Raw genomic sequence first — 56492 nt, 5'->3', positions numbered from 1 at the left:
TGATCACCGGCAGACCTACGATCAACCCGATCGCCGTCAGAAACACCGGGAATTGCTGCCCGGTCGCATCCTGGCGCTTTTTGGCCCACTTAGCGATCACGACGGAAAGAACGATCGCCAGAATAAACGCGTAGACGATGAACGCCGATCCCGTTTCCCAGATTGGCTTGGGACCGTAGAGGCCGGTGATGTTCAGGTGGAATGTGTCGAAGCCAAAAGACCACTTGTCGCGCTTGCCGGGAACAGCGCGCAAGACCGCAAAGTACCAGAAGAAGATCTGAAGCAGCAGCGGAACGTTGCGGATAAGCTCGACATACCAGTAGGCGAGTTTGCTGATAACCCAATTGTTCGAAAGCCGCGCAATGCCAACAACAAACCCGATGATCGTTGCGAAGAAGATACCGACAACCGCCACCATCAAGGTGTTGAAGAACCCGACCATGATCGCGGTTCCGTATGTCGATGTCTCAGCGTAGGGGATCAAAGACTGGATGATCCCAAAACCGGCCGTATTTTCCAAAAATCCCCAACCGGAAGCAATATTCTGCCGCTCCAGGTTGGCGATTGTGTTCGTGACTATGAAGTATCCAAGCGCCACAAGTCCGGCTACCAGGATCACCTGGTAGAATAGGCTGCGAACTTTCGGATCATTCACCAGCGAAGCACGCGCCGGCGCCCCCGCCGAGTCCTGCTCCTGTACTGCCATTTAACCTCGCCCGAGTGTCCTTGCGGCGGATCGTCCGGCGAAACCACAGTCTCCCGGCAACCCACGGCAATTCTAGATCGTCATCCGCTTTTATTAGGGGCCCTGCGTGGGCCCAACCCCGTCGGTGGAGACGACCACCCTCTGTAAAAAGCCAAGTGCGCCCGGCATTTTTTTCAGCTGCCTTCAGACGCCTTTGTCTTGCTTATTCTTGCAGACCCCGGCGCGAGACGCGCCGGGGTCCGTTTGTTTGACCGTCGACCTTAGCGGACCGGCGGAGCGTAAAGGAAGCCACCGTTGGACCACAGGGCATTTACGCCGCGGGAGATGCCAAGCGGCGTGTCCGGGCCAACGTTTGCATCGAAGACTTCGCCATAGTTCCCGACGTTCTTGATGATGCTGTAAGCCCAGTCGTTGGACAGGCCGATCGCCTCGCCAAAGGCACCTTCAGCGCCCAGAAGACGCTTAACCGACGGGTTGTCGGAGGTCTTCATGTTGTCAACGTTCTCGGATGTCACGCCCATTTCTTCGGCGTTGATCATTGCGTTGAGGGTCCATTTCGCAATGTTGAACCACTGGTCGTCGCCCTGGCGGACAACAGGGCCAAGCGGCTCTTTGGAAATGATCTCCGGCAGAACCATATGGTCGCCTGGGTTGGTCAGTTTCAGACGCTGAGCGTACAGACCGGATGCGTCGGTCGTGTAAACGTCACAGCGGCCGGCGTCATACGCGGCAACAACTTCGTCAGCCTTTTCAAACGCGACAATCTCGTACGGCATGTTGTTCGCACGGAAATAATCGGCAACGTTCAGCTCGGTGGTCGTACCGGTGTTGGTGCAAACCGACGCACCGGACAGCTCAAGAGCGGATGTCACGCCAAGGTCCTTGCGAACCATGAAGCCCTGACCGTCATAGTAGTTGACGCCAGCGAAGTTCAGGCCCAGCTGGGTGTCGCGAGACATGGTCCAGGTGGTGTTCCGGGACAGAACATCGATTTCGCCGGATTGCAGCGCGGTGAAACGCTCTTTAGCAGACAGCGGAGTGTACTTTACGGCAGACGCGTCGCCAAACACGGCAGAAGCCATGGCGCGGCAGTAGTCAACGTCGAGACCGGTCCAGTTCCCCTGTGCATCCGGATTCGAAAAGCCCGGGAGACCCTGGCTCACACCACACTGGATGAAGCCCTTGGCCTTAACGTCGTCAAGCGTAGCGGCGTTTGCAGCCGACGCGACAACGCCCATGGCTGTGCCGAGCACGAGCGGAAGGAGTGTTTTAGTCATGGATATGCAGCCTTTATTGTTACCCATACTTTGTCGTTAGCATCGGTCCGGACGACACAATCCCCTCGACCGCCTCCCGTGGCAGGCTGCGTCCACCCGTTTGACCGGATGGTTCCTCCAGGCACTGTATCGCCGTCCCAATGTGCGCATTCGATGGCATTTCGGCGGTGGGGTCAAGACTTTGATGTCTTTGACCCGTCACATTTGGGGAGCCGCTTTATCATTTTGGTTACCAATAGGATGCACAGAACGTGAACACGAACATTTTGCGGGCATCTGCAGACGCAATTTGAGGCATGTCCTGATCTCGGCCGGTTTCCGGGAAACAGGAATCCGCCCGCCGCAACAATGCAGCGGGCGACACGACACAGTCGTGCAGGGCGTCAGCGGATTGGCGGCGCGTACAGGATGCCGCCATCTTTCCACAAGGCATTTTGGCCACGTGGGATGTCAAGCGGCGTCTGCGGACCAACATGGCGGCGATAAATCTCTCCATAGTTGCCGACCGACTTTATTGCACGCAAGACCCACTCCGGATCCAGCCCGAGTGCATCGCCATAACTCCCCTCTACACCGAGAAGGCGGCGAACAGCCGGATCTTCGGAGGACGTCAGGTTGTCGGCGTTGTCACGCGTAATCCCGAGCTCTTCTGCATTGATCAGCGCGTTCAATGTCCACTTGGCAATGTTGAACCATTGATCATCGCCTTGGCGCACCGCAGGTCCAAGCGGTTCTTTGGAAATCACTTCCGGCAAGATGATGTGATCGCCGGGATTGGTCAGCTTGAGCCGGTCGGAAGCAAGACCCGATGCGTCGGACGTGTGGACATCGCAACGGCCGGCATCATAAGCGGCAATCACCTCATCGGGTTTCTCAAAGGCAACAATTTCATAAGGCATGTCATGCTGACGGAAGAAATCGGCAAGGTTGAGTTCCGTGGTCGTTCCAGACGCCGTGCAGACGGACGCACCGGCCAATTCCAACGCGGAGGTAACTCCCAGGTCCCGGCGTACCATCAGCGCCTGGCCATCATAAAAGATCACACCGGCGAAATTGATTCCAAGCGCCGTGTCGCGGGACATGGTCCAAGTCGTGGTCCGCGACAACACATCGACTTCACCGGACTGAAGCGCAACAAACCGCTCGGCCGGGGATGTTGGCCGGAATTTGACCGCGTTTGCATCTCCCAGAACGGCCGCCGACAAGGCGCGGCAGTAATCGGCCTCAAGGCCGGTCCAGTTCCCCTCTTTGTCGGGGTTTGAAAATCCCGGATTGCCCTGAGTCACGCCGCAGGTGAAAAACCCTTTATCTTTGACCACGTCAAGGGTTGCAGCAGACGCCGGTATTGCCCCGAAAGCCAGAACGCCGCTCAGAGCCGCTCCGAGGAGCTGATGTTTCATGTCTTTGCCTTTTTGGTTTTTTTGAAACGTGCGCGAGTAAGCCGCGTTTCAGGGGCGAGCCGGATATCGCAGGCTTATCGAGGCGTAGAATAATTGTTATTTTTGCCAATCCAAGAACACCCATCACGGACACTCAACCGACAGAGGAAAATGCTGCTCAAAAATCGTTGCCAGACAAAAAAACGCCGCACCCCATTCAGGATGCGGCGGTAGCACTTTTCGGGTCAAATCCGTTTTGTCAACGCACCGGAGGGGCGTATTGAATACCGCCATTTGACCAAAGCGCGTTCAAACCGCGTTCAATCCCAAGCGGTGTCTGCGGGCCAAGATTGCGGTCAAACACTTCGCCATAATTTCCCACCGCCGCAATCAGGCGCGCAGCCCAGCCCGTGTCCAGACCGAGCGCTTCACCATAGGCGCCCTCCACGCCGAGGAACCGCTTGACCTCCGGATTGTCGGAGCCCTTCATGTCCTCGACATTGGCTTGCGTGATGCCAAGCTCTTCCGCGTTGACAAGCGCGAACAGCGTCCACTTTGCAATGTTGAGCCACTGATCATCCCCTTGCCGGACCACAGGGCCCAACGGTTCCTTTGAAATGATCTCTGGCAGGATCATATGGTCACCGGGGTTGGTAAGCTTCAGCCGGTTTGCGTGGAGCCCAGACGCATCGATCGTGTAAACATCGCAACGGCCCGCATCATAGGCTTGGGTCACTTCATCATTTTTTTCAAAAGCAACAACTTCATAGGGCATGTTGTTGACCCGAAAGAAATCGGCGATGTTGAGCTCGGTGGTCGTTCCGGTTGCCGTACAGACCGAAGCCCCTGCCAATTCCAGCGCGGAAGTGATGCCGAGCTCCTTGCGCACCATCATCGCCTGACCGTCGTAATACATCACACCGGCGAAATTTGCGCCGAGCGACGTATCGCGGGACATGGTCCAGGTTGTTGTGCGCGACAAGATATCAATTTCACCGGATTGCAGTGCGGTGAAGCGCTCCGGTGATGCCAGCGGACGAAATTTGACAGCACTCGCCTCCCCCAGCACGGCAGCCGCGACAGCCCGGCAGTAATCGACGTCGAACCCGGACCAATTGCCCTCATTGTCAGGGTTGGAAAAGCCGGGATTTCCCTGGCTTACCCCGCAGGTGAAGAAACCGCTATGCTTCACCTTCTCAAGTGTGGTTGCTTGAGCTGTGCATGCAAATGTCAATGCTCCGATGACAAGTGCGGTTTCACCGATTACGCGTTTCAAACGAGTGGTCATGTTCCCCCTTCTGGCCCTGATCCAGTTGCCAGCCTGCCGCTCCTCCAGCTACACGGGTGCAACGAAAACGCTTTGGCACCAGATCGCATGATGTTACGAGCGAAGCAAAACCACAGGGATCGAGATGCCTATTGTTGCGAGCAATAGCTTGAATCGAACAATAATTTCAGATCTTTGAAGGAACATGAAATTATCGATAATGCGCTCTTAGCTTCAACTCACTCCCACGCTTTCGACAAGTGAACAAAAATGACAAACGTCTATTCCAAAAACGAAAAGAAAATCGATACCACGCTGGCGCATGCGGGCCGGTCCCCGCGCGACTTCCATGGCTTTGTAAACCCGCCTGTTGTTCATGCCTCCACCATCCTGTTTCCGGACGTGGAAACGATGGCCACCGGCAAACAGACCTACACCTACGGCCGGCGTGGCACACCAACCACAGACGCCTTGGAAGCGGCCGTCGCGGAACTTGAGGGCGCAGCCGGGGTCAAACTGGCGAACTCCGGCCTGAATGCAATTGCCCTTGCCTGTCTGTCCTGTCTGAAAGCGGGGGATCATCTGCTGGTTCCGGACTCAGCCTATGGCCCCACGCGCCATTTCGCAGACACAGTGCTGCCGATCTACGGCGTTCAGGTGGAGTACTATGATCCGTCGCTCGACGGCGCTGTCCGCCAGCACTTCAAGCCGAACACCAGTGCCGTTTTTGTTGAGGCTCCCGGCTCGTTGACATTTGAAATGCAAGACACTCCGGCGATTGTCGAGGCGGCGCAAACAGTCGGTGCAACCGTTTTGATGGACAATACCTGGGCCAGCCCGCTGTATTGCCAGCCAATTCCGATGGGTGTCGATTTGTCGATTCAGGCCGGCACCAAATATATCGTTGGCCATTCGGACGTGATGCTGGGGACCATTGCCGCAAGCGAGCGGGCATGGCCATCGCTCGACAGGATCTATGGTGCCATGGGTGTGAGCGTCGGTCCGGATGATGTTTATCTTGCCTTGCGCGGACTGAGAACGCTGTCTGTGCGGCTGGAACGGCACATGAAAAACACGCTGGAGGTCATAGGCTGGCTGAAAGACCGGGACGAGGTGGCAAATATTCGATATCCGGCCCTTGAGAGCGATCCTGGACACGACATTTGGAAACGGGACTTTTCCGGCGCCAGCGGCCTTTTTGGATTTGACTTTAAGAACGGCACAACGAAAGATCAAAGCAATGCGTTTTTCAACGCGCTTAGCCTATTCGGGCTCGGCTACTCCTGGGGCGGATTTGAAAGTCTGGCAATCCCGGTAAGGCTAAAAGGCGCGCGTACGGTGAACCTGCCGGACCCGAACCAGCTCTCCACGCGCCTGCATATCGGATTGGAAGATCCGGAAGACCTGATCCGTGATTTGGGTCAGGCGCTGGACAAGGCGTTATCCTAGAGTTCCAAAAAAACGAGAGGGTCCGGACGGACTAGATCGCCGGATCCTTGCGCTTTTCCTTAAAAATCAACCACAGGTTCCGGAAATAGATCAGCAGTCCCAGGCCCTGCCCTGCGATGAACACCGGATCCTGGCGCTGGATCGCGTAGATCAGCAAAAGCGATCCTCCGGCGATCGAAAAAAACCAAAATGCCACCGGAACAATTGAACGGCCAACCCGCTCGGATGCAATCCACTGGATCACAAATCGCATCATGAACATGGCCTGCGCAAAAAAGCCGAGAATGATCCAAAAATCGAATTGCTCGACGAAGACGATGTAGAGCCAGTCTAAGAGCGCAGTCATATATAAGGTCCGTTCTTGGTCTTGGGTCCTGCAGGCGGCTAAGCGGCCTGGTCAGCGTTTTCGAGCAGCGCCGAAACTGCGGGTATCTTCTTGCGGCGCCGGCGCAACCACCAAACGCCGAAAAGATCCAGGACACCGATCAGCGCGCGGTCGAAAATGCCGTATTTGGATTGGCCATGGCGGCGCTGGCGATCCTGTACGTCGATGTGAACCACACCAAAACCTTCCCGAATGACCAGGGCCGGCAGAAAGCGGTGCCAGCTGTCAAAATAAGGAAGCTGCAGGAACACGTCGCGCCGAAGGGCTTTCAACCCGCAACCGCTGTCGCGCGTGTTGTCTTTCAAGATCGCCCCGCGCACTTTATTTGCGAGTTTGGACGCGTAGCGTTTCGCAAGACTTGCCTTGCGGCCAAGCCGTTGACCGGCGGCCAAAGCTACCGACGGCCCTCCCGCTTCCAGCGCTTCCAGCAGCTTCGGAATATAGGCCGGATTATTTTCGCCATCGCCGTCAATTGTGGCAACAACCTCGCCGCGGGCGTTTTGAACACCGGTTCGCACGGCACAGCTTTGACCACAGGCCAGTTCATGCCGGTAGGGCCGCAACCAGGGATGCTCGGCGGCATAGGTTTTCAAAACCTCGCCCGTTCCATCGCTTGATCCGTCATCGACAACGATGACTTCGAACTGACGGCCCTCCAAGGCATCGCGAATCTCGTCCAGCAGGATCGGCAAATTGTCCTTTTCGTCCTTCGCGGGAACGACGACGGTAACCTCGATGGTGCCGTCTGATGCCGCCATGGCATCGTGATAGCTAAGGCTCATGATGGATCCTGTGTGGTGTGCGCGGCGCCGGCCCCGGCGCGGGTCGTCATCTGAACTGCACGGCGGCGTCCGCGCATGGCGTACCAAACCGCTGCCAGGCAGAATTTTGCAGACCGCTGGCTGATGATCGGCATGACGGTGCCGTTCTTGGTGTAGTAAAATCCGATCCGGCGCCGGGCGAGCGCGCGCGCAGTGAAGAAGGTGAACGTGAAACCGAGCAGCGTCCCTGCAATCACATCGCTCGGATAATGCGCCCCCACCATGATCCGGCTGAAGGCGACCCAAAAAGCGAAAACGACAATGAGCCAGCGGTACGTCGGGAAAATCAGTGCAAGCGCCGTTGCCACCGCGCCGATCGTGGTCGAATGCCCCGATGGAAAGCTGGTATAGGACGAATTGAAGGCCAGTAGGTCAAATTTTACGGGCCCGAGCTCTTCAAACAGTTTTGGCCTCGCCCGGCCAAGTGACCATTTGAACAGGATCGCCAGAATCCCCGTTGCGGCGACGCAATAAAAAACAAACCCGGCGTAAGTGAAAACGGCGCCGACGGTCATGCGCAGACGGAACGTCAACTGTGCCGCGTTTTGCGCAAGCAAAGCCAAACAGACAAGACCTGTGGACCAAAGCACCCAGTGGGCCTTGCCCAAGTCGGTGAAGAAATTGAATGTGGCCCAATACTCGGACGGCAGGGAGCGGATCCACGGGTAGCTTGGAATGTCGAACAGAATAATCGAGATGCCGACCGTCAGGATCAAAATGGCCAGGATGTCCTGCGGCCGCTGACCGGGACGCAGCGGATAGGTCAGCTTGCTGGCGCGCTCCCGCCGACTTGCAAAAATCTGGCGAACGCGGCGCATATTGGCGCGCAGGCGCGCTGCAATCTGCCGGACCCGGCTGCCAAAAGTTGCTTGTTCCATATCCATCACTTAACGCTCGCTCGACGCCCCGCCCGCGCGGTAAAGACCGATGTCCGTTTCGTCACCGCCGTTGATGTTGAGGCCGTCTACCCTGCTTACGGCGACCGGCACAAGCCCAATCGCCTTTGCGGCTTCAAGAAAGGCGCCCTCTTCGCGGCTTTCTATGGCCGCAATACGGCAGCCCGGGCCGGTTTGCGCCAGAAATTCGGCGGCCTGCGCAGGGGGGAGGATCTTGGTATGGGTTCCTTCGAGAAAAATGAAGCTCGGCTCATGAAAACCGGCTGTTACAACCGATCGGTCTTGGCATCCGGGTATGGCATCCATCGCGGCCACAAGACGCGGGCTGATCCATATGCCGGTGAGTGCCGGGCCGACAAACCCCCAGACCCCGACAGCCGTGAGTATGGCTGCGCCAACGGAGGGAGATAGCGCCTTGAGCGGTTCCGCACGGACGATCCGGGTGGCGGCAGCAAGTGCCAGTACGACTGCAAACGCGCACAGAACCGTGCCCGGCGGCGACGGCCAGTTTCCAAGGAAAAACGGCCCGCCAAAGGCCGCTGCAGCGACCCCGATCACCGGAACCGCGAGCAAAATGGCAGCGACCCAACGCAGCCAGGGCCTGACCTGCCCGCCGGCGCCGTCCACCAATGCAGCAGCCACCGGCAAAACCAGGGCAGGCAGCAGGGGCATGGTGTAATGCGGCAGTTTGGTCGCGACCATTTCGAAAATGATCCAGGACGGCACAAACCAGGCAAAGCAAAACACCACCAGCGGACTTTTACGCTCAGACCAGATCAAAGGCAGGCTGATCAGGAAAAACGCCGGAAGAGGCCAGAACACACCGAACATGGCGCCCAGATGCGTCAACGGTGGAGCGCCATGGCTTTCCTGGCCTTCCCGAACCTTGCCGAGCAGATCCTGGCCGATGGCTTCGGTAAAAAAGGTACCGTCCGTTGCGATCCAGATTGCGGCAAACCAGGGCAGAACCAGAAGCACAAACCAGATAAAACCGACAAGCGGCGCTGCGCTCTTGAACCAAGTGACCTTGCGTTCCAGGGCAAACAAAAGCACCACCGTCAACCCGATAACCATCGGGCCGACCGGCCCTTTGATCAGTACGCTGCCTGCCAGCGCCGTCCAAAACACGAACGCCATGCCCCACATGCGCGTGCCGGTCCGCCTCAGCCAGATCCGCGCCAACGCCCCTTGTGCAAGCACGATTGTGAAGAAGAGCATGGCGTCGGTCTTTGCCAAGCGCGCTTCGACACCAAGAATGATCGCGCTGGCAACAAACATGCCCGCAACCAGCGCTCCGGCCGGCCCCATGAACGCCCTCGCCAGCCAAAACGTCGCCAGCACGGCCAGCGTTGCCCCAATGATGGACGGCAGGCGGTATACCCAAAGAGGCGCCTCCGCGCCTTTGCCAGTGAGTTTTGCAGCCGCGGCCTGCAGCCAGTAAATGCCGACCGGCTTCTTGTGCCGCGCCTCGTCCTGAAACCGGATGTCGACATAATCACCGGTCTCAAGCATCTGCTTGGTGGCCTGGGTAAAGCGCGGTTCGTCCCGGTCCAGTGGCGGCACGGTCCATTGACCGGGCACAAACAACAAAAGCGCCAGCACCAGCAAAAACAGCGGTGCGGACACATCATGCCCGAATATCTTGAGCCACAAGGGCTTGCGTGCGGGTGCAGGCGGGGTTTGCTGTTGTGCGTCCGGTTCGGATGTTAAAGTCATGGGCGTCCACATATTCGTTCGCGCAAAGACACACCGGCTGGCGGAAAAAACACGTCCCTGCGCTGCTTCTCCTACATGAGGATTTCGAAAAGGGAAACCGGAGCTTGCCCCCGATGCCCGCTTCTTTATCGTGTGCGCGGCAAAATCCTTATCCGCCCCGACACTCCGGATCCATCATGACCCTGATTGCCCATATCACTGATTTGCATTTGCGCCCGCGCGGCTTGCCCTGTTACCGGGTCAGCGACACCAACATGCTGGCAGAACGTGCCATTAAAGCGCTGTGCGCACTCACTCCGCGCCCAAACGCTGTTGTGGTGACCGGCGACCTGACGGATCGGGACGACCCGCGGGAATATGCCGTTGCACGGCGGCTCTTAAAGATGCTGCCAATGCCGGTCTACGTTCTACCGGGCAATCATGACAGCACCGAGGGTATGCGCACCAACCTTACAGACTTTCCGGGGGTCCAGAGTGCGGACGGCGAAAAACTCTGGTACGCAGCAGACATTGGCGGGTTGCGTATGATTGTTCTGGACAGCCATGATCCGGGCCGGCCGACCGGTCACATCGGCCAAGCACAGCTTGAGCAGACCCGCAAGCTGGTATTGATTGCCCTTCACCATCCACCGGCCCAGACCGGCATCAAACACATGGATGCCATGGGTCTGCGCGATTCCGCCGAATTGTCCGCTGTGCTGAAGGGCAAGACACAGGTCAAACGCATTCTGTGCGGTCATGTCCATCGTCCGATCATTACCGAGTTTGCAGGAACGATCATGACCCTGGCACCAAGCACATGTCATCAGGTTGCGCTTGATCTGACCGCCGACGGGCCTGCAATGTTCAATTTTGAACCCCCGGCCTATTTTTTGCACGACATGCCCGAAGATGGCCACGTTGTAACCCATACCGCCTATGTCGAAGCGTTTGATGGGCCCTGTGACTTCTTTGCCGATGAAGGGATTGTATGGCCTGGCGACGAAAGACCGTAAAACCACACTCCTGCGGAGTTCATTTCCCTTGAAAACATGCCTTTCCCACTTGCCGCTTGTGATTTTCCTGATGCTGACCGGCTGCAGCGCGTTGCCTGGCGGCGGCAAGGACATCACCTCCGAAACCGTCATCGAACGTGTGTCGGTTGATGAACAGGCCATGCTGGCAATGCTGAATGCCTATCGCCGGAACAACGGCCAAACCGGCCTCATTCTCGATACGCGCTTGAACGAGGTGTCCGCGGACATGGCGCGGCACATTGCCGAACGTGACAGTATGGACACTTGGCAACACAGCGCCTTTGGTCTTTCGCAACGGCTGGATAAGGCCGGATACGCAAATTATGCCGGAGCTGAAAATCTCGGCTCGGGCTATTCAAGCCTGTCCGCCGCGTTTGAAGGCTGGCAAGGCTCACCCGGTCATAACAAAAACCTGCTGAACCCCTATGTGACGCGGGTCGGCATTGCGCGCGTCAATCGGTCTGACGGCAAATGGCGGAATTTTTGGGTGATGACCCTATCGCGCCCTTTTGAGGACGGCCGCCCCGTTCTTTAACTCAATTCTCCAACTCCGTGCGCCCGGTCTCTGCCAGACAGCATGCAGCCAAACGAAAAGGAGGCGGGAAATTCCCGCCTCAAGTCGTTTCCAGAGACCCCTTGAGGGGGGTGGCAATCGCCAGTGAGAAGGCCGCTCAATAACTTGAGTTTTATTCTCAAGTATTTTGTAACCTCGCCTTCGCGCCGTTGTCAAACTGAATTCTGAACGAAACGCCATAGAAGGACAGGCGGATATTGGCTTTGGATCCCCTCAGAATGGAAAGGATACCCGCTCTTCAAAAGTGTCTTCCTCAGCCGGTTTTCCCCGCCAGCCAAGCGCGACGGGTGTCTCAAAAAGCCGCCGCTTGCCAAACCGAGCTTGCCAGGTGCACAGCTGCGGCGACAGTACTTTGATCGCTGGAATCTTGAACGCCGGGTGGGTGATATCGCAGGCCCAGAGCGCGATCGATTTGGCGCGGCAGGCCTCCAAAAGATCTTCAAATGAATAGGATTGATCGAAAAGCGCTTCTGGCGCCCTGGGCACCCCACTTAATCTGAGATCGTCAAAAATACGCGTATAGCGCGCATATTTGAGCGCAATTGGTTCTTTTGCATCCAAGTGTCCCTTGTCATGAGACCGCGCGGCCATCTTTAAGGATTGCTCGCACTGGAGCATCTCGCGCGCTGCGGCGGCAACAGCATCACCAAGCCTGCCGGATGCCGCAGCACCAAATGCTCCCCAATACCCATCGGAGTTTGCCGATATTGCACACACCACGTGCACCGGAAGATCACTTTCGACCCTGAAAAACCGGGTCTGACGGCTTCGGTTTTCGAGCCAACTTAATTTTTTTTCATGTTCAGCCTGTGGATAACCCCCCATTTCAAGAGAGGTTATCCCCAGGCGGTTGTACCAAGCCATGGCGACGGCATCGCGCTCGATAGCCTCGTAAATTGCACGCTCGACAGCCCCCTCAAAACTCCCCCAAACGGCAGCTCCGACCGTCGAGGCCAGCCCCCGAACAGGCACACCGGCTGCCGGAGCCTCGCCAAAAAAAACGCCCATTGACGGCACAGCCGCACGGCCACCCAGGGTCACGTTCTTCGCAATGACCCTCCGTCGGCTCAGCTTGTTCCAATCGATCAGGTTGCCGTCGAAAGCCTGCCTGAGCACCGCGTGGCGCCGGGCCAGCTCCATTTCCTGACGCGCACTGAAACCAAGCACCGGGCCAAGCGCCAGATCGGGCAATCCGCTGCAGTCTTTCGACACTCTGTTGTCTTCACCCATGAGAAAAAAGCTAAGTCTTTCTGAAAGTTCACCAAGGCAGGCAAGCACTGCATGGCCGGCACTTTCCCCTTGACCGCCCGCAGCAATCGTCCTGTGGCTCCCCCCCTCACCGCACACCTTTCCGGCATAGGGAGTGGCCATCGCTGTGCAAAATGCCCAGGGACTTTGTTCCTGCGCCAGATGTCTGAGCTTCGGCCTGACGAGATCGACCATGGGCGCGAACAGTGCCAGGTCTGCGGGGGAGACATCATGCGCGGGTATCAGCCCCCCATTCCGCAGCGACAATATTCCCGCTCGCACGAGATCTTGCACAGGCTCTGACAGGTCTGCATCTGGCTTGACTACGAACGGTCTACCGGGTCCCTCCAACCCGAAATGCTGCGCAATTTCGCCCAAAGTTACTTTACTCATTTTTATAAACGCCCACCGATATCAACTATTAGTTGCCCACACCAAGAATCGAAAACCAAACATTGCCCAATCCGTGAATAGATGAAAGATAAAAATCAATCAGTTTAAACGCTCACTCGGAGCGAATTGATTAAATTCTTCACTTTTACTTCTTCTTTCGCTTCTTGGGTGGCGGAAGATTAGAAAGAAAAGTACCACTACTTAACGCAGGAGACGGCAAAATGACACGTTCGATTTCTTCAGATCACGCCTTGGACCTTGGAGCGAAACTCGGCGCCCTGCTACAAGATTCCGAAAAACGCGCAGACCTTGTAAAGGATCCCGGCACCACTCTGGCCGCTCTGGGCGCAAAGTCTGACCTGACAATTCTGGCTGACACCGCGGACACAGTGCACCTGGTCATTCCGGCAAACATCGACGCTGCACGTGTTGCCGCAGAAGACGAAGCCTACTTTGAGGAACTTGGCCGCCAGGCTTTGGGTGCATGTCTTTACGAAGACGTCCCGCAATAAGCCGTTGGAGTTGCTTGATGGTCATCCGCACCGCGGATGACCAGAGCCCGTGAGGAAAACATGGCAAGATTTCCCTACCGCAAAGACAAAGTGGCTGACCTCGGCCGTTTGCTGGCGCAGGCCGCAGTAGACGAACAAACACGTTCGCGCCTGCAAGATGACCCGAAAGCGGCCTTGAACGGCATTCTTCCAGGCGTCACAAAGGATTTGTTTTCGTTCGAAGTTGTAAGCGAGGCAGACCAGAAAATAGCCGTCCTGCCGTATCGCCTCAACAAGACGAAACTCGCCAACCAGGACCCTGAATATCTGGCAAGTGTCGCAGCGACCATTCAGTAGTTCAGTTGCCCAGATAAGCGCGCACCATTTCAGCGCCTCGCCGGTAATTGTCTCGCGTTTTTTTATTCTGGAAGAAATTGATCATCTGATACCAGCCCATCTGGTCAGGTGTTTTTATGCTTTGAAAGCCGGACAGTTCATCGAACCGTGTTTGATATGCCTCAAGGACATCACGCGCTTCCGCCTCGCGACCCATACACACGAGGGCTGCAATTCGCGTTGTTAACCCGTATATACTGCCAGATGGCGCGCGCTCCATATTCAGCACCGCGTCTTCAAAGTGACCCGCCGCGAAGCTGATGTTGGCAAGATATTCATAAAAAACACGCGGGATTGTCGGGAACAGGTTGTAGGCTTTCTCGGCATAGTTGCGGGCCGCTGAATTGTCGCCAACAAATGCAAGCCCTTCGGCAACGGACATCAGGTTTGCAGGATCACGCGGATTAAGACGCGCGGCCTGCTCAAAGGCTCTCCTTGAATCATCGGCGATACCGTTGTGAATCAGGGACCATCCGTGCAGGCGCTGGTTGACCGGTTGCCAAGGATCCAGATTGACAGCCTTTTCGGCTGCAGAATAGATCTCGTCGAGCCGTTTTTCAGTCCCGCGGGTTTCGCTCGGATAGTAAAGCATTTGCTTCATACCGATTGACGCGTAACCTGCATATGTCATTGAAAACTGTGGGTTTTTCCGCTCGATCTCATTCAGCAACTCAAGCGCCTTTGCGTCTGCCGTCGGCGCGAATTGCCAAAGATAAGACTCCGCCTGGCACCACTTAGCAAAAGGCGTTTCACCGCCTTTCCGCCGCAGCCGTTCAATCACATTCGAATGCACCCGGCTGACGACCTGAACAGCTGTATCAACCGCGATTTGTTCGTCAAAGCCCGCACCAAAATTTATGATCTCATTGAAAACGATTCTGCCGTTCGATCGATCCTCAAACTGAACATACAGCTTGTTTTGCTGGTCGTCTTCGCGGCAACGGAGCAGGAAACTTCCAAGTTCACTCCCGTCAACCCGCATGACGTCATGCCCCGACCGGTCGTCCTGATACTCGGCCTGATAGAGCTCGAAAGACCGGTAGGCGGAAAGGCCTGCTGCGATCTCGTCCCGTAAAACGCGCCCACTGTTGTCGGAAGGTGTGCGAGACATCAAAGAAAACAGATGGATCTCAGGTAGTCTGATCTCGTCCTCGACCTGCGCAGGCCGATAATCGGTCTGGCGCGTGAGTTGAGTTTGCGGAAAACCCAGTTTCTGGGTTGACGGCAGATAGCTGGTCTCCTCAAGGATCGCACGGGTTTCGTCGTCCGGCTCCACCTCCAGAAGCGTCATCAGGTCCTTTTCACAGGTTTGAAACTGCTGAACCGCCCGCTCTCTGTGCCCCTGCGCCAAATACAGTTTGATCAAGATCCGATGCGCGGTTTCATTTGCCCGGTCAATCTTCAGGAGGAACCTGCATGCCGCTTCGACTTTGGCCGAATTATCCGGCAGCGCCGCGTACTCGATTTGCTTCAAGACTTTCGAGACGGTGGCGGCTTGGATGCCTTCCCGTTCGACCAACAGCCAGGCGTCAAATTGCGAATCAATGCCCTCGAACCCGTACAGGAACTCGCCAAGCCACAGCTCGGCGGCCATGTCATAGTCTTCGGCAGCGCCACGTCCCACACAACGTTCGATCTCTTCCAGGTCGAAAGAAAGCGCAATGTCTTGAATGGAGGTCGTGCCCGACCTGGTCACAAGCACGTCCGCTCCCGCCGGCTCCAGCGCCACCCGGATCTGACGAAGGGCCTGGCGCAGGGACTGAACCGCCTTTTCACGCTCTGCACCGCTCCAAAATGTGTCAGCAAGCAAATCGCGCGTCACGGTCCGGGCGGGCGCGCGTAAAATAAACACGAGAATCGCGAAGGCTTTCCGTGTTTTTACCGGAATTGGTTTGCCGTCTGCCGTCAAAAGCTGCGGCACCCCCATACTCCGCAGTTTTAACAATTCATCATCCAACACCGTTGAACGATCTGGCTTTCTTTGCGCGTCTGTGACCATATGTAATCCCTAGCGCGGTCCCGGCAGAGTGCCGTTAACGGAACAATATCACGGTTGTATCACGGGTTAAACTCAAGCTCCGCTAAAGTCGACCCTCTGAAATGTGGGTTTGAGCAACTAGGATGGTGGGTATTCAAATGTCTAAAGCAACTGATCGCGATTTGCATGAGGCTGTCAGTGAAGAGCTGGAGCGCGACTCCCTTAAGCGCATGATTTATTTCACAAAACGCGAGGCAGAGAAAGATGGCCGCGCATTTTGCGCTTACTTTCTCGATATGGCCCTGAGCGCTCTAGAAGAAGACTCTGAAGAGATGAACCAGCTCTTGAAGGCCAAGGTTACGCGCCTGCCGATTCCGGGCGAAAAGGAATACGTGGCCAACCAGCCCTAAGCGCTGAACTAAAAAGATAATAAATTCAACAATTTAAACCACTACCATGGAGCGCACCCTACGCTCCATCGGATCCTCGTTTTCCAGTCAGCTGCAACTTGCCCGGGACTCCCCTTCCCGGGCATTTTTTGCTTATGCGCTAATACTGCAGTCAACGCCTGCAATAAACGCCCATCCCCTGCATCCGCACAGCGCCGGCCGAACCGGCATTTCGCATCATCCAGCTGGCCTCAAATGCGCTGTCGGCCAGCTTGGTCATAGTCCTATTGCGGAAGCATGTCCTGAAGTTGGATCTGCTGCAGAAGTGGCGACCCCGGCAGGATTCGAACCTGCGACCATTCGCTTAGAAGGCGAGTGCTCTATCCAACTGAGCTACGGGGCCTAAAGGTGATTTAACGTTTGTGTCACGAAACCGGACTGCGCATCGTATAATCCGCAGCGCTTAGTGCGTCCATGGCGTCATGCGGTCAAACTTGAAATTGTCAGAATAGGCTGCTCCGCGCACCTTCCGCTCATGCGCATGCTCGACCCTGTGCGGGATCTTGTTGCGGCGCGCATATTCGACCGCCTCTTCTTTTGTATCGAAAAACAGTCGAACTTGCTGTTTCATATCCGATGAGGAAGTGTATCCCATCAACGGCTCGACCGACCGCGGCTTCTCCGGCTCATAGTCGAGCACCCAGCGTTCGGTTTTTGCTTTGCCTGACTGCATTGCGGTTTTCGCAGGGCGATAGATGCGCGCAACCATTCAGCACGTCCTTGTTCATTTCGGTTGGTCGGTGTTTATCAAAACCTGCGGCAACGGTCTATGGCTTTTGCTGTTTTCACCAGGAAGCAACCTCAGCCCCTTCCAATCGCATTGCATCCTGATGCGCTCAATTATTGATATAAATACGAGTGATAATTCCTACATCTATACAACCTTAGATGTGACATGCGACTTGTCTAAATCGTGTTAAGAAACGTACCCGGCTTGTCTGCGAGCCGCAAAGGTCAGACAAGGACGATAAGAGAGCGGTCCATGAACCACCTTTCCACTTCTACCCGCGCGGAATATGTGCACGAGCACATCAAACCGGTATGCAGCCGCGCCACACATCTCAAAAAACAGGTCGACCGCCACAATCTTACCGAGATGTGGGATATGATTCTCGCAATGGATTATGAAGTTGATAACGTTCACAAGTTGTCCAGCGAGACCTGTGAGGAATTCTGCGATATCATCGAACTCCTGATACAGGCGTTTAAAAAGTAACCAATCCGCGAAGGATCCGACATCAAAGTGCTCAATGTAACGCGCCCCGTCTTCACAGAACTCGGAACGCAAGCGATCGACAAGGGCCTTGCGGACCCTCAACTGTCCGCGTTCTATGAGAGCATGATGTCTGAATCCGGCATCGTAACTGAAAAGTTGCGTGAGCATATGCCCTATCTGAGCCTGTGCTCGGACCAGTTGGAGGGCTTTGGACCTCCACCGATTTTCTACGTTGGACGGCGGTCTAGCCAGCGCCTGTTGTTTGGTGACGATTGGGCCTTGCAGCAGGGTCAAGCGCTGCGTACGCCCGACCCGGATTTGGAATACGCCTCGGCGGACGGCTACAGATGCGCGCTGGCCGGACGGCCATATTATGGCTACGCTAGAACCACCATCCAATTTCAAGGCACATCTGTTGATATCGCATTTGAACGCCTGATCCTGACATTGCGCCCGTCCCAGCAGTCAGGCCGGCGTTTTTGCGCCTATTTCGGTGTCATCCAGGACTTGCATCAGCTTCAGCAACTATAGTTTTGGCAAGTCCTGCCAAATCTGAGCGGGTGGAATACACCAGCCAATCATCAGGCCGGATATGTTTGGGTGCGCTCACCCAGTGCGTCCCGCGCGGCGCAAACCGGCGATAGCCGACCCGAAGCCCAAACCCCTTCAACGCACTCTTGGCAGCCATGAGCCCATACAGATAATCCGGCGACCACTTCAGCAGTGACACCAAAAATCCCATTTGCGTCAGCGCTTCCGCCAGACCTTTGCCGCGCATGTCGCTGCGCAGCCACAGGTTGCCATGGTAGACAATCCGCCCGCGAAGAAAGAACGCATCATCTGCATGCTCTTCACCAAGTTCGGCCATATCCGCAGGATCGACAAACATGCGTCTTTGCTGCTGCTGCCAGTGCTCTGCCAGGCTGCGGTCTCGCAGATCCTCCAGTTTCGCCGCCTGAACCGAAACCGGCGTATGCGCCTTGTCCCAGGCACCGATCCAGAACGCCATGGAGCCGTGCAAATCGAAAAACCGGCTTGAAAAGTCTTCCATCAGATACCGGTCACTCGTGGCCCGGATCGTATCCTCAAACCGTGTGAAATCTGTGCTCTCACGGACCAAAAGACCTTCCGCCTCGACCCGTTTTTTGAGAAGGGCAAGGGCTGAGGTAATGGTCAAGGTCGCCTCACCGGTGTTGTCCGCGCGTATGGAAAGCAACTCTCACTCCGACGCATGATTAACAATACATTAACCAGTGTGCTTGAATTTGCGCGCCTTTAAAAGCGCTGGGAGACGGCGACCCGTTTTCTGCACGAGATTTTATGACGTTACGTAAGCTTTTTACGCTGTATAACGGTACGCATTACTTAATAAATACAAAAATCAGGAAAAACAAAACTATTCCCGCAAAAGATGTACTTGAGGTTGTATTTCCAAGAAAAAGGAAAATGTAAGAATTCACAATGGATTTTGTTGATGCCGCATCACTGTCGGCAAATCACAGCAATCAAAAAACCGAGCGTTGCGGATGGCAGGTATTGCTTCAAGAGTGGAAACAGGCACGGCCAAAATAGAGGCGTCATTGCCCTCAGCTCCACGTGCTGCATCGGAAACAAACAACACGTTTCACCGACTCAGCTCTTCCGCAAACCGGAAAACTGAAATTATGGAGGACGTAAACGAAGTGAGAAATGGTCGGGGCAGCAAGATTCGAACTTGCGACCCTCTGGTCCCAAACCAGATGCGCTACCAGGCTGCGCTATACCCCGACGTCCTGATTGGCTGCGGTTTACAGACACCGCTGGTCCACGTCAAGTGAGTATCTATTGAAAATGCCGTCCTCCTGTGGACATGGGCAGGAGCAGGTTTTGCTCGTGCGCAATTCAAAACATCGCCCCGACGTCAGCACAAAGTTAAATCGCAGCAACAGCAATCAAGACGGGAAAACCCTGCAACTTTTATAAATAAGGCAGAACATGGCGACCGCGTCTTGATATAAGCGCCCGACAAAAAGAGGCGTTATTCTCATGAGCATCACACCAGAAGATGTCCAAAACTGCTTTCAGTTCCTGCTGGGACGCAGCGCAGAAGATCAGGCTGTCGAACATTTCAGACAGAATTGCAACTCGACCGAAGAGCTGCGTACTCTTGTGATGCGCTCTGAAGAGTTTCACAAACGGGTGCTTGGCAGCCAGTTCCATCATCCCATTTCGTTTGTTGAACATCGGACAAATCAGTCTGTCGACGTCGATTCTTCGGCACAGGACCTCGAAAAGCTCTGGGACCACGTCGGACGGTCATGGTCTCAGCTTGGCAAGGAACAGCCCTATTTTTCTGTCGTTACGAGCGATGAGTATCTTTCCGAGAACATTCCCGCCAACGAGGAAAAGTTCTGGTCGACCGGCGTGCACGATTTTGATCGCATTTCGATGATTTTCAAAGAGTGCGGCCTATCCGCAGACCAATTCCCCACAGCGCTTGAATATGGCTGCGGTGTTGGTCGGGCGTCGCTTTTTCTTTCCAGGTTGTTCAAAACGCTATATGCGCTCGACATCTCGCCGAATCATCTTGAGATCGCTGATCGCAAGGCCAAACAAGACGGCATTGGCAATATCTGTTTTCAGAAGGTTGATCGGGCAGGTCTCGATGCTTTGCCAGCCTATGACCTCTTTTACTCGCGGATTGTTCTGCAGCATAATCCGCCGCCAATCATGCACTACATCCTGGATCGTCTGCTTAAAAATCTGAATTCAGGTGGTTTGGCGATCTTTCAGATCCCGGTCTACATGGATGGCTACAGCTTTGAGACCCGGTCCTACTTGAAGACCGCCAAACCCGGCATGGAGATGCATGTCCTGCCGCAGTCTTCGATTTTCAAGTTGCTCGAAGTGCACGGCTGCCAGCCGTTGAGCATCAAGGAAGACGGTGACATCGGACACTTCGGGGCTTGGGTATCGAACACGATTGTCGCACGCAAAAACTAGAAACACGGCTGCAAACGTGGCAAGTCCCCGACCGGTCATCAACGCACGTAGGAGCTGCCGCTACTCCGTGCCGATTGACGGGCCGGTGACTTTGTCACCGGCCTTGATGCCAAGCTCATCGGATAGGCCGGCGTTAATTTCCAGGACATAGCGCGCCGGCTCCCGCGAAGGAATGATATCCTCCGAAAAGGGCGTGGTCTGTTTTGCGATATGCACGATCTCGCCGTCATTGGTGATAAAAATGATATCGAGCGGCAGCGGCGTGTTTTTCATCCAGAAATACCGTTGACCCTGCCTTTCGAACACAAACAGCATGCCCGTATCGGATGGCATTTCTGTGCGAAACATCAAACCGCGTGACCGTTCAATGTCTTTCTCGGCCACTTCCACCGTAAACAGCAACTCGCCGCTTTCGGTCGAGATGGCCAATTGTTCGGTGCGCAGCGGCACGTCCAGGGCTTGAGCATGCAGCAGCAGAGCAGACAAAAAGCCCGAACATGCGAAGAAGATCGAGAAAACTTTAAAACGTCTGGGCACGAGGAAACCTTTGAGCGCGGGACGACTATTTCTTAACATGCCCCAGGAAGCGCCCGCAAAAAAGGCCGGTGTTGACCGGCCGTGTCTTTGAAAGCTGTTTTGCGCGCTTCTAATGTGATGCTGGAATATGGGTACCCGCCCCGATCGGCCGGATTTCCGCAGCCATGCGGCCCTTTGGACCGGTGCCAAAACGCACCAGCACTTCCTGGCCGGGACGAAGTTCGGCAATACCGAAACGGCGTAACGTTTCCATGTGAATGAAAATGTCTTCCGTCCCCTCGCCCTGTGTCAGAAAGCCGAAGCCCTTGACCCGGTTAAACCACTTCACGGTTGCCGTTTCAAACCCGGTTTCGGCCACCACTTGGACATGGGTGCGCGAGGGCGGCAACTGGGAAGGATGCAGTGCCGTCGTTTCGTCCATGGACAGGATCCGAAACGCTTGTAGGCCCCGCGGCCGGTCGAGCACTTCGCAGACGACCCGTGCACCCTCGTAGGCGGTCTGATAACCGTCTCGCCTGAGGCAGGTGACATGCAAAAGGATATCGGATGTCCCGTCATCGGGCACGATGAAGCCATACCCTTTGGCGACATCAAACCACTTGATCGTGCCCGCAACCTCAAAAACATCAACGGCAACTTCGTCCGTGAGTGTTTCTAGTGCGCGGGGATCCGTCGCGGATTTACTCCCCATAGCCAACTGCCCCATCTCTGGTCCGCATCTCCAGTTGATCGGCCGTCACGCGACTCACCACCCAACTGATTCCTAACAAAAGGATAACATCGCGACGGATGCCGCAAAGAGGCATTTGTCCAACTAACCACAGGCCAGTGGGCCCAATTACCCCTGCATTGCGCCGAAACCCGCGAATGTCTCGGCAATCGGGCAGCGAATTATCGTGTGGGCAACTTGATCAAGAGGAGTCGATTCGCGGTTGATGATGACCAGTTCAGCCCCAGCCTGCACCGCCAGCACCGGCAGTTGCGCTGCCGGATGCACGACAAGAGACGAACCGATCACAACAAACAAAGCAGCATTTTGCGCCGCAAGCGCGGCACGCTGAAGCTCGTTTTCCGGCATCATCTGGCCAAAGCTGACAACTGCAGCCTTCAGGAAGCCGCCGCAGCTGTCACACACCGGCGCATGCCCAGCCTCCCAAGAGGGACGCTGATCGTCCAATTCCGCGCGCATTCCGCATGACAGGCACGTGGCGTATGTGGAATTGCCGTGCAACTCGATCAGCGCATTGTCATCAATACCCGACGCCTGGTGCAGACCATCAACGTTTTGAGTGATCAACATATCCAGCAACCCAAGATCGGCGAGATGCGCCAACGCAAGATGGGCCGCGTTCGGTTCGGCTTTTCGGAAATAAGACTGCATCTCAAACCGTCTGCGCCAGTCTTCCAGGCGGCAGGCTTCGCTTGCAACAAAGTCCTGATATTGAATCGGCTCCATTTGGGACCATATGCCGCCCGGAGACCTGAAATCTGGAATGCCGGAACTTGTCGATATCCCTGCGCCAGTCAATGCAACGATATCTCCGCGCCCGGCGTTCAGGAAAGATCTCACAAAAACATGTGCATCATGCAGATCAGTTATCTCATTCATGGGAAACCTTGATTAGCCTTGCGCACCGGATTTGAACGCATTTTGAAAAGGGCATTCCATGCGTTATTTGCACACCATGGTCCGCGTAAAGGATCTTGACGAGTCCTTGGACTTTTATTGCAACAAGTTGGGCATGACGGAAGTCCGCCGTTACGAAAACGAAAACGGCCGCTTTACGCTCATTTTTCTTGCCAGCTCTGATGATGTTGAAAAAGGCAAGGCCGACAGCAGCCCGGTATTGGAACTCACGTACAATTGGGATCCCGAAGACTATGACGGTGGGCGTAACTTCGGCCACCTCGCCTATGAGGTCGATAACATCTACGAACTATGCGCCAGCCTTCAGGAAAATGGCGTGACCATCAACAGGCCCCCGCGGGACGGCCGGATGGCATTTATTCGTTCGCCGGATAACATCTCCATCGAGCTGCTGCAAAAAGGCGAAGCCCTTGAAATCAAAGAGCCTTGGGCGTCCATGTCGAACACCGGATCCTGGTAGAGACTTGAAACCAAACTGAATACGGGCCCGGGCAACCGGGCCTGTAATATTTTTTTCATGGAGGACTTGCGGCCCAATAAAATCCCGCCTATAAGCCTCCCCACGACGCAGACGCGTCGACCGCGCGCCCATCGTCTAGCGGTCTAGGACGCCGCCCTTTCACGGCGGAAACACGGGTTCGAGTCCCGTTGGGCGTGCCATTTCTCTCCAGTAAACGGCATGACAGACCGCCTTGCGGCGCACCCTCCGCAGTGCCAACTTGTCATCCTGATGCATCTGGACAGGAAATCATGCCGCTTAATCCAACTATCCGTTCCATGACCCGCGACGACCTCAAATGCGCCATCGACTGGGCCGCGAACGAAGGCTGGAACCCGGGCGAACATGATCTCGACGTGTTCTTCGATACAGATCCCGGCGGCTATTTCATCCGCGAAGACGCTGAGGGCACACCGCTTTCAGTCATTTCCGCTGTCCGATATGGCAGCCGTTTCGGTTTCATCGGATTTTACATCTGCCACCCGGAGCATCGCGGGTCCGGACATGGCTGGGCCATTTGGCAGCATGCAATGAGCCATCTTCAGGGCCGCACAGTGGGTCTGGATGGCGTTATCGACCAGCAGGACAACTACCGTAAATCGGGCTTTGAGAACAAGCACCGCAACATTCGCTACGAAGGCGTGCCCTTGGTGGATACGCCGATGGATCCCCGGCTCAGCATTCTTGGCCAGGGCCTGTTTCCCTCCATCCGCGACTATGACGCCGCGTTTTTCCAGGAAGATCGGGAACCGTTCTTGAAAGCATGGACAATGCCCGGGCACCCAACGCGGCGCGGTTTTGCCCTTATCGAAGACGGTCGCATCTTGGGATACGGCGTCATTCGCAAATGCCTGGATGGTTTCAAGATAGGTCCGCTTTTCGCGGAAACGCCCAAGCACGCTGACATTCTGTTCCGGGCATTGGCTGGTCAAGTAAAAGGTCAAACCGTCGTTTTGGATGTACCCGAACCGAATGCCGCAGGATTGGAGCTTGCGGAACGGTATGGTCTATCGGCCAGCTTCGAAACCGCCCGTATGTATAAAGGCCCAGCACCGGATCTGCCTCTGCAGCGGATTTACGGAATCACGACCTTCGAACTGGGGTAGCAGACCAATAATCGGCTAACCGGCCAGATCAAAAATCATCATCACATAGGCACCGAACAACGCCAGATGCACGGCGCCTTGCAGGTAGTTTGTTTGCGGACTGACAAACGTGACGACAGACACAAACAAAGTCAGGGCCAAAAGAATGATCTCCGGCACCTCAAGCGCTAGCTCGATATTCTGTCCGGTGTACCATCCGATTGCCAGAACCGCCGGCACGGTCAGGCCGATGGTTGCAACAGCTGAGCCGAGGCAAATGTTGACCGCGCGCTGAAGCATGTTGTCGCGCGCGGCTTGAATGGCGCTCAAACCTTCCGGCATCAGGATAAGCGCTGCGACCAAAAAACCGCTCAGCGCGATCGGCGCTCCCAGGCCGGCAATTCCAAAATCGACATATAGCGCCAGCTTCTTCGACAAGAGAATGATCGGCAAAAGCGCACCGAACAGCCCGATGACATGAAACGGAATGCTGCGGACAACCACATCATGGTGCGATTCTACCGATCTGTGCTCCGGCTGTTGAAATATGTCGCTGTGCGTGCGCGTCTGGATGGCGAGAAACACTCCATATAGCACCACCGACATCACGATATCGAACCCTGCCTGAAGGTGAGATAACTGACCGCCTGGGGCCGATTGCGTCGCCCGCGGCAATACGAGCGCGAAAATCGCAAGAGGGATCAACACCGACAAGAACGCATTTGCCCCCTGTAGGTTGTAGGTCTGACTGGTGTGCCGTAGGCCACCAAACAACAGGCACAGGCCGACAAGGCCGTTCAACACGATCATGACCACGGAAAACATGGTATCGCGTGCCATGGCCGGGCTGGCGTCTCCAGCAAGCATGACGGCGGAAATCAGAGCCACTTCTATGCCGATCACTGCCAGCGTCAGGATCAGCGTGCCGTAGGGTTCGCCCAAAAGCGTTGCAAGGCACTCTGCATGGCGGACAACCGAAAACGCACACCAAGCCATAACCGCGAACAAGCCTGCCAAGACCAGACCAGAAGCGCCAAGCCCGATATCGGACGGGTAAAGCGCCCCGCCAAAAAGCAGGAAAAGCCCGAAAAGCAGAAAACCGATCAGCGATGCGAGTTCCGATTTGACCGCAGTCATGCGCTTTCTCCCCGGTTCCGTCCGTATCAGCCCTTGGATGCTGTTTGGTATGCGAGTATCGCTCCGGCAAGATCTTCCAGCGCCGCCCCCACCGACTTGAACAGGGTGATTTCGTCCGGCGCCTTCCGGCCGGGATGCGTCCCGCGGGTCAATTCATACAAGTCGGCAGCAATATCGCCGGGCTTCAACACACCAGATTGAAGCGGCTGAACAATATCCCCGCCTTCCTTGGTGCAGCCGTCCCGCGTATCGACAAACACGGTCGCCCGCTGCACGGCTTCGTCATCACTCTCACGCATGGAAGGTTTGAACGCGCCCACCAGGTCGACATGTGTGCCGGGCTGCAGCCAGGCGCCCTTGATTAATGGATCCTGTGACAGGGTGGCGGCAGAAATGATGTCCGCCTCTGCACAGGCGCCCTCGAGGTCTGAGACTGCGCTCGCTTTGATGCCAAACGCCGCCGTGACTGCATCTGCGACGGCTTGCGCCTTCTCAAGAGATCTGCCCCAGACCTGCACGGTTTCGATAGGTCTGGCGGCAGCATGCGCGCCTGCAAGATTGATCGACAGCCGTCCGGTTCCAACGATCAGCAATCTGCGTGCATCCGGACGGGCCAGATACCTGGAGGCCAGCGCAGACGCAGCCGCGGTGCGCCGGGCTGTCAGTTCGCCGCCATCGACCAGCGCCAGCGGTGCGCCGGTGGCTGCATCCGAAAGCATGTAGGAGGCCGAGACCGCCGGCAAGGACCGTGCGGAATTGCCAGGGACCACATAGGCGATCTTGACCCCGGCATAGGTGCCTGGCACCCAGGCCGGCATGAGAAGCATGGTTGCATCCGGCTCGCCGGGCACTTTCATGTCGTGATGGTGGCGCACGGGCATATCACAGCCCGTCTTGAACATATCGGCAAGCGCATCGATCAAACCGGGAAATGGCAGGGCATTTTGTGTCTCGCTTTCCGACAGAAGCAGCATCGGGCATCCTCATCATGTGCGTTGCGCCGACAAAAAAGCCGACGCTTTTGACAGCGCCGGCCCGGTATTCGGTCAAGCTCAGAAGACTGGGATCAGATCGCCAGATATTCCTGTCTCAACTCGGCATTGTCGAGCACTTCCTGGGCCGTACCGTCAAACACCACTTCTCCCATGTCAAGGATGACCGCGCGGTCAGCCAGATGCAGCGCCGCGATCGCATTCTGTTCCACGATAATGGTCGTGATGCCCAGTTCCTTGACGCCCTCCAGGATTCTCTCGATTTCCTGAACGATCACCGGAGCAAGCCCTTCATAGGGTTCATCAAGCAAAAGCAGCTTGATGTCGCGGGCCAGAACGCGGGCCAATGCCAGCATCTGCTGTTCCCCGCCAGACATCGTCACGGCATCCTGCGCGCGCCGTTCTGCAAGGCGCGGGAAATGTTCATAAATCCGCTCGATCGACCAGCCCTTCGGCTCGGCGATTTGGGACAGTTCAAGGTTCTCCTGCACGGTAAGGCCCTGGATGATCCGCCGGTCCTCAGGAACAAGACCGACGCCATTGCGGGCCGCCTCATAGCTTTTCATCTCATGAAGCGGCTTGTGGTCGAGCCAGATTTCACCGTGCGTGAGTTGCGGATCGTCCATCCGGGCAATACAGCGCAAGGTCGACGTCTTGCCCGCGCCGTTCCGGCCAAGCAGCGCCAGGATTTCGCCCTCGCGGATATCGAAGTGGACGCCCTGAACGATATAGCTTTCCCCATAGTATCCGTGCAGATCCCAGGCCGAGAAGAATGCCGGAGCGCCGCCGCGTGCCTTGCGCGGGGCAACACCCGGCGCCGAATGGCCTGCAAACTGATCTTCAAGAATGGTCATAGGTGCGCGCCTCCCAGATAGGCTTCCTGAACACGCGGGTCGCCCTTGATGTCTTCCGGTTTGCCTTCGGCAATGATTGTGCCCTGCGCGAGCACCGTTACTTTTTCTGCAAGTGAAAAGACCACATGCATGTCGTGCTCGATCACGACCTTTGTGATGCCGCGATCGCCAATGCGTTGCAGAAGATCGATCGTGTTGTTGGTGTCCGCGCGCGACATACCGGCTGTCGGCTCGTCCAGCAGGAGAAGTTTCGGGTCTTGGGACAAGCACATGGCCAGTTCCAGACGCCGCTTGTCGCCACGCGACAGGCTGCTGGCCACCATGTCTTTCTTTTCCGCCAGATTGACGTCCTCCAGCATGTGGAGTGCCTTGTCGTGGATTTCCGCATCATGGTCCACGCGGCGGAACGGATGCAGCGCAAAATCCCCGTCCCGCTTGGCGAACGCAGGGATCATGATGTTTTCAAGCAACGTGAGATCGCCGAAGATTTCCGGCGTCTGAAAAACGCGAGACACACCAACCTGGTTGATCTCATGCGGTTTCATGCCCGTCAGCGAGATATCGCCGAACATCACCGTTCCGGTATCGGGCGCAAGGCGCCCGATCATGCAGTTGAGGAAGGTTGATTTCCCGGCACCGTTGGGTCCGATAATCGCGTGAACAGTGCCCTCTTGGACAGAGAAGTTCACGTTGTTGAGTGCTTTCAGGCCGCCGAACGACTTGTTCACACCTTCTACGCGGAGGATTTCCATATCGCAGGTTCCTTACTCGGCCGGTGCCGGTGCTGCGCCCGAGGGGCCGGTTGCGGTTTTTTTCTTGCGCGAGAACATTTTGCCGATGCGTTGGAAGCCTTCCATGATGCCGCCAGGCAGGAAGATGACGATCAGCATGAACATGATCCCGAGTGTCAGGTGCCAGCCTTTGCCGATGAACGGATGGATCACGAAGACCAGCACATCGGCAACAGCAGTCGGCAGAGCGGAGAACCATTCGTAGAGAATGTTGTCATTGATCTTGGAGAAGATGTTCTCAAGATACTTGATGAAGCCCGCTCCAAGGACCGGACCGATCAACGTACCGGCGCCGCCCAGGATGGTCATCAATACCACCTCGCCGGACGCTGTCCATTGCATGCGCTCCGCGCCAGCAAGAGGATCCATGGCCACCATCAAGCCGCCAGCCAGTCCGGCATACATGCCGGAGATCACGAAGGCCGCAAGAGTATAGGGCCGGGAATTCAGACCGGTGAAGTTCATGCGCTGCTGGTTGGATTTGACCGCACGCAGCATCATGCCGAACGGGGACCGGAAAATCCGGATCGCCACATAAAAGGCAATCATCATGATGACGGCGCATAGATAATAGCCGGCGTTGAAAGTGAACAGCCAACCGCCCATCGCCAGCTCATAACTCTCCCGCATGTTCAATCCGAAGAAGTGAGCGAGCGGGATCGTGCCATCGACCTGGCTCACACCGAGGATCCGCGGATCGTCAAGTGCGAGCTGCAGCCCGGTTTCCCCGGCCGTGATCGGCGTGAGCACCGAATAGGCGAGAGAGAATGACATTTGTGCGAAGGCCAATGTCAGGATCGAGAAGTAGATCCCCGACCGGCGCAGTGAGATGTAGCCGACGAGCAGCGAGAACAAGCCAGCAAAAATCACGGAGATAATGATGGCCGGAAGCACGTTCATGGTCAAAAGCTTCATCATCCATACACCGGCATAGGAGCCTACACCGAGGAAGGCAGCGTGACCGAAGCTCAAGTAGCCGGTCAGGCCGAACAGGATGTTGAAGCCGATGGCGAAAATCCCAAAAATCAGGAAGCGCTGCATCAAGTCCGGATATCCAGCGTTGAACTGTGCCAGTTCTGAGTTTTCCGGGAACGGGTTCAACAGGAATGGTGCGAAGATCACCAAGAGAAGAACCAGCAGGAACAGGGAAGAGTCTTTTTTGTTCAAGCCCAACATCGCTTAGCTCTCCATAACGCCCTTGCGCCCCATCAATCCGCGCGGACGTGTCAGCAGGATTACGATGGCAACGAGGTAAATGATGATCTGGTTGATGCCCGGCAGCAGCGAGACGACTTGCGCCATGGAGGCAAAGCTCTCCAGAATACCAAGCACGAACCCGGCAAGAACAGCGCCCGGAAGCGAGCCCATTCCGCCGACGACCACCACGACGAAGCTCAAGACCAGAAAGTCCATGCCCATATGGTAGTTGGGCGAGTTGATTGGTGCGTACATGACGCCGGCAAGCCCGGCAACAACGGCAGCGAGCGCAAACATTACGGTAAAGCGCTTGTCGATGTTGATGCCCAAGAGCCCGACCGTCTGCCTGTCCGCCATACCGGCGCGGACCACCATGCCAAATGTGGTGTATTGCAGGAAGGCAAACACGCCGCCAATGATCACTGCCGCGAACAGGAAGTACACGATCCGCCAATAGGGATAGATGATGACATTCGGATCCATACCGATCATTGCGCCGAAGTCGAAACTCCCGGCGAATACATCGGGCGCTGGCGTGGGGATGGGGTTGGCGCCGAAGAAATACTTGATGATTTCCTGAAGAACGATGGCCAGACCGAATGTCACGAGGATCTGGTCTGCATGCGGACGCTTGTAGAAATACTTGATGAGGCCCCGCTCCATCACCAGGCCGATGACGGCCATGATCGGGATCGAGAAGAGAATCGCCAGCGGCACAGACCAGTCGATGATCGCCGCACCGGTCTCGGGCCCGAACCACGCCTCCACATAGGGCGTTTCGACCTTAAGCGGGTTCCCGAGGAAGTCGGTCCGGTCCGGGTCGATGGTGGTGTAGGAAAGAGACAGCAGTCTGGATAGCATAACGGCGCAGAACGCGCCGATCATGAACAACGCACCATGCGCGAAGTTCACCACACCAAGAGTGCCGAAGATGAGGGTGAGACCGAGGGCAATCAGCGCGTAGGCCGAGCCTTTGTCCAGTCCGTTCAAGATTTGAAGAAGTATCGCGTCCATAGCTCTCAGCTCGGATCATGAGCGCGAAAGCCTCTGCCCCCCGCGCATCCATTAAAGACTGGCTGGGCGGCGGAAGCCGCCCAGCCAAGGAAAGTTGTTACGCGCCTGAATTACAGGTGCCGAGGGCGCCGCCCGCAAACTGCGGGTGATCCGGTGCGTAGGTGACCTGCTCGACAGGTGTTACTTCGACGATCTCAAGAAGGTCGAACTCCGAAGACGGGTTCTCTTTACCCTTCACGACGAGAACGTCCTTGAAGCACTGGTGATCTTCGGCGCGGTACAAGGTCTTGCCGTTGCCCAGACCGTCGAACTCGAAGCCTTCAAGCGCTTCGACAACACCGCATGGGTTGAACGTCCCGGCACGTTCACAGGCATCCGCATACAGAAGCGCCTGGACGTAGCAGGTGTGCGCAGCCTGGCTTGGCGGGAAGCCGTATTTCTGGCCAAAGGACCGGACGAATGCCTTGGACCCTTCGTCCTGAAGCGACCAGTGCCAGTTGGTCGACCCGAAGATGCCCTTGACGTTCTCGCCCGCACCCTTCGCCATCAGACGCGAGTAGAGCGGAACCACGATTGCGAAGTCGCGGCCATTCACAACACGGTCACGCAGGCCGAACTGAACAGCATTTGTCAGGGAGTTCACCATGTTGCCGCCGTAGTGGTTCAGAACCAGCACGTCTGCGTCGGACTGAAGAACCGGCGTGATGTAAGCAGAGAAGTCAGTCGCTGCGAGCGGTGTCTTGACGGTTTCAACCGTTTCCCAACCCATTGCTTCCGTTGACTCACGGACCGCCTGTTCGGTTGTGTAGCCCCAGTTGTAGTCCGCCGTCAGGTGATATGCCTTGCGGTCATCGCCATAGGCGTTCTTCAACACCGGAGCCAGCGCAGCGCCGGACATGTAGGAGTTGAAGAAGTGGCGGAAGCCGTTTGCGCGGCGGTCCTTACCGGTGGTGTCGTTGGAGTGTGTCAGCCCGGCCATGAAAATGACGCCAGCTTCCTGGCAAAGGGCCTGAACCGCCACGGCCACACCAGAGGACGAACCACCGGTGATCATGATCGCACCGTCTTTTTCGATCATCGACTTGGCCGATGCCCGCGCGGCGTCAGATTTGGTCTGGGTGTCACCGGTCACGTACTCGACCTTCTTGCCGAGAATGCCGTTGCCCTTGAGCGCTTTGGAAGAAAATGTCGACATCATGCCGCCATCGCCTTCGCCATTCAGATGTTCGACTGCCAGTTCATAAGCACGCAGCTCGTCGGCACCTTCGTCCGCGTAGGGACCGGTTTGCGGAACGTTGAAGCCAAGGGTCACTGTCGAGCCTGTCGGCTCGTTCAGATAACCTTGAGACCATGCGCGGCTGGTAAAGATTGTCGGTGTCGCCAGCAAAGCTCCGCCCGCTGCGCCTGCGCGCAGAATGGAACGGCGGCTAAGTGGTTTACGAATAAGGGTCATGCTTTCCTCCCAGAAAAGCCCGTAAGCCTGATGATTGGCTGCTGAGTTGCAGTCCGCCAGCAGACCCAGAAACTAGTTCCCCGACCGAAGCGGTCCCTCAAGCACCGGGCATGCAGGCTGGAAAGACTTTAGGGAAAGGCGAATATTTGCCGCAATACGACTATCGGCGCGGTTTGCATCACCATACGGAACATTATTAGGGAAATGACTTATATATTACGTAAACGTAAGTATCTGAATACTGCACTGCAGCAAGAGCAATTTTCGATATTTATCAGCCGCCTAGCCGTTTCTTTTTTGCATCCCAACATCTTGCTTAACAATGTGGGCTGCCTCCACCGCAGGCAACGCCCTTATCCGAAAGTTATAGACCAAATATCCCCCTTAGATTGAAGTACCTATTACTAAACGCTTTGCGCGCAAATATTGTACGCATTGCCCCTTAGTCCGATGAAGTTTCACTGTTTTTGTGTTTGAAAGACCAAAGGCGAATAGTGACTCCCAATCCGGGACTGTCTGAGAGGAATTCCCGATTCATGGCTGTGAAGTGAGATCGTGCGAGCAACTTCAGACATTCTACGGAACGGCCGGGCAAGCGTCCCGTATCAAGGAGATCCGTGATCAGGATCAGCATCCGGGCCGTCTACTTCCAGTGCGCCCGAGCCTTGATGCCGGTCCGGCGAAGGGATACGCCTTCGCGTCCCGACGCAGGGACGTTGCCAACACCTGGACAAAACATGCAGGAAACCCAAACACACTTCGATGGATCGGCTTATGATCGCGATTGGCCAGCACGCGCAGCCAAAACCATGTAGTAGGAAGTGGAAAATGTTAACACGGCGAACCCTGTTGACCGGTGCCCTCACCGGTGTTGCCTGCGGAGGCTTGCGCATGCCTATTGCCGCCCAAAGCTTTGGTCTGCCGGACGGTTATTTTGTGCCAGCCGAAGAAGTCAGGCACGAGCGCACCTTCATGCAATGGCCTGCCAGCACAAGGGTCCATCCAGATCCCGATTTTCTGATGGATCTCCAGGAGTCGATCGCAGACATCGCCAATACGATCTCGGCATTCGAACCGGTTGTGATGCTGATGAACAGGAAACACGCTCTGCTGGCGCGCCGGATGCTGTCGAACAATGTGGAGATCTGGGACATTCCGACAGATGACCTGTGGGCGCGCGATTCAGGCCCTTTGTTTGCCGTTGACGGAAACGGTGGATTGGCCGTTTCCAATCTGAATTTCAACGGCTGGGGCAACAAGCAGTTTCACCGCAACGATGGCCTGGTTGCCCAGCGCGTGGCCGAAAGGCTGGGACTGCCCGTATATGACAGCGGTATAACCGGAGAACCCGGCGGCGTGGAGACTGATGGCGCGGGCACGTTGATGGCCCATGAGAGCAGCTGGGTAAATCCGAACCGGAATGACTCGGACCGCGCTGAAATAGAGGCGCGCCTGCTTGCCGCCTATGGCGCGACGAAGATGATTTGGGCCCCCGGAATTGCCGGTGCGGATATCACCGATGACCATATCGATGCCCTCGCCCGCTTTGTTGCCCCTGGCCAAATCTTGATCCAGCTGCCGGACGTGTCGGACACGGATCCGTTTTCTCTGTCCGCTTTTGAGACCTACGACATTCTGGCTGAAGCTTCGGATGCAAGGGGACAGCGCCTGCAGCTTGTTGACCTGCCCTACCCGGAACGGCCGAGGGTGACATCTGCAGATTTCGTAGCCTCCTATGTGAACTATTATGTTTGCAACGGTGCCGTGATCGCTGCCGAATTCGGCGACAGGGATACGGACCAGGAAGCGGCCCGTGTCTTGGCAGATCTCTACCCGGACCGGGAAATCATGATGCTGAATGTGGATCCTGTTGGCGAAACCGGCGGCGGCATCCACTGTGCCACACAGCAGCAACCGGCCACGCGCTAAAGGCAAAAAGCAATTATGGGCTTTGCACCGCTCATCGACGCCGGGTTCTTGATTGCCAGCCACGCCTTGGCTGCCTTGGCCGCCTTTTTCATCGGCACTTATCAATTGATCGCCGCAAAGGGGACTGGTCGCCATCAGGCCGTCGGCTATGTCTGGGCGGCGCTGATGCTCTGGACGGCGGCCACGAGCTTCCTGATCTACGACATTCGGCTTTGGGGACCATTCAGCCCCATCCACGTTCTGTCTGTTTTGGCTCTTTTTGGCCTGATCAGCGGAATCCTGGAAGCCCGTCGCAAGGATGTCCGTGAGCACCGCAGGACGATGATCTTGTTGTATACAGGAGCATTGCTGGTCGCCGGGTTCTTCGCATTCATGCCCGGGCGTTTGATGTATGACGTGCTGTTTGGCGGATAAGCCCTTGGCACCGGAAGACGCCGACGCCATATCCCAACCGGGTTCGTTATACACACTAGAGGACTTTCATGACCGCCAATCCGCTGCTCCAAGACTGGACGACGCCGTTCAACCTTCCCCCATTCGCAGACATCAAGGAAGACCACTTTGGCCCCGCTTTCGAGGCGGCCATGGCGGACGCGCGCACACAGATCGACGGCATTGCGGATAACCCGTCGGAACCGACCTTTGAGAACACCATTGAAGCGATGGAAAAGACCGGCAAAGCTCTGACAAAAGTCGCGCGAACGTTTTTCAACCTGACCGGGGCCCACACAAGCCCGGCGCTTCAGGAAATAGAGCGGGACATTTCGCCAAAGCTTGCAAAACATGGCTCGGATACGCTGCTGAATACAAAACTATACCAACGTGTGGCAACACTGTGGGCCAATCGCGAAAGTCTCGGCTTGTCTGACGAACAAGCCAGAGTTCTGGAGCGGTACCACATCATGTTTCAGCGTGCGGGCGCCGGGCTGGATGAGACGGGCAAGACCCGAATGGCAGAGATCTCTCAAGAACTGGCCAAACTAGGAACCCGATTCGCACAGAACGTCCTTAAGGACGAAGCCGACTACCAGCTTGTGCTGGAAAGGGAAGAGGATTTGGCCGGGCTGCCGGATTTCCTGCTCGCCGCAGCGGCCGAAGCTGCCAGGGAGCGTGGACTGGAGGGCAAGCACGTCATCACCCTGTCCCGCTCGTCCATCGAACCATTTCTGCAATTCTCCTCCAACCGGGCGAAACGCGAGGAAGCTTTTCAAGCTTGGGCAAGCCGTGGCGAACAGGGCGGTGAGACCGATAACCGGAAGCTTGTGGCCGAGACCCTGAAATTGCGAACCGAAAAAGCCAATCTGCTTGGCTTCAAGTCATTTGCCGATTTCAAGCTTGATGACACGATGGCAAAAACGCCTGCAGCTGTTGAAGACCTTTTAATGAATGTCTGGACCCCGGCTGTTGCACGGGCCCGCGAGGAAGAAGCAGATCTGGCGGATCTTGCCCAGCGCGAAGGCAACAACGCACCGATCGCACCATGGGACTGGCGCTACTACTCTGAGAAAGTACGCAAAGAAAAACATGATCTCGATGAGACCGAGTTGAAACCATATCTGCAGCTAGAGCAGATCATCGCCGCGGCCTTCGACACGGCGCACCGGTTGTTCGGTCTGTCTTTCCGGGAAATCAAAGGCCTTGACCTTTATCACCCCGATGTCCGCGCCTTTGAAGTCACCAACAAAACCGGCGAACATGTCGCCCTGTTCCTCGGCGACTATTTTGCACGCTCCTCCAAACGGTCCGGCGCATGGATGAGTGCCTTCCAGTCGCAGCACAAGCTCGACGGCACCGTTCCGCCCATCATTGTCAATGTTATGAACTTCTCCAAAGGCGCGAGCGGAGAAGCAACGTTGCTGACCTTTGATGACGCCCGGACCCTGTTCCACGAGTTTGGCCACGCGCTCCATGGCATGCTGTCAAACGTCACCTACCCAATTATCTCTGGCACCAGCGTGGCACGCGACTTTGTAGAATTGCCCTCTCAGCTTTACGAACACTGGCTGTCTCAGCCGGACGTCTTGTCGCGCTATGCGGTGCACTACAAAACCGGAGAACCGATGCCGAAGGCTCTGCTGGACAAACTGCTGGCTGCCGAAAACTTCAACCAGGGATTTGCAACCGTCGAATACACTGCAACTGCGCTTGTGGATATGAAACTGCATCAGCTGACCGATGTGTCTGATCTCGACGTCAGCACATTCGAGTCTGAAGCACTGCAAGACATCGGAATGCCGGACGCGATTATCATGCGCCACCGGGTGCCGCATCTGGCTCATGCCTTTGCCGGCGATGGCTATTCGGCTGGCTACTACAGCTACATGTGGTCCGAAGTTATGGACGCGGATGCCTTCGGTGCCTTCGAAGAGGCCGGAGATATCTTCGATCCGGAGACCGCCGACCGGCTCTACACCAACATTTATTCGGCGGGCGGCAGGCCAGATCCGGAAGAAGCTTATGAAGCCTTTCGCGGACGGGCGCCCAAAATCGATTCACTGCTTGAACGGCGCGGTCTTGCCGCCTAGCGTTAATTGGGGCCGGTCAACCGGCCCCTTTGACACGTGACCTCACCTTTTCCGGTTTCAAATGTTCTCTCCAAACCCTGATCAGAGCTCCCCGCTCTTTCGCCTGTGTCTGATGCTCGGAGGCCTTGCTGGGGCTGCGGGGGTTGCCCTCCTTGCGCTCTCCGCTCATGCGGATAGCACGGGGGTCCTCGAAACAGCTGCTCAGATGCTGTTGTTTCATGCGCCGGTGATATTGGGTATTGGCGTTATCACGCTCCTTCGCCGGGTCCCATTGTTGCCGTTTGCTTTGTTTGGACTAGTGGCAGGCCTGTTGCTTTTCTGTGGCGATTTGGCAAGCCGGGTGTTTCTCGAAAGCAGGCTCTTTGCCATGTCCGCTCCAACCGGCGGCACGCTGATCATAGCAAGCTGGCTTACCCTGGCTCTAAGTGCCTTGCGCATCCGCCCGAGATAGGGCTTTTGCCCTGCCCTTTTTGCAGCTAAAACGGCGTTGAACTGCGCAAAAGGATCTTGCACTTGTCCCTCACTGCGGAAAGCACAGTACCCTCCGAAGACTTTGTTCCCCCCTATCCGTTCCGCTACGAGCACATGCCGCCGATCTGGAAACTGATCGGCATGGCGAAAAAGAACTTCCTATCAATTTGGGGCGCAGACGATTTCAAGGGGCGATTGCGCAGCCAGAAGGTCCTGTCTCGGGAACTGATTATCTGCAACCGTCCCGATGTCGTTCGTGAGGCCTTCAAGACAAATCATGAAGCCCTGCAGCGCAAGAGTCCCCAAATGCGTCACGCATTGGAACCTTTGCTGGGCGATGGCCTGTTTGTCAGCGACAGCCAGACATGGGCCGATCGGCGCAAGGTCGTGGCGCCAATCATTCATGGGTCTCGCGTCCCAGGCTTTGCACCGATCATGGTCGAGACCATTGAGGAAACCCGTGTACATTGGGCTTCAAAGGGCGATGGCGCGGAGACCGACGCGTTGGCCGACATGGCACACCTCACGGCCGAAATCATCTGCCGGACGATTTTTGGCCGCAACCTCGGCAAGAGTTACGCCCGTGAAGTGGTGGAAGGCTTTACCGACTACCAGCGCCACATCGACCAGATTGACCTTATTTCCATGTTCGGGCTGCCGGAGTGGCTGCCGCGTTTCCGGGGCAAAGCCATTCGCAAACCGGTGAAACGGATCATGGATGTGCTCGATGAAATCATCGACAGTTACAGCGCACAAAAAGAGGCGGGCGAGGCCTCCGTCATTGGCGGCTTGCTGGAAGCCCGCGATGATGACGGCAATCCCCTGAGCCGGGACGCTATTCGCAACGAAGCCGCGGTGATCTTCATGGCCGGGCATGAGACAACAGCAAACACACTCGCCTGGGCATGGTACCTGCTGTCCCAGTCGCCGCGGGTCGCCGCAAAATTGCACGCCGAGTTGGACGGAGTGCTGGCCGGACGGGTGCCGTCCTTTCAGGATGTCCGCAACCTGCCCTATACCAAAGCGGTGATCGAGGAGACATTGCGGCTTTATCCGCCGGTTCCGATCTTGGCCAGGGAGGCAATCGAACCAACACGCATTTTCCATAAGGAGGTCCCAAAGGGCTCCCTGGTCATGGTGGTGCCCTGGCTGATGCATCGCAATCCGGTGCTTTGGGACAATCCGGATTCCTTTTCACCGGAACGGTTTGTGAACCCCGAAGCGAAAAAGCCCAACAAGTATGGCTATGTGCCATTCAGCATCGGACCCCGGATCTGCGCCGGGCTGCAATTCGGCTTGACCGAATCCATTCTCAGCCTAGCCCATCTTGCGCAGCACTTTAAGCTGGCCTTGAAACCGGGCACCGACGTTCAGCCGGTCGCACGTTTGACCTTGCGCCCCGGCGAAGATCTCCCCATGACGCTGCATCCACGAACACAATGAAGGGCGCGCCACCCGGCAAACGCCTGAGGCTGTCGGACATCGCGTTCGAAGAAACGCGTCCCGTGGAGCCCCGGCCTCCGCGGTTCGCAAACCTGTTCAGCCGTGATCCCGACCAGGCGAAAGAAGCCCGGCTGCACTGGCTGGTGCATACCCGTGACGGCCTCGCGAGCGTCTTGTTCCATCATATGGTACGTGCCATGCCAACCGGGTTCGCAACCTGGTTCGGTGCAGTCAGTGCTCCCTCGGCACAAAGGCGGTATCAAAAGCGGATTTTCGCGCAGCGCATTGCCCGCAATTTCAAAGCCCTGACATGCGGTCGCAAGCACAACGCAACCACGCAACAACAGCGCCTCAACCGTTGGTGGCTCAACACCGGGCGAACCCTGTCCGAGTTCGCAATCGTCAACCGGCTTTGGCGGGACGGCCGGATAGAGGTCCACGGCCGCGAGCATCTGGAGAGCGCCCGCGCACTCGGCGGGCCCCTCATTTTTACATCAGTGCACCTGAGCACATGGGAAGCGGTTTTCGTTGCGGTCCATCACGGGCTTGCAGGCCCCAGCATTGGCCCTTTCCAGCCTGAACCAAACCGCTTCACGAACCATATCATCCATCAGCTGCGCAAACGGCGGAACCAGTATCTGTTTCCGCCCGGACAAAAGAGCGCGTACCGCCTGAGACGTCTGCTGGAAGCTGGCGAAACGTCACTGACCATCTTCATCGATGAAGTCCGCGAGCGGCAGGTTCACATTCCCTTTTTCGGGCGCGAAATGCCAAGCAAGGGCAACGGGATTGCAGCAATCAAACTTGCCAACGCTTGCGGCGGAACCATCGTTCCGCTCTACCTGACCCGGCTGCCCGGCACCCGCTTCAAGCTGACGATCTGCCCGCCGGTGGCGCGCAGCGACGGGACCTATCCGATCGCCTCAACTCTCTCGGCACTCAATGAGGTTTATGAGCCGGTGGTGCTCGAAAATCTTGAAGAATGGTACATGTTGAGCGAAATCAGGTTACCAGACGGGTTTGAGCAAGGACCTTATGCGCAAGTCCTTTCCCAAAAAAACACCCGCGCCGGGTGGTGATCGCCTAAGCGCCCAGTCGCTCGGCATGCCAGGCCACATGATCCCAACCGAACGTCGAGACGAAATAATAGGAGTGATCATATCCCTCCTGCATGCGAATGGTGGAGGGTGTGCGTGTCTCGGCCAACGCGGCCGCAAGGCTCTCCGGTTTCAACAGCTCAAGAAACTGGTCGCCCGCCCCCTGATCAATCAGGATATCGGAAGGCCAGCCGGCCTCTTTGAGGAGCAGGCTGGCATCATTCGCCGCCCAGAGAGCTTCGTTGTCGCCAAGATACGCCTTGAACTGCTTTCGGCCCCAATCCGATTGTGACGGGTTGGCAATCGGGGCGAACGCCGATAGCGACCGAAAGAGCTCTGGATATTTCATGGCGAGAGTCAAAGCGCCATGGCCACCCATGGAATGGCCGGTGATGCCGTGACTGTCTAAGACTTCGAACGCGTTTTGAACCAGAGCCCTTAGATCTTTGACGATATAGTCTTCCATTTTGAAATGCGGAGCCCAAGGCTTTTCGGTCGCATTGATGTAAAACCCAGCCCCTTTTCCAAGATCATAGGCTTCGTCATCGGCCACCTTGTCACCGCGCGGGCTCGTATCCGGGAAAACGATTGCAAGTCCGAATTCGGCCGCATGGGCCTGCAAGCCCGCCTTGGTCATGGCGTTCTCGTGGGTGCATGTCAGCCCAGACAAGTACCACAAGCAGGGCACGGGACCGTATTTTGCCTGCGGCGGCATATAAACCGCGAAGGTCATGTCACAGCCCGTGGTGTGGGAGCTGTGGCTGTAGACGCCCTGCACGCCCTCATAGGCGCGTGCTTCAGATATGGTTTCCATGATCGGCCCCTTGATCGGAAAAGCGGGAATGTTCGGAAGCGTTATAGCTTGCGGTACATGACAAGCGCATCGACATAGCCATCGCGCGGGTGATGAAATGCCTCCGGCAGCCGGCCGACAATGTCAAAGCCGTAACGCTGCCAGATTTCAACGGCGCGGGTGTTGTTTGCAACAACGAAATTGAACTGCATAGCCCGGAACCCATCGGACTTGGCCATCTCAAGCGAGTGCTCGAGCATCAACCGGGCAACGCCCAAACCTTGTGCGGCAGCGGCGGTGACAAAACCGCAATTGCAGACATGACTGCCGCCGCCTTTCTGGTTCCGGACGAGATAGTAAGTGCCCAAAAGCTCATTGCCACGGGCAACGACAAACACCTTCTTCCCTGTGGTCCAGTAAGAGAGCGCCCCGTCACGGCCGATACCGGGATCGACCGTGTAGGTTTCACCAGCCGTGAACACCGGTTGAAGCATGGACCAAATGGCGTCCGCGTCTCCAGGATCGGCAGGTCTGACAAGAAGGTCCGTCATCAGTTCAGTAGAGCACCACCGAGCGAATAGATTCGCCAGCATGCATCAGGTCAAAGCCCTTGTTGATGTCCTCCAGCGGCATCGTGTGGGTGATCATAGGATCGATCTCGATCTTTCCGTCCATGTACCAGTCGACGATTTTCGGCACATCCGTGCGCCCACGCGCGCCGCCAAAGGCCGTGCCTTTCCAAACCCGGCCGGTCACAAGCTGGAACGGACGGGTCGCGATTTCGGCACCTGCCGGCGCAACACCGATGATGATCGACTCGCCCCATCCCTTGTGCGCGCATTCAAGCGCGGTCCGCATGACGCCGACATTTCCCGTCGCATCGAACGTATAGTCCCCGCCGCCGCCGGTCAGATTGACAAGATAGGGCACCAGATCTCCTTCAACCTCGGAGGGATTGACGAAATCGGTCATACCAAAGCGTTCCGCCATTTCCTTTTTCGCCGGATTGAGGTCCACGCCCACGATCTGGTCTGCACCAGCAAGGCGCAGACCCTGGATCACATTGAGGCCGATACCGCCCAGGCCAAAGACGATCGCCTTGGACCCTATTTCCACCTTGGCCGTGTTGATCACGGCCCCGATCCCGGTCGTGACACCGCATCCGATGTAACAAACCTTGTCGAATGGTGCGTCCGGATTGATTTTCGCAAGCGCGATTTCCGGCACAACCGTGTAATTCGCGAAAGTCGACGTCCCCATATAGTGCAGGATCGGATCGCCATCGAGCGTGGTGAAGCGCGAGGAACCGTCCGGCATCAATCCTTGGCCCTGCGTGGACCGGATGGCCTGGCACAGATTGGTTTTCGGATTGAGGCAGTATTCGCAGCTTCGGCACTCGGGCGTGTAGAGCGGAATGACATGATCGCCGGGCTTCAAGGTTGTGACACCCTTGCCCACCTCAACGACTACGCCCGCGCCCTCATGGCCAAGAATTGCGGGAAACAGCCCTTCCGGGTCAGCACCTGAAAGCGTAAATTCATCTGTGTGACAGATGCCTGTGGCTTTTATTTCAACCAGAACTTCAAAGGCGCGCGGCCCTTCCAGATTGACGGTCGTCACCTCCAAGGGCTTTCCAGCGCCCACGGCCACCGCTGCACGTACTTCCATGTTTTAGGCCTCCCGTCGATGTGTTTTAAAACACTTGGAAAATCAAATCGGTCTGAGAGTGATATAGACGACGAGCCGCTCTGAAAACCCATTCAATTGCGGCAAACGAGGCCGCAGAACCGTCTCCACCGTAGCCAGCATCACCAAGGCCGCGGCACCGCGCTGCAAATGCGTCACAAGCCATGTCGCATTTAAACCACCAGCTGACTGAAAACCGGTAGGCATTTAGCGGCGCAATCGTGATGATGCCCGCAACTGGAGAAGGCCGGGGTCTTGATTTAGAGCCGCCCGCCCTTCACCCATGAACAGCATGAATTGACCCTAAGCGCCCAAGGCGTGACCGGTTAGCCTCTGGACGGTTGGAAGAGCTGCTCGATGAAGCGATATTCCTTTTTGGAACTGGCGAAAAACGCCTTTTCCGCGCACAAGAATTGGGGCCGGCAATGGCGGGCACCCGAGCCGAAACATGAATATGACATCGTCATAGTCGGTGCGGGCGGGCATGGCCTTGGAACAGCCTATTATCTTGCCAAGGAACACGGCCTGAAAAACATCGCCGTGATCGAAAAAGGCTGGCTGGGCGGCGGCAACACTGGCCGCAATACCACAATCGTTCGCTCCAACTATCTTTGGGAGGAAAGCGCGACGCTTTACAACCACTCGGTCAATCTATGGCAGGGCCTTAGCCAGGAACTGAACTACAACGTCATGTACTCGGCGCGCGGCGTGATGATGCTGGCGCACACGGTTCACGACATTCAGGTGTTCAAACGCCATGTACATGCGAACCGGCTTGCAGGTGTTCAGAACGAATGGCTGACCCCGGAGCAGGCAAAAGAATACTGCCCGCCGCTCAACATCGAGAAGAACATTCGCTATCCGGTGGTTGGCGCCGCGTTGCAGAAGGTCGGCGGCACAGCACGCCATGATGCCGTGGCCTGGGGCTATGCACGCGCTGCAGATGACCTTGGCGTCGACATCATCCAGAACTGCGCGGTCACCGGCATCCGCCGCAAGCCGGATGGCTCGGTGGAAGGTGTCGAGACCCAAAAAGGCTTTATCAAGGCCAAGAAGGTCGGAATCGTTGCCGCCGGACATACATCCGTACTGATGGAAATGGCGGGTGTGCGCATGCCGCTGGAGTCCAATCCTTTGCAGGCATTGGTGTCGGAACCGGTCAAACCGGCTTTCCCTTGCGTGGTGATGTCCAACACCATTCACGCGTACATTTCCCAGTCGGACAAAGGTGAGCTGGTGATCGGTGCAGGAACCGACCAGTTCGTGTCCTACTCGCAAACCGGCGGCATCCATATTTCAAACCACACGATCGATGCGATTTGCGAACTGTTCCCAATGTTCCGCCGCATGCGCATGTTGCGCAATTGGGGCGGAATTGTTGACGTCACCCCGGACCGGTCGCCGATCATCGCCAAGACGCCGGTGCCCGGCCTCTATGTGAACTGCGGCTGGGGCACGGGCGGCTTCAAGGCGACGCCGGGCTCGGCCCATGTCTTTGCGCACACGATCGCCAAGGACGAGCCGCACAAGATCAACGCGCCCTTCACGATCGAACGGTTCAAAACCGGCCGCCTGATCGATGAAGCGGCAGCGGCCGCCGTCGCGCACTAGGAGGGCGGATGACATATCACCCCGTCAACCTGGCCGAAAAGCTGTCGAAATTCTCGGATCACTGGTCGCCGAAAATCGTTGCCGGTTTTAACGGCCACGACATCATGGTCGTCAAAGTCCAGGGCGAATTCAATTGGCATGCGCACGCCGACACTGACGACTTCTTCATGGTGTTGTCCGGCGAGCTGACCATCCAGATGCCTGATGGCAATGTCACGCTCGGCCCCGGCGAGATCTATGTGGTCCCGAAGGGCGTCGAACATTGCCCGAAGGCCGAAGTCGAAACCCATCTCATCATCATTGAGCCGTCAGGAACGCCGAACACCGGCGACCCGGAAACGGCCGTCGTCAAACACCAGATTTGAGGTCGCACTGTGCTGCTGATTCATTGCCCGTATTGCGGCGTCGAACGCCCTGAAATCGAGTTTAGCTGTCGCGGCGAAGCCCATATCGCGCGCCCGGCCGACCCCTCTGCAACCACTGACGAGGAATGGGCCGAATACCTTTATCTGCGCACCAACACCAAGGGTGTCTACGCAGAGCGCTGGCGCCACATTCATGGCTGCGGACGGTTCTTCAATGCCGTGCGCGAGACTGTAAGCGACAAATTCCTGAAAGTGTACAAGGCCGGCGAACCCAAGCCTGACCTTGACCAGATTGCGAAGGAGGCCGGCAAATGAGCCAGCCATTCCGCACGGAAAAAGGCGGCCGGATCGATCGCGGCGCGCAGTTGTCATTCAACTTTGACGGTGAGACCCTTCAGGGCCACAAGGGCGACACACTTGCCTCTGCGCTTTTGGCGAACGGCATTCACCTCGTCGGACGCTCGTTCAAGTATCACCGGCCGCGCGGCATCCTGACCGCCGGATCCGAAGAGCCGAACGCACTTGTCGGGATCTACCGCCAGGGCGACCAGACACCGAACATGCGCGCGACACAGGTCGAGCTGTATGAGGGACTGGAAGCCATCAGTCAGAACCGCTTTCCCTCACTCGGCTTTGACATCGGTGCCGTCAATGACTTGATGTCGCCTCTGTTCCCGGCCGGATTTTACTACAAGACGTTCATGTGGCCGAAAGCCTTCTGGGACCGGGTCTACGAACCGATCATCCGCGCGGCGGCCGGTCTCGGCAAACCGCCGAAGAATCCCGACCACGACAAATACGCCAACCTTTACGCCCATTGCGATGTGCTTGTGGTCGGATCCGGGCCAGCCGGCCTCGCCGCCGCCCTTGCCGCCGCCGAGACCGGCGCACGGGTCATCTTGTGCGATGAACAGGCGGAGTTCGGCGGTTCCCTTTTAAGCGAAGACGGCGCAACCATCGACGGCAAGGCCGCTTCCGAGTGGGTAGCAGAAACAATTGCGGCTCTGGAAGCCAAGGACCACGTTACGCTTTTGCCGCGCACAACGGCCTTCGGCTATTTCGCGCAAAACTATGTGGCACTTGCAGAACGTGTGACAGAACACCTGTCCGATCCCGATCCGAAATTGCCGCGCGAACGGTTGTGGCAACTGCGGGCCAAGGAAGTGGTGATTGCCGCCGGCGCGATCGAACGCCCGATGGTGTTTCCCGAAAATGACCGTCCGGGCATTCTCGTCGCAGATGCGGGCCGGACCTATCTGAACCGCTATGGAGTAAAAGTCGGCCACAAGGTGCTGGTTGCGACCGCCTGCGACACCGCATGGCAAGCCGCCTTTGACCTTGCTGATCACGGCACCGAAGTCGTGGCGATTGCCGACTTGCGGCACAATCCGCCGGAGAACCTGATCGCGATCGCGGAGGCCCGGGGCATTAGGGTGGAGCGCGGCTGTGTCATCACCGGCACAAACGGGCGCAAGCGCGTATCGGGAGCGTTGCTCGGCCGGGTCTCGCCGAATGGCGCTGTCAGCTCGGCAGGCGAAGTGACCTGTGACGCAATCTTGATGTCCGGCGGGTGGACACCCACCGTTAGCTTGTATTCCCAGTCACGCGGCAAGGTGGTCTGGAAAGAGGATATGGGCGCATTCGTGCCAGGCCTTCATGTTCAAAACGAACGCTCCGCCGGAGCATGCCATGGCGTTTACGGCCTGACCGAGACGCTGGCCGATGGCTATGCCGCCGGAGAGGACGCAGCCAAGGCAGCCATTGGCAAGACGGCAAAACTCACCTACGCCACTGCTTCAGGAGCGGATGCGGGAACAGGCGGAACGCTTGGCGATCTGCCGCACGACCGCAATGCTTCCAGAGTGAAAGCCTTTGTCGACTATCAGAACGATGTAACGGCAAAAGACGTCAAACTGGCTGTGCGCGAGGGCATGCATTCGATCGAACATATCAAGCGGTATACGACCACCGGAATGGCCACCGATCAGGGCCGGTTGTCGAATATGAATGCGCTGCAAATCGCATCGACTGCGCTCGCCAAACCGTTGACCGATGTGGGGCTGACCACATTCCGCCAGCCGTTCACACCGACGACCTTCGGCACCTTCGCCTCGACATCGCGCGGCGATTTCTTCGACCCGGTTCGCAAAACACCGTCGCATGACTGGGCCGTTGCACAGGGAGCCGCATTTGAGGATGTTGGGCAGTGGAAGCGCGCCTGGTACTTCCCCAAGGATGGCGAGGACATGCATGCAGCGGTTGCCCGCGAGTGCGCGGTTGCCCGCGAAAGCGTTGGCCTGTTTGACGCCTCAACCCTCGGCAAGATCGAAGTGGTTGGCCCGGACGCGGCCGAATTTCTGGAACGGATGTACACCAATCCATGGAAAAAGCTGGCGCCGGGCCGCTGCCGTTACGGACTGATGCTCAACGATGCAGGCTTTGTGATCGATGACGGTGTTGTCGGACGCATGGCAGAGGACCGCTTCCATGTAACAACCACCACCGGCGGTGCCGCCCATGTGTTTGCCACCATGGAGGACTACCTGCAGACCGAATGGCCAGATCTGGATGTCTGGATCACGTCGACAACGGAAGAGTTCGCCGTTGCCGCGGTTCAAGGGCCGAAGGCTCGTGAGGTGATTGCTCCTTTTGTGGAGGGCATTGACCTGTCCGCCGATGCCTTCCCGCATATGAGCGTCGCCACCGGCACTTTCTGCGGCGTGCCGTGCCGCCTGTTCAGGATCTCGTTCACCGGCGAGCTCGGTTTTGAGATCAACGTGCCCCGCCGCCATGGCAAAATGGTTTGGGAAACGCTGGCCAAGGAAATCGAAAAACACAACGGCGTTCCCTATGGCACGGAAACAATGCACGTGCTGCGCGCCGAAAAGGGCTTCATCATTGTTGGGCAGGAGACCGACGGGACGGTGACCCCGGACGACCTCAACATGAATTGGGCGATCGGCAAGAAAAAGGCCGACTTTGTCGGCAAGCGCGGCCTTGCCCGGCCGGACCTCGTTGCCGAAGGCCGCAAGCAGCTTGTCGGCCTTCTGACCGAAGACCCAAAAGTGGTTCTGGAAGAAGGCGCTCAAATCACCAAGGACGCGAACCCGGCAACCGGGACGCCGGCCGAAGGTCACGTAACCTCGTCCTATCACAGCCCTGCAGCAGGCCGCTCGATCGCGCTTGCCATCGTTAAGAACGGACGGGCCTTGATGGGTGAGACCTTGAACGTCCCGATGCCGGACGGCGCCATCCCGGTCGAAGTCGTCGAACCGATTTTCTATGACAAGGAAGGAGCACGGCTCAATGTCTGATCTTCTGGCTTCCGAGATCTATGCTCCCGACGCGGCGGAAACTCCGCTCCTGGCCATTGCAGGCGTGTCTGTCCTGAAGGCCGCCCCCGTCACCCGCCTGTCGTTCCGCGGCCGGGAGAAAGCCCGGGTTGCAGCGGGAAAGGCGTTCGGCGCAGACCTCCCGGTAATCGCAATGACGGCGACTGTTTCGGGAAACCGCGTTGCCCAGTGGATGGGACCGGACGAATGGACCCTTCTGGCGCCTGAAACCGACCTTTCATCTGTATGGGAGCGACTTGAGGGCGCTTTGTCGGCCGAACCCCACGCGCTCGTTGACATTTCGGACCGCCAGCTTGCGATCCTTGTCAGCGGCGAAAAAGCAGCGTGGCTGCTGAATTCCGGTGTCCCGATCGACCTGCACGAAAGCGCCCTGCCCGTCGGAACGGTCACACGTACGCTCTATCACAAGGTTCCGGTCGTTCTGTGGCGCATCGGTCCCGACACGTTCGTGGTTGAGGCCTGGGTGTCTTTCATGGACTACGTGTCTGGTCTTTTGGTTCAGGCCGCGGAAGAGCTGAAAGCAGCCTGATTGAGTAGCAGTCCGGCGGGTCATCACACCCGCCGGGCGGCTTGGACAGACTTCGGCGGGTTACACATTCTAAAGGGTGAGGCCCGTTTTCTCGCAGCATGGCCTTGCCGCCTGCCCGGTTTCGGGCACAAATACGCCCATGCTCAAAATCGGCTCCTACAACATCCAGAAAAGCATCGGCGTTGATGGCCGCAGGCGTCCGGAACGCACGCTTCAGGTGCTGACGGAAATGGATTGCGATATCATCGCGTTGCAGGAGGCCGACAAGCGGTTCGGGCCGCGCGAGACCACCTTGCGTCCGGAGCTGATTGCGGAAAAAACCGACTACAAACCGGTACCGATTGCGACTCGCGAGGCCAGTATCGGCTGGCACGGCAATGCGATCCTGGTGCGCAACACGGTCTCCATCATCGATTTCAAACGCCTGGAGCTGCCAACGCTGGAGCCGCGCGGCGCTGTGATGGCGGATCTGAAGATAAACGGATCATTGGTCCGGGTTGCCGCCATGCATCTGAGCGTGATCGCCACCTACAGGAAGCGCCAGATTTCCTCGCTGATGCATCAGCTTCACAGCCATACATACGATTTGCCGACTGTCCTGGTGGGTGATTTGAACGAATGGTGGGACACCGCCACCAGCCTGAAGTTATTCAGATCGCATTATGAAGTAACCAGTCCGGGCAAGAGCTTTCCTTCCCCGATGCCGCTTGCAAGCCTGGACCGTATCGTGACCAGCCCGGAATTTTCGGTTCTTGAAGCCGGGGTTCACCGGTCAAAAACCGCCAGAGTTGCCTCGGACCACTTACCGGTCTGGGCGCGGCTCAAGCTCAACGCGGGTCCGGATGATGCGGACGCGGCAGGCAAAACTGACGCTGCGCAAACGGCATCTTAAGACAGTTGCCGGACTCTCTCCCTGAAGGCCGACAGGGGGACAACATGGTGTCAGAGCAAACCAGCCGGACATTGAGGCTTGCAGAATTGCTTGGCGCGCTCAGTCACGCCCTCGACATCACCGAGGGCCAGCCGCGCGGACATTGCGTGCGCTGCTGCTGGATCGGCATTCACATTGGCCGGCAGATCGGGCTTCCCGACAATGATCTCAGCGATCTCTACTACACTCTGCTGCTCAAGGATCTGGGCTGCTCGAGCAATGCCGCCCGCATCTGCGAACTCTATCTGACGGATGATCTGACTTTCAAACACGACTTCAAAACCATGAGCGACAGCCTGCCCGCCGCGCTGCGCTTTGTCCTGTCGCATACCGGCCTCAAACACGGTTTCGCTGAACGCGTGCGGGCGATCGTCAATATCCTGCGAAATGGCGGCGACATCGCCAACGAGATGATCGAGACCCGGTGCCAGCGCGGGGCCGATATTGCAAAACAGATGCAGTTTTCAGAGAGCGTTGTCAGCGGCATCTACGGTCTCGACGAACACTGGAACGGCCAAGGCCGGCCCAATGGTGCGAAGGAAAACGAAATCCCGCGGTTTTCCCAAATCGCGCTTCTGGCCCAGATTGTCGACGTATTCCAGATGAATGTCGGACCCGAGGCCGCCCTTGTTGAGGTTCGGGGCCGGTCAGGCACTTGGTTTGACCCCGCCCTGGTTGGCGCTTTTGAAGCCGTGGCTCAAAACCGGGACTTTTGGGCAAGTCTGTCCAGCGAGGATCTGGAAGCAAAGGTCTACGGGTTGGAACCGGCGCAGGACGTCAGATACGTCGATGACAGCCAGCTCGACCAGATAGCGCATGGTTTCGCGCAGGTGATTGACAGCAAGAGCCCTTTTACCGCTGGCCACAGCGAACGGGTGACCCTGTTTACCGATATGATTGCCGAACAGCTCGGGTACAGCGCACGCGACCGGCAACTGCTGAAACGGGCAGCGCTTCTCCATGATATCGGCAAGCTAGGCGTCAGCAATTCGGTTCTCGACAAGCCGGCAAAGCTGGATGATGACGAGTGGGTGCAGATCCGGATGCATCCTGTTTATTCCGACGAGATCCTCAGCCGGATCGACGCGTTCAAAGACTTGTCGCCCATTGCACGCGGACATCACGAGAGGATCGACGGGCGCGGATACCCGGACGGGCTGGCCGGCACCCGGATTTCCATGGAAACCCGGATCGTGACGACAGCTGACATTTTTGACGCGCTCACTGCCGAGCGCCCCTATCGCGCCGCCATGCCCCTGCCCAAGGCGCTCGGCATCATGGAAGGCGACATCGGAACGGCTATCGATCCGATCTGTTTCAAGGCACTTCAGTCCGCGACAGAGCAGATTGAAGCAGACGCCGCGGCCTGATACCGGCTGTTTCAAAACTACAAACGTAAAAAAAATCCGGGTCGGTTTTTACCCGACGGCGTGCCGCATTTGACTATCCTCACTGCGTTTCCTGCGTTACGATGTGAAAATCATGTGATTTGGGAGGAAAATTACAATTATGCAGGATTTTGCACAAAGCTTTGTGCTGGCGGGCCAGCTGGTCGTCAGTGGCGACCCTGCTCTTGCCGAGATTGTTGCGCTATCGATACAAGTGACGCTGACCGCGCTCGTCATCTCTGCGCTGATCGGCCTGCCGCTTGGCGCCCTGCTCGCTGTTGCCCGGTTTCCGGGATCGGCCACGCTGTCCGTGCTGGCAAATGCCCTGATGGGTCTACCGCCGGTGGTTGTCGGTCTGCTCGTCTATATGATGCTGTCCAACGCCGGACCGCTTGGCGTGCTGGGACTTCTCTACACCCCCACCGCGATGATCATCGCGCAAGCGGTCTTGATCACTCCCATCATTATCGCGCTGACCCGTCAGGTGATCGCCGATCTCAATCGCAGCTATGCGGAAACCTTCAAGTCCATGGTCGTACCCGCACATACTGCGATCGCAGCACTGATCTGGGACGCCCGGTTCTCGCTGCTGACCGTGCTGCTTGCCGGTTTTGGCCGCGCCATCGCGGAAGTTGGCGCCGTGATGATCGTTGGGGGCAACATCAATCATGTTACCCGCGTGATGACCACCGCCATCGCGCTCGAAACATCGAAGGGCGAATTGGCCCTCGCACTCGCGCTCGGCTTCGTGCTGTTGCTGATGGCGCTATCGGTCAATGCGGCGGTCGCCCTTTTGCGTCAAACCGACCGGAGTGCGGTCCATGTCTGAGGTGCTGTCATTCCCAAAACGTGAGACATTGCCGCTGGCCATCGGACCGTCCCCGATGCCTTTGGAGCTGAGGCACCTGGCCTTTCAGGCTGACAGCATCGCCATTTTGATGGGCATTGACCTGAAACTCGACACCGATGCCCTAACGGTACTCATGGGCCCGAATGGGGCCGGAAAGAGCGTTTTTCTGCGCCTGCTGCACGGTTTGATCAAACCGACTTTTGGCGAAGTGCTGTGGAACGGCGAGCCGGCCTGCGCAGCGACCCGCAAGCAACAGGCGCTCGTGTTCCAAAAACCGGTTCTCCTGCGGCGCTCGGTGAAGGCCAACTTGAGTTTCGCCCTTGGGCTGCGTCCGTTTCAAAATCGCAAGCAACGGCTCCAAAGCGCGCTTGACAGCGCCGGACTGGCTGATCTGGCGGACCGGCCCGCCCATGTGCTTTCGGGCGGCGAACAACAGCGGCTCGCTCTTGCGCGCGCGCTGATCCTGGAGCCGAAAGTGCTGTTCCTGGATGAACCGACCGCCAATCTCGATCCAGCCTCAACGCTTTTGATCGAGCAGACAATCCAGCGCGTGCGCCAGCAGGGCGTCAAGGTCATCCTTGTCACCCACGACACCCACCAAGCCAGACGGCTTGCAGAAGACGTTCTGTTCATGCACCGGGGCCGCCTGATCGAGCATTCGTCTGCTCAAACGTTCTTCGACCGCCCGGCCATGCGCGAGGCGCGCGCATACCTGGACGGCGAAATACTGGTATAAAACTCGATAAGGGAGACCGACATGACAGTGTTCAAATCCGTTGCAGCCGGCGCGCTGGCATTGGCGTTGCTGGCGGGCCAAGCAGCCGCGACCGAGGATTTCATCGTTGTTCAGTCGACCACTTCAACACAGAATTCCGGGCTTCTGGATGAAATCCTGCCTGAATTCGAGGCCGCATCCGGCATTGATGTTCGGGTTGTTGCTGTCGGAACGGGGCAGGCACTGAAAAACGCTGCCAATGGCGACGGAGACGTGCTGCTTGTACACGCCAAACCTGCGGAGGAGAAATTCGTCGCCGACGGGTTCGGCGTTCAAAGGTTCGACGTGATGTACAATGATTTCGTCATCGTTGGCCCGCAAGACGATCCAGCGGGCATACGCGGCCTGGGAGATGCGCCCGCTGCACTGGCCAAGATCTCCCAAAGCGCGGCGCCGTTCGCCTCTCGCGGTGATGACAGCGGCACCCACAAGAAAGAACAGGCCCTTTGGAACCTCGCGAGGGTTGATCCGGCAGCATCTTCGGGCAACTGGTACCGCGAAACAGGCTCGGGCATGGGTGCAATTCTGAACACGGCTTCAGCGATGAACGCCTACACAATGACGGATCGGGCAACATGGCTGGCCTTCAACAACAAGGGCAACCTTGAAATCCTCACTGAAGGCGATGACCGGCTGTTCAACCAGTATGGCGTGATCCTGGTGAACCCGGACAAGCATGCAAACGTAAAAGCGGACCTTGGCCAAACATTCATCGATTGGCTGACCGGCGCGGATGGGCAAAAGGCGATTGCTGGCTTTAAAGTCAACGGCGAGCAGCTTTTCTTCCCCAATGCCGTTTCGCAAACCAACTGAAATGCCGGTGTGCCAGCCGCTTGGACGGGCTGTTTCCGCAAGTACGAGGCAGGTCTAAAGCGCGGCAAACCGCACCAGAACGAAGACAACGCCGGACAGGACCGCCGTAGCCGGAACGGTCACCACCCAGGCGCCGATGATCGTGAACACATAGGACCGGCGCACCAGTCTGCGCCGGCGGTGCTCCTCCCTGTTGCGCAGATACCGGGGACGGCCGCGCCCGTCATCCGCTCCGGAGGCCGACAAGACATACCGGCTGCGGTACCACTCGCGGTAAAAGCCGACCCCGAACACCGCACCCACCGTGATGTGAGTTGAGCTGACCGGCATTCCTAAGCTCGACGCGAGCAGGACGGTGATCGCGGCGGACAGGGCGATGCAGAAAGCGCGGATCGGATTGAGTTTGGTGATCTTGGAGCCAACGACCTTGATCAAACGCCGGCCGAACAGCAAAAGCCCCGCCGAAATACCGAATGCACCGACGCCACTAACCCACAAGGGCACGCTGGAGGTCAGAACATCGAGGGCCCAGGGATCAAGCTGATCCACGTGCGCGGATTGAACCCGGACGATCGCCGCAAGCGGGCCGACAGCATTGGCAATGTCATTGGCCCCGTGCGCAAAGGACAACAGCGCGGCAGAGCACATCAGTGGAACCGTGAAGAGCTTGCGCAACGACTGCGTCTTGTTGTCCATGCCTTGACTTGCACGTTCAAGATGCGGCCGGTATGCGAGCCAAACCACCAGGGCGATCACCAGCGCAAGCGGCAGTATCATGGTGTCGCGGACGGAAAACAGCGTATCGCCTGCCTTGACCATAACATACGCGGCGAAAGCTCCTGCCAACAAGCCGATCAGGATGGGCAGCCAGAAACGGGCCGCTTCAATCCTGTCGCTTTTGTAGGTGATAAACCGATTGATGAAAGACAGAAAACCGGCAGCCACCAGCCCGCCGAGAACAGGTGAAAGCACCCAGCTGAGCGTGATCGCCCCGACCGTTTCCCAGTTGACAGACGCCAGTCCCGCGGCCGCGATACCGGCACCGACGACACCGCCCACGATGGAGTGCGTGGTCGAAACTGGCGCTCCGATCCAGGTGGCAATGTTGATCCAGGCGGCAGCCGACACCAGCGCGGCCATCATCGCCACCATGAACATGTTGGCATCCACCACCGCATGTTGCGGCAGAATCTCGGCCGAAACGGTCTCAAGCACCCGGCTTCCGGCCAGCAGTGCTCCAGCACTTTCAAACACAGCCGCCAGGATCAATGCGGTTGTCAGCGGCAGCGCCTTTGCGCCAACGGCCGGCCCGACATTGTTGGCAACATCGTTTGCGCCGATGTTCAGCGCCATATAGCCACCGATCGCGGCCGCTGCTCCAATGACAAGCGTGTCGCTGAGCGAGACGGCAACGACGTCGTAGGCAGCGACAAAGGCACACAAGGCGATGAAAACGATTGCCAGACCCGGCAGGAGCATGCGCCGGCCAAGGCTTTCGGCGGCCTCGCCTACAAAGGTGATCTTGTCCAGATCCTTGTCGAGGGCAGGCCCTTTGTAGCCCGCCTTCTCAGATGACGGCATCGCTCTTTTCCCTGACCCAGCGTCTGGCTGCAGTCTGACTGGTGTTTGTGACCGTCGTGACGCAGACAGGCATCCCCCTGCGATTTCAAGGAGTGCTCAACGGTCTGCGTGGCAACTTAGACGGCGGTTTCCGCTTTAAAGCGGCGAAGGAGCTTTTGCAGCCCTTTCTCATTTGCCTGCTCGATGGCTTGCGAAACCGGGACCCAAGCCAGTTTGCGCTGACCCTTTTCCGGAAAACTGTCGAGCAGCTTCGTGGCCCGGATCTTGAACACGAGAACTTTGGTTCGCAGGGTCAACCCGTTCGATAGCCCCTTGAAGGACCTGAATTGCCCGAAGACACGCCGCTCGGGTTTGCCAACGACACCCGCTTCCTCATAGGCCTCGATCACAGCCGTTTCGAAAGCCGGCTTGTCCGGCTCCGGCCAGCCTTTTGGAATGATCCAGCGGCCGGTGTCCCGCGTCGTCACAAGCAGCACTTCAGGCTCGGCCGCTCCCTTGGGAACCCGATAGCACAATGCAGCAATTTGTAGGCGCGCAGGCCGGCGGAATAAATCAACTAGTCCACGCAGCCAAGGGGCGCGAGGCGCCCAATCAAAGTCCAAAACTGCCATGGATAAGGCCTTGTCGGAAAGGTCGGCTGTGATATTGCCCGCTTTATACAGCCCAGTTCCGGGCAATGTCCACAAAAAGATGCACAGTGTGCACCATCCTTACGTCGCGGAAAGTCGTTTTATTGATAATTCTTCGTGAGGCGAACGTGATCGGCGGTCCATGCACCGGGCCACACCTCGGCCTCTCCCGCCTTGAGCTTGCGAAGCGTATCAATCGGGACGGAAGCCACCGAAAAGTGCTCATATGCGTGTGTGCCGCCGGTCGGAGGAAGATCAATTCCGATACCGGCATGGCCAAGTTCTTCCTCACAGGGCAGATAAAGCGCGGCCCCGGAGACGTTGGTCTCGTTTTGGGTTGTTCCCTTGGCCGGCCCTACCGTGCCACACACGGCAACCGCGCACATCAGTTCCACCGCCCGGGCCTTGGCGCAGCCGTAGACCCGATGATATCCGGCGAGGCGCTCGGTCATGGACGGAACGAGCAACAGCTCAATATCAGCCTTTGCCAAGAGACTCGACAGCGCCGGCATCTCAACATCGAGGCAGATCAGTATAGCGGTTTTTATACCGTCAAGATCAAAGACCTGAAGCTCGGTGCCCGGCACGAGGGTCCAGCTGTCCGGATCGGCTTCGCCCGGTGTCAGGCACAATTTGTCCTGGCTGATTTCCCGGCCGTCGCTGGTCAGCAGGAGCGCCGTGTTAGTAAAACCGGCCTGCCGCTTTACCGGCATTGACCCGAGAAGCAGCGAAACGCCGGTCTGTTCGGGAAGATGACGGACAGCAGTCTTCAAGGAATGTCCGACATGGCAAAGAAACGCCATCTCTTCGGTTGGTTTCAGGCCCTCTGTCTTCAGGCTGAGCGCCGCTTCGACGGCATATTCCGGCATCACCAGCAAACGGCCGCCCGCTGACGCGGTGTCTTCCATGCGCCGTTCGATATGGTCCGCAAACGCCTGCACGGACGCAGGCGCAAAGCCCATATTCATGGACCAGAGGCCGATTTTATAGTTTTGCATAAGACGAGGCCTGCACTTGGATCAGCGCGGCAAATGCCGCGTCAGTGCATGCTTCTTGCAGTCAATGACGTTAAAAATGCAAGCCGAAATGCCGGATCATACAAACAGAACCGCCACGAAAGAGATCAGCAGAAAGATGAATGCAGCACCCAGGCGCTGTGCATGCGCACTTTCTGGCATCACTGCCAGCTTCGGCTGACGCCTGATCTTCACCAGGTGGGCAAGCGCCCGGTCGGTGTGGTGATCAATGTTTTTGAAATGGGCTTTCAACTCGTCCTGAGCACGCATGGGTCTCTCCGCCGATTCCTTCAGCTGGATCAGCGTAGAACCGCAAGGCTTGCGGAATGGTTAATGCCGTTAGGCCCTACAGACGGGTCTTCTGCGGATCGGCGGCATCAACGATGCGCAGCTGCACCTTCGGCACGCCCTGCCATGTGTCGATTGACAGCGACCCGGCGATATGGAGTGGCCGGCCACGACCCTCCAAGAGCATTTTTCCATGCGGTTTGTCTTCAGCCTTGAAGCAGATCGCCTTGATCTTTGTGCCGTCGGAACTTGCAAGGCTCGCGCGCACATGCCCGTTGCCGACTACGTCTGCAAAGGCAACCCGGTGTGAGGGAAACACAAACAAGGGCTCGGGGTGCCCGGCTCCGTAAGGCCCGGCTTTTTCCAGCAGCTCCATGAAGTCGAGCGACGCCCCCGTTGCGGTCAGCGCACCGTCGATTTTCAAGTCCCTGAACGAGGCTGCCTGCTCGACATCCGCCATTAAACGCTCGTTGAAGAACGCTTGCAGCTCGTCAAGTTTTTCCTTGCGAACCGTCAAACCGGCCGCCATGGCGTGGCCGCCTCCCTTTTCCAGCAACCCGTTTTCGACCGCCT

57 protein-coding genes and 3 tRNA genes (2 of these 60 running past the window's edge) are annotated in these 56492 nt (G+C 57.2%); 28 read left to right on the top strand and 32 right to left on the bottom strand.

The window, feature by feature from the left end:
* The 4 genes from JM93_RS01390 to JM93_RS01375 all read right to left on the bottom strand — a co-directional run.
* Nucleotides 1–706, bottom strand: the 5' portion of a protein-coding gene (locus JM93_RS01390) for an amino acid ABC transporter permease (protein ID WP_145340280.1). The gene continues 512 nt to the left of window position 1, outside the view; only the first 706 of its 1218 coding nucleotides appear in the window; the start codon lies at nt 704–706; its stop codon lies off the left edge, out of view.
* A gap of 260 nt (nt 707–966) precedes the next feature.
* On the bottom strand, nt 967–1983 hold the full coding sequence (locus JM93_RS01385) for an amino acid ABC transporter substrate-binding protein (RefSeq protein ID WP_208994859.1): 1017 nt from the start codon (nt 1981–1983) through the stop codon (nt 967–969).
* A 383-nt stretch (nt 1984–2366) separates the two neighbouring features.
* Nucleotides 2367–3383 (bottom strand): amino acid ABC transporter substrate-binding protein, encoded by a 1017-nt coding sequence (locus tag JM93_RS01380; RefSeq protein ID WP_145340279.1) that lies wholly within the window; start codon nt 3381–3383, stop codon nt 2367–2369.
* 238 nt (nt 3384–3621) lie between these two features.
* Complete coding sequence (locus JM93_RS01375) at nt 3622–4638, bottom strand: amino acid ABC transporter substrate-binding protein (protein WP_425280808.1); 1017 nt, start codon at nt 4636–4638, stop codon at nt 3622–3624.
* Between the two features lie 261 nt (nt 4639–4899).
* Here JM93_RS01375 and metC point away from each other — a divergent pair, with 261 nt between their 5' ends.
* On the top strand, nt 4900–6078 hold the full coding sequence (gene metC / locus JM93_RS01370) for a cystathionine beta-lyase (RefSeq protein WP_145340277.1): 1179 nt from the start codon (nt 4900–4902) through the stop codon (nt 6076–6078).
* A gap of 31 nt (nt 6079–6109) precedes the next feature.
* On the opposite strand, the gene JM93_RS01365 is transcribed toward metC, so the two are convergent.
* The 4 genes from JM93_RS01365 to JM93_RS01350 are packed head-to-tail and all read right to left on the bottom strand — an operon-like array spanning nt 6110 to nt 9896.
* The gene (locus JM93_RS01365; RefSeq protein WP_145340276.1) at nt 6110–6424 is read right to left on the bottom strand and encodes a lipid-A-disaccharide synthase N-terminal domain-containing protein; all 315 of its coding nucleotides are present in this window, start codon (nt 6422–6424) and stop codon (nt 6110–6112) included.
* A 38-nt stretch (nt 6425–6462) separates the two neighbouring features.
* Nucleotides 6463–7245 (bottom strand): glycosyltransferase family 2 protein, encoded by a 783-nt coding sequence (locus JM93_RS01360; protein ID WP_145340275.1) that lies wholly within the window; start codon nt 7243–7245, stop codon nt 6463–6465.
* Nucleotides 7242–8162 (bottom strand): phosphatase PAP2 family protein, encoded by a 921-nt coding sequence (locus tag JM93_RS01355; RefSeq protein WP_145340274.1) that lies wholly within the window; start codon nt 8160–8162, stop codon nt 7242–7244. The genes JM93_RS01360 and JM93_RS01355 overlap by 4 nt, the downstream gene beginning before the upstream one ends.
* Nucleotides 8163–8171: 9 nt before the next feature.
* Entirely contained in the window at nt 8172–9896 is a 1725-nt protein-coding gene (locus tag JM93_RS01350; RefSeq protein ID WP_208994857.1) for an ArnT family glycosyltransferase, read from the bottom strand.
* 176 nt (nt 9897–10072) lie between these two features.
* Between JM93_RS01350 and JM93_RS01345 the strand changes: the two genes are divergently transcribed.
* Together JM93_RS01345 and JM93_RS01340 are read left to right on the top strand one after the other, a co-directional pair.
* Nucleotides 10073–10891 (top strand): phosphodiesterase, encoded by an 819-nt coding sequence (locus tag JM93_RS01345; RefSeq protein WP_145340272.1) that lies wholly within the window; start codon nt 10073–10075, stop codon nt 10889–10891.
* 28 nt (nt 10892–10919) lie between these two features.
* Nucleotides 10920–11447, top strand: coding sequence for a CAP domain-containing protein (locus JM93_RS01340; protein WP_208994855.1), 528 nt, complete (start codon nt 10920–10922; stop codon nt 11445–11447).
* A gap of 252 nt (nt 11448–11699) precedes the next feature.
* On the opposite strand, the gene JM93_RS01335 is transcribed toward JM93_RS01340, so the two are convergent.
* Nucleotides 11700–13127, bottom strand: a complete 1428-nt coding sequence (locus JM93_RS01335; RefSeq protein ID WP_145340271.1) for a YcaO-like family protein — start codon at nt 13125–13127, stop codon at nt 11700–11702.
* 221 nt (nt 13128–13348) lie between these two features.
* Here JM93_RS01335 and JM93_RS01330 point away from each other — a divergent pair, with 221 nt between their 5' ends.
* On the top strand, nt 13349–13639 hold the full coding sequence (locus JM93_RS01330) for a hypothetical protein (protein WP_145340270.1): 291 nt from the start codon (nt 13349–13351) through the stop codon (nt 13637–13639).
* Nucleotides 13640–13699: 60 nt separating this feature from the next.
* Nucleotides 13700–13975 carry a hypothetical protein gene (locus JM93_RS01325; RefSeq protein ID WP_145340269.1) on the top strand — a complete coding sequence of 92 codons (276 nt, stop codon included), beginning with the start codon at nt 13700–13702 and terminating at the stop codon, nt 13973–13975.
* A 1-nt stretch (nt 13976) separates the two neighbouring features.
* Here the strand turns inward: JM93_RS01325 and JM93_RS01320 are convergent, their stop codons facing one another.
* Nucleotides 13977–15935, bottom strand: a complete 1959-nt coding sequence (locus JM93_RS01320) for an AfsR/SARP family transcriptional regulator (RefSeq protein WP_170230466.1) — start codon at nt 15933–15935, stop codon at nt 13977–13979.
* A gap of 215 nt (nt 15936–16150) precedes the next feature.
* On the opposite strand from JM93_RS01320, the gene JM93_RS01315 reads away from it, so the two are divergent.
* Nucleotides 16151–16402, top strand: coding sequence for a hypothetical protein (locus JM93_RS01315; RefSeq protein ID WP_145340267.1), 252 nt, complete (start codon nt 16151–16153; stop codon nt 16400–16402).
* 305 nt (nt 16403–16707) lie between these two features.
* Here JM93_RS01315 and JM93_RS01310 read toward each other — a convergent pair.
* Both JM93_RS01310 and JM93_RS01305 read right to left on the bottom strand, forming a co-directional pair.
* A tRNA-Arg gene (locus JM93_RS01310) sits at nt 16708–16784 on the bottom strand.
* A gap of 60 nt (nt 16785–16844) precedes the next feature.
* Complete coding sequence (locus JM93_RS01305) at nt 16845–17150, bottom strand: ETC complex I subunit (RefSeq protein ID WP_145340266.1); 306 nt, start codon at nt 17148–17150, stop codon at nt 16845–16847.
* Between the two features lie 273 nt (nt 17151–17423).
* On the opposite strand from JM93_RS01305, the gene JM93_RS01300 reads away from it, so the two are divergent.
* Nucleotides 17424–17657 carry a hypothetical protein gene (locus JM93_RS01300; protein WP_145340265.1) on the top strand — a complete coding sequence of 78 codons (234 nt, stop codon included), beginning with the start codon at nt 17424–17426 and terminating at the stop codon, nt 17655–17657.
* Between the two features lie 27 nt (nt 17658–17684).
* Entirely contained in the window at nt 17685–18188 is a 504-nt protein-coding gene (locus tag JM93_RS01295; RefSeq protein ID WP_196220766.1) for a hypothetical protein, read from the top strand.
* Here JM93_RS01295 and JM93_RS01290 read toward each other — a convergent pair.
* Both JM93_RS01290 and JM93_RS01285 read right to left on the bottom strand, forming a co-directional pair.
* On the bottom strand, nt 18154–18873 hold the full coding sequence (locus JM93_RS01290) for a hypothetical protein (protein ID WP_155197719.1): 720 nt from the start codon (nt 18871–18873) through the stop codon (nt 18154–18156). The genes JM93_RS01295 and JM93_RS01290 overlap by 35 nt on opposite strands.
* 474 nt (nt 18874–19347) lie before the next feature.
* A tRNA-Pro gene (locus JM93_RS01285) sits at nt 19348–19424 on the bottom strand.
* A gap of 258 nt (nt 19425–19682) precedes the next feature.
* Between JM93_RS01285 and JM93_RS01280 the strand changes: the two genes are divergently transcribed.
* Nucleotides 19683–20639 (top strand): class I SAM-dependent methyltransferase, encoded by a 957-nt coding sequence (locus tag JM93_RS01280; protein WP_145340263.1) that lies wholly within the window; start codon nt 19683–19685, stop codon nt 20637–20639.
* A gap of 60 nt (nt 20640–20699) precedes the next feature.
* Here JM93_RS01280 and JM93_RS01275 read toward each other — a convergent pair whose 3' ends face one another.
* The 3 genes from JM93_RS01275 to JM93_RS01265 form a co-directional block, all read right to left on the bottom strand.
* The gene (locus JM93_RS01275) at nt 20700–21176 is read right to left on the bottom strand and encodes a DUF192 domain-containing protein (protein WP_208994854.1); all 477 of its coding nucleotides are present in this window, start codon (nt 21174–21176) and stop codon (nt 20700–20702) included.
* Nucleotides 21177–21285: 109 nt separating this feature from the next.
* On the bottom strand, nt 21286–21867 hold the full coding sequence (locus JM93_RS01270) for a cold-shock protein (protein WP_145340261.1): 582 nt from the start codon (nt 21865–21867) through the stop codon (nt 21286–21288).
* 147 nt (nt 21868–22014) lie between these two features.
* Nucleotides 22015–22785 (bottom strand): SIR2 family NAD-dependent protein deacylase, encoded by a 771-nt coding sequence (locus tag JM93_RS01265; protein ID WP_145340260.1) that lies wholly within the window; start codon nt 22783–22785, stop codon nt 22015–22017.
* 58 nt (nt 22786–22843) lie between these two features.
* On the opposite strand from JM93_RS01265, the gene gloA reads away from it, so the two are divergent.
* The 3 genes from gloA to JM93_RS01250 all read left to right on the top strand — a co-directional run bounded on the left by gloA (nt 22844) and on the right by JM93_RS01250 (nt 24429).
* The gene (gene gloA, locus JM93_RS01260) at nt 22844–23284 is read left to right on the top strand and encodes a lactoylglutathione lyase (protein WP_145340259.1); all 441 of its coding nucleotides are present in this window, start codon (nt 22844–22846) and stop codon (nt 23282–23284) included.
* Between the two features lie 124 nt (nt 23285–23408).
* Nucleotides 23409–23484, top strand: a tRNA-Glu gene (locus JM93_RS01255).
* A 90-nt stretch (nt 23485–23574) separates the two neighbouring features.
* A complete protein-coding gene (locus JM93_RS01250) occupies nt 23575–24429 on the top strand; it encodes a GNAT family N-acetyltransferase (protein WP_145340258.1) in 855 nt (284 codons plus the stop codon).
* 15 nt (nt 24430–24444) lie between these two features.
* Here JM93_RS01250 and JM93_RS01245 read toward each other — a convergent pair whose 3' ends face one another.
* From JM93_RS01245 to JM93_RS01215, 7 genes are all read right to left on the bottom strand, one after another.
* A complete protein-coding gene (locus JM93_RS01245; protein WP_145340257.1) occupies nt 24445–25545 on the bottom strand; it encodes a calcium:cation antiporter in 1101 nt (366 codons plus the stop codon).
* Nucleotides 25546–25571: 26 nt separating this feature from the next.
* Entirely contained in the window at nt 25572–26519 is a 948-nt protein-coding gene (lhpI, locus tag JM93_RS01240; protein ID WP_145340256.1) for a bifunctional Delta(1)-pyrroline-2-carboxylate/Delta(1)-piperideine-2-carboxylate reductase, read from the bottom strand.
* A gap of 92 nt (nt 26520–26611) precedes the next feature.
* Nucleotides 26612–27391 (bottom strand): ABC transporter ATP-binding protein, encoded by a 780-nt coding sequence (locus JM93_RS01235; RefSeq protein ID WP_145340255.1) that lies wholly within the window; start codon nt 27389–27391, stop codon nt 26612–26614.
* A complete protein-coding gene (locus JM93_RS01230; protein ID WP_145340254.1) occupies nt 27388–28143 on the bottom strand; it encodes an ABC transporter ATP-binding protein in 756 nt (251 codons plus the stop codon). The genes JM93_RS01235 and JM93_RS01230 overlap by 4 nt, the downstream gene beginning before the upstream one ends.
* Nucleotides 28144–28155: 12 nt before the next feature.
* A complete protein-coding gene (locus tag JM93_RS01225) occupies nt 28156–29358 on the bottom strand; it encodes a branched-chain amino acid ABC transporter permease (protein ID WP_145340253.1) in 1203 nt (400 codons plus the stop codon).
* Nucleotides 29359–29361: 3 nt separating this feature from the next.
* Entirely contained in the window at nt 29362–30393 is a 1032-nt protein-coding gene (locus JM93_RS01220) for a branched-chain amino acid ABC transporter permease (RefSeq protein ID WP_145340252.1), read from the bottom strand.
* Nucleotides 30394–30490: 97 nt separating this feature from the next.
* Nucleotides 30491–31846, bottom strand: a complete 1356-nt coding sequence (locus JM93_RS01215) for a substrate-binding protein (RefSeq protein WP_145340251.1) — start codon at nt 31844–31846, stop codon at nt 30491–30493.
* An 828-nt stretch (nt 31847–32674) separates the two neighbouring features.
* Between JM93_RS01215 and JM93_RS01210 the strand changes: the two genes are divergently transcribed.
* From JM93_RS01210 to JM93_RS01185, 6 genes are all read left to right on the top strand, one after another.
* On the top strand, nt 32675–33775 hold the full coding sequence (locus JM93_RS01210; protein WP_208994853.1) for an agmatine deiminase family protein: 1101 nt from the start codon (nt 32675–32677) through the stop codon (nt 33773–33775).
* Between the two features lie 15 nt (nt 33776–33790).
* Entirely contained in the window at nt 33791–34189 is a 399-nt protein-coding gene (locus JM93_RS01205; protein WP_145340250.1) for a DUF2306 domain-containing protein, read from the top strand.
* A 68-nt stretch (nt 34190–34257) separates the two neighbouring features.
* On the top strand, nt 34258–36300 hold the full coding sequence (locus tag JM93_RS01200; RefSeq protein ID WP_145340249.1) for a M3 family metallopeptidase: 2043 nt from the start codon (nt 34258–34260) through the stop codon (nt 36298–36300).
* 61 nt (nt 36301–36361) lie between these two features.
* A complete protein-coding gene (locus JM93_RS01195) occupies nt 36362–36751 on the top strand; it encodes a DUF423 domain-containing protein (protein ID WP_145340248.1) in 390 nt (129 codons plus the stop codon).
* Between the two features lie 62 nt (nt 36752–36813).
* Nucleotides 36814–38214: a cytochrome P450 gene (locus JM93_RS01190; protein WP_208994852.1), complete on the top strand. Its 1401-nt coding sequence runs from the start codon at nt 36814–36816 to the stop codon at nt 38212–38214.
* A complete protein-coding gene (locus JM93_RS01185) occupies nt 38211–39293 on the top strand; it encodes a lysophospholipid acyltransferase family protein (protein WP_145340247.1) in 1083 nt (360 codons plus the stop codon). Before JM93_RS01190 ends, JM93_RS01185 begins: the two co-directional genes overlap by 4 nt.
* Before the next feature lie 4 nt (nt 39294–39297).
* Here the strand turns inward: JM93_RS01185 and fghA are convergent, their stop codons facing one another.
* The 3 genes from fghA to JM93_RS01170 are packed head-to-tail and all read right to left on the bottom strand — an operon-like array spanning nt 39298 to nt 41772.
* Nucleotides 39298–40125 (bottom strand): S-formylglutathione hydrolase, encoded by an 828-nt coding sequence (gene fghA, locus JM93_RS01180; RefSeq protein WP_145340246.1) that lies wholly within the window; start codon nt 40123–40125, stop codon nt 39298–39300.
* 41 nt (nt 40126–40166) lie between these two features.
* Complete coding sequence (locus tag JM93_RS01175; protein WP_145340245.1) at nt 40167–40655, bottom strand: GNAT family N-acetyltransferase; 489 nt, start codon at nt 40653–40655, stop codon at nt 40167–40169.
* Nucleotides 40656–40659: 4 nt separating this feature from the next.
* Complete coding sequence (locus JM93_RS01170; RefSeq protein WP_145340244.1) at nt 40660–41772, bottom strand: S-(hydroxymethyl)glutathione dehydrogenase/class III alcohol dehydrogenase; 1113 nt, start codon at nt 41770–41772, stop codon at nt 40660–40662.
* A 375-nt stretch (nt 41773–42147) separates the two neighbouring features.
* Here JM93_RS01170 and JM93_RS01165 point away from each other — a divergent pair, with 375 nt between their 5' ends.
* The 10 genes from JM93_RS01165 (at nt 42148) to JM93_RS01120 (ending at nt 52405) form a co-directional block, all read left to right on the top strand.
* Nucleotides 42148–43401, top strand: a complete 1254-nt coding sequence (locus tag JM93_RS01165) for a sarcosine oxidase subunit beta family protein (protein ID WP_145340243.1) — start codon at nt 42148–42150, stop codon at nt 43399–43401.
* A gap of 8 nt (nt 43402–43409) precedes the next feature.
* Nucleotides 43410–43766 carry a cupin domain-containing protein gene (locus JM93_RS01160; RefSeq protein WP_145340242.1) on the top strand — a complete coding sequence of 119 codons (357 nt, stop codon included), beginning with the start codon at nt 43410–43412 and terminating at the stop codon, nt 43764–43766.
* A gap of 9 nt (nt 43767–43775) precedes the next feature.
* Complete coding sequence (locus JM93_RS01155) at nt 43776–44081, top strand: sarcosine oxidase subunit delta (protein ID WP_145340241.1); 306 nt, start codon at nt 43776–43778, stop codon at nt 44079–44081.
* On the top strand, nt 44078–47080 hold the full coding sequence (locus JM93_RS01150) for a sarcosine oxidase subunit alpha family protein (RefSeq protein WP_145340240.1): 3003 nt from the start codon (nt 44078–44080) through the stop codon (nt 47078–47080). Before JM93_RS01155 ends, JM93_RS01150 begins: the two co-directional genes overlap by 4 nt.
* The gene (locus JM93_RS01145; RefSeq protein ID WP_145340239.1) at nt 47073–47648 is read left to right on the top strand and encodes a sarcosine oxidase subunit gamma; all 576 of its coding nucleotides are present in this window, start codon (nt 47073–47075) and stop codon (nt 47646–47648) included. The genes JM93_RS01150 and JM93_RS01145 overlap by 8 nt, the downstream gene beginning before the upstream one ends.
* Before the next feature lie 139 nt (nt 47649–47787).
* The gene (locus tag JM93_RS01140; RefSeq protein ID WP_145340238.1) at nt 47788–48540 is read left to right on the top strand and encodes an endonuclease/exonuclease/phosphatase family protein; all 753 of its coding nucleotides are present in this window, start codon (nt 47788–47790) and stop codon (nt 48538–48540) included.
* Nucleotides 48541–48584: 44 nt separating this feature from the next.
* Complete coding sequence (locus tag JM93_RS01135) at nt 48585–49949, top strand: HD-GYP domain-containing protein (RefSeq protein WP_145340237.1); 1365 nt, start codon at nt 48585–48587, stop codon at nt 49947–49949.
* Between the two features lie 139 nt (nt 49950–50088).
* Nucleotides 50089–50796 carry an ABC transporter permease gene (locus JM93_RS01130; protein ID WP_145340236.1) on the top strand — a complete coding sequence of 236 codons (708 nt, stop codon included), beginning with the start codon at nt 50089–50091 and terminating at the stop codon, nt 50794–50796.
* On the top strand, nt 50789–51553 hold the full coding sequence (locus tag JM93_RS01125) for an ATP-binding cassette domain-containing protein (RefSeq protein WP_145340235.1): 765 nt from the start codon (nt 50789–50791) through the stop codon (nt 51551–51553). The genes JM93_RS01130 and JM93_RS01125 overlap by 8 nt, the downstream gene beginning before the upstream one ends.
* A gap of 21 nt (nt 51554–51574) precedes the next feature.
* A complete protein-coding gene (locus tag JM93_RS01120; RefSeq protein WP_145340234.1) occupies nt 51575–52405 on the top strand; it encodes an ABC transporter substrate-binding protein in 831 nt (276 codons plus the stop codon).
* Nucleotides 52406–52459: 54 nt separating this feature from the next.
* On the opposite strand, the gene JM93_RS01115 is transcribed toward JM93_RS01120, so the two are convergent.
* From JM93_RS01115 to recJ, 5 genes are all read right to left on the bottom strand, one after another.
* Entirely contained in the window at nt 52460–53986 is a 1527-nt protein-coding gene (locus tag JM93_RS01115; protein ID WP_145340233.1) for an inorganic phosphate transporter, read from the bottom strand.
* 116 nt (nt 53987–54102) lie between these two features.
* Entirely contained in the window at nt 54103–54597 is a 495-nt protein-coding gene (locus tag JM93_RS01110; RefSeq protein WP_145340232.1) for an NUDIX hydrolase, read from the bottom strand.
* 119 nt (nt 54598–54716) lie between these two features.
* Nucleotides 54717–55613: a nitrilase-related carbon-nitrogen hydrolase gene (locus JM93_RS01105; protein ID WP_145340231.1), complete on the bottom strand. Its 897-nt coding sequence runs from the start codon at nt 55611–55613 to the stop codon at nt 54717–54719.
* 96 nt (nt 55614–55709) lie between these two features.
* The gene (locus JM93_RS01100; protein ID WP_145340230.1) at nt 55710–55901 is read right to left on the bottom strand and encodes a hypothetical protein; all 192 of its coding nucleotides are present in this window, start codon (nt 55899–55901) and stop codon (nt 55710–55712) included.
* Nucleotides 55902–55977: 76 nt separating this feature from the next.
* Nucleotides 55978–56492 carry the 3' end of a single-stranded-DNA-specific exonuclease RecJ gene (gene recJ / locus JM93_RS01095; protein WP_145340229.1) on the bottom strand. 1306 nt of this gene lie beyond the right edge of the window, so 515 of the gene's 1821 nt are visible here — the last part of the coding sequence; its start codon lies beyond the right edge, outside the window — the gene reads right to left on this strand; the stop codon is at nt 55978–55980.

The sequence above is a fragment of the Roseibium hamelinense genome (genome assembly GCF_007830545.1).
GTDB classification, from domain to species: Bacteria; Pseudomonadota; Alphaproteobacteria; order Rhizobiales; family Stappiaceae; genus Roseibium; species Roseibium hamelinense.
The sequence above is the reverse complement of the archived record's forward strand: the minus strand, read 5'-3'. Positions and strand labels throughout refer to the sequence as shown.

What these genes read in the sequence shown, in the direction of transcription:
- JM93_RS01385 (WP_208994859.1), bottom strand. Translation starts at nt 1,983, where the DNA reads ATGACTAAAACACTCCTTCCGCTCGTGCTCGGCACAGCCATGGGCGTT.
- JM93_RS01380 (WP_145340279.1), bottom strand. Translation starts at nt 3,383, where the DNA reads ATGAAACATCAGCTCCTCGGAGCGGCTCTGAGCGGCGTTCTGGCTTTC.
- metC (WP_145340277.1), top strand. Translation starts at nt 4,900, where the DNA reads ATGACAAACGTCTATTCCAAAAACGAAAAGAAAATCGATACCACGCTG.
- JM93_RS01365 (WP_145340276.1), bottom strand. Translation starts at nt 6,424, where the DNA reads ATGACTGCGCTCTTAGACTGGCTCTACATCGTCTTCGTCGAGCAATTC.
- JM93_RS01360 (WP_145340275.1), bottom strand. Translation starts at nt 7,245, where the DNA reads ATGAGCCTTAGCTATCACGATGCCATGGCGGCATCAGACGGCACCATC.
- JM93_RS01355 (WP_145340274.1), bottom strand. Translation starts at nt 8,162, where the DNA reads ATGGAACAAGCAACTTTTGGCAGCCGGGTCCGGCAGATTGCAGCGCGC.
- JM93_RS01350 (WP_208994857.1), bottom strand. Translation starts at nt 9,896, where the DNA reads ATGACTTTAACATCCGAACCGGACGCACAACAGCAAACCCCGCCTGCA.
- JM93_RS01345 (WP_145340272.1), top strand. Translation starts at nt 10,073, where the DNA reads ATGACCCTGATTGCCCATATCACTGATTTGCATTTGCGCCCGCGCGGC.
- JM93_RS01335 (WP_145340271.1), bottom strand. Translation starts at nt 13,127, where the DNA reads ATGAGTAAAGTAACTTTGGGCGAAATTGCGCAGCATTTCGGGTTGGAG.
- JM93_RS01330 (WP_145340270.1), top strand. Translation starts at nt 13,349, where the DNA reads ATGACACGTTCGATTTCTTCAGATCACGCCTTGGACCTTGGAGCGAAA.
- JM93_RS01325 (WP_145340269.1), top strand. Translation starts at nt 13,700, where the DNA reads ATGGCAAGATTTCCCTACCGCAAAGACAAAGTGGCTGACCTCGGCCGT.
- JM93_RS01315 (WP_145340267.1), top strand. Translation starts at nt 16,151, where the DNA reads ATGTCTAAAGCAACTGATCGCGATTTGCATGAGGCTGTCAGTGAAGAG.
- JM93_RS01305 (WP_145340266.1), bottom strand. Translation starts at nt 17,150, where the DNA reads ATGGTTGCGCGCATCTATCGCCCTGCGAAAACCGCAATGCAGTCAGGC.
- JM93_RS01300 (WP_145340265.1), top strand. Translation starts at nt 17,424, where the DNA reads ATGAACCACCTTTCCACTTCTACCCGCGCGGAATATGTGCACGAGCAC.
- JM93_RS01280 (WP_145340263.1), top strand. Translation starts at nt 19,683, where the DNA reads ATGAGCATCACACCAGAAGATGTCCAAAACTGCTTTCAGTTCCTGCTG.
- JM93_RS01270 (WP_145340261.1), bottom strand. Translation starts at nt 21,867, where the DNA reads ATGGGGAGTAAATCCGCGACGGATCCCCGCGCACTAGAAACACTCACG.
- JM93_RS01265 (WP_145340260.1), bottom strand. Translation starts at nt 22,785, where the DNA reads ATGAATGAGATAACTGATCTGCATGATGCACATGTTTTTGTGAGATCT.
- gloA (WP_145340259.1), top strand. Translation starts at nt 22,844, where the DNA reads ATGCGTTATTTGCACACCATGGTCCGCGTAAAGGATCTTGACGAGTCC.
- JM93_RS01250 (WP_145340258.1), top strand. Translation starts at nt 23,575, where the DNA reads ATGCCGCTTAATCCAACTATCCGTTCCATGACCCGCGACGACCTCAAA.
- JM93_RS01245 (WP_145340257.1), bottom strand. Translation starts at nt 25,545, where the DNA reads ATGACTGCGGTCAAATCGGAACTCGCATCGCTGATCGGTTTTCTGCTT.
- lhpI (WP_145340256.1), bottom strand. Translation starts at nt 26,519, where the DNA reads ATGCTGCTTCTGTCGGAAAGCGAGACACAAAATGCCCTGCCATTTCCC.
- JM93_RS01235 (WP_145340255.1), bottom strand. Translation starts at nt 27,391, where the DNA reads ATGACCATTCTTGAAGATCAGTTTGCAGGCCATTCGGCGCCGGGTGTT.
- JM93_RS01230 (WP_145340254.1), bottom strand. Translation starts at nt 28,143, where the DNA reads ATGGAAATCCTCCGCGTAGAAGGTGTGAACAAGTCGTTCGGCGGCCTG.
- JM93_RS01225 (WP_145340253.1), bottom strand. Translation starts at nt 29,358, where the DNA reads ATGTTGGGCTTGAACAAAAAAGACTCTTCCCTGTTCCTGCTGGTTCTT.
- JM93_RS01220 (WP_145340252.1), bottom strand. Translation starts at nt 30,393, where the DNA reads ATGGACGCGATACTTCTTCAAATCTTGAACGGACTGGACAAAGGCTCG.
- JM93_RS01215 (WP_145340251.1), bottom strand. Translation starts at nt 31,846, where the DNA reads ATGACCCTTATTCGTAAACCACTTAGCCGCCGTTCCATTCTGCGCGCA.
- JM93_RS01210 (WP_208994853.1), top strand. Translation starts at nt 32,675, where the DNA reads ATGTTAACACGGCGAACCCTGTTGACCGGTGCCCTCACCGGTGTTGCC.
- JM93_RS01205 (WP_145340250.1), top strand. Translation starts at nt 33,791, where the DNA reads ATGGGCTTTGCACCGCTCATCGACGCCGGGTTCTTGATTGCCAGCCAC.
- JM93_RS01200 (WP_145340249.1), top strand. Translation starts at nt 34,258, where the DNA reads ATGACCGCCAATCCGCTGCTCCAAGACTGGACGACGCCGTTCAACCTT.
- JM93_RS01195 (WP_145340248.1), top strand. Translation starts at nt 36,362, where the DNA reads ATGTTCTCTCCAAACCCTGATCAGAGCTCCCCGCTCTTTCGCCTGTGT.
- JM93_RS01185 (WP_145340247.1), top strand. Translation starts at nt 38,211, where the DNA reads ATGAAGGGCGCGCCACCCGGCAAACGCCTGAGGCTGTCGGACATCGCG.
- fghA (WP_145340246.1), bottom strand. Translation starts at nt 40,125, where the DNA reads ATGGAAACCATATCTGAAGCACGCGCCTATGAGGGCGTGCAGGGCGTC.
- JM93_RS01175 (WP_145340245.1), bottom strand. Translation starts at nt 40,655, where the DNA reads ATGACGGACCTTCTTGTCAGACCTGCCGATCCTGGAGACGCGGACGCC.
- JM93_RS01170 (WP_145340244.1), bottom strand. Translation starts at nt 41,772, where the DNA reads ATGGAAGTACGTGCAGCGGTGGCCGTGGGCGCTGGAAAGCCCTTGGAG.
- JM93_RS01165 (WP_145340243.1), top strand. Translation starts at nt 42,148, where the DNA reads ATGAAGCGATATTCCTTTTTGGAACTGGCGAAAAACGCCTTTTCCGCG.
- JM93_RS01160 (WP_145340242.1), top strand. Translation starts at nt 43,410, where the DNA reads ATGACATATCACCCCGTCAACCTGGCCGAAAAGCTGTCGAAATTCTCG.
- JM93_RS01150 (WP_145340240.1), top strand. Translation starts at nt 44,078, where the DNA reads ATGAGCCAGCCATTCCGCACGGAAAAAGGCGGCCGGATCGATCGCGGC.
- JM93_RS01145 (WP_145340239.1), top strand. Translation starts at nt 47,073, where the DNA reads ATGTCTGATCTTCTGGCTTCCGAGATCTATGCTCCCGACGCGGCGGAA.
- JM93_RS01140 (WP_145340238.1), top strand. Translation starts at nt 47,788, where the DNA reads ATGCTCAAAATCGGCTCCTACAACATCCAGAAAAGCATCGGCGTTGAT.
- JM93_RS01135 (WP_145340237.1), top strand. Translation starts at nt 48,585, where the DNA reads ATGGTGTCAGAGCAAACCAGCCGGACATTGAGGCTTGCAGAATTGCTT.
- JM93_RS01130 (WP_145340236.1), top strand. Translation starts at nt 50,089, where the DNA reads ATGCAGGATTTTGCACAAAGCTTTGTGCTGGCGGGCCAGCTGGTCGTC.
- JM93_RS01125 (WP_145340235.1), top strand. Translation starts at nt 50,789, where the DNA reads ATGTCTGAGGTGCTGTCATTCCCAAAACGTGAGACATTGCCGCTGGCC.
- JM93_RS01120 (WP_145340234.1), top strand. Translation starts at nt 51,575, where the DNA reads ATGACAGTGTTCAAATCCGTTGCAGCCGGCGCGCTGGCATTGGCGTTG.
- JM93_RS01115 (WP_145340233.1), bottom strand. Translation starts at nt 53,986, where the DNA reads ATGCCGTCATCTGAGAAGGCGGGCTACAAAGGGCCTGCCCTCGACAAG.
- JM93_RS01110 (WP_145340232.1), bottom strand. Translation starts at nt 54,597, where the DNA reads ATGGCAGTTTTGGACTTTGATTGGGCGCCTCGCGCCCCTTGGCTGCGT.
- JM93_RS01105 (WP_145340231.1), bottom strand. Translation starts at nt 55,613, where the DNA reads ATGCAAAACTATAAAATCGGCCTCTGGTCCATGAATATGGGCTTTGCG.
- JM93_RS01100 (WP_145340230.1), bottom strand. Translation starts at nt 55,901, where the DNA reads ATGCGTGCTCAGGACGAGTTGAAAGCCCATTTCAAAAACATTGATCAC.